Raw genomic sequence first — 57,671 nt, forward strand, 5'->3', positions numbered from 1 at the left:
CGTGTCGGGTCCGGGAGGCACGATATAGACGTTGGTCACGGCAGGGGATTCGTCGATCCGGAGCACCGGGAAATCGTCGAAATTGCCCTGTTGTACCTTGCCGTCCTTGAAGGTGATCGCGCCAGTTTTGGCGAAGCTCAGGCCCATGATCACAGCGCCTTCCATCTGCGCCTGGATCCGCTCCGGGTTGACGTAGGTTCCGCAATCGATCGCGGTATCCACGCGGGGCACGGTGAGCTTGCCCTTATCGTCGATTGCTACCTCGACAATGGTCGCGATATAGCTGACGAAGCTGCGGTGCACGGCAATGCCGAGCCCGTGGCCCTTGGGCACGGATCGTCCCCAGCCGCCCTTGTCCGCGACGAGCTCGATGACCTTGCGAAGACGCGCGGTGTCGATCGGATAGCTGTCATAGGGCTCACCATAGTTCCAGAGGTCTTTCACGGAATCGAGCTTGACGATCCGCGGAGCGCCGATCAGCTCCAGCAGCATGTCCTTTTGATCGCGTTTGGTGGCGTGGGCGATTTCGGCGACCATGGACTGCACCGCAAACGCGCGGGGAATGTTCGATACCGAGCGGAACCAGCCGATGCGGGTATGCGCGGCCGCTTCCGGATTTTCGCACTGGACGTTGGCGATCTCGAAGGGCATGTCGACCAGCCCCATGCCGAGTTCGAACGGCGCCTGATGCAGCGCACCGGCGGCAAATGTCGAGGCGATGCTCGGCGCGACGCTGCGATGCCGCCAAGCGGTCACCTTGCCGCTCTTGTCGAGACCGGCCTCGATGCGTTCGACCGAGACGGTGTGCAGGAAGCCGTTGCGAACGTCGTCTTCCCGGGTCCATTGCACCTTCACGGGGGCGCCGAGCTCCTTTGAAAGCAGGGCGGCTTCGATGGCGAAATCGCACTTCGACTTGCGCCCGAAGCCGCCGCCGAGCAGCGTGACATTGACGGTGACGTTCTCCTGGGGGATGCCGAGCGTCTTGGCGACGTCTTCGCGCGTTCCGCCCGCGCTTTGCACCGGCGCCCAGATCTCGGCCCTGTCGCCCTTGACGTCCGCAACCGCGACCGGCGGCTCCATGGCGACGTGGGCATGATGCGGCAGGTAGTACTCACCCACGATCACCTTGTCGGCGCTCTTCAAGGCGGCGTCCACGTCGCCTTCCTTGCGCACGACCAGGCCGGGCTTGCGCGCTGCTCCCTCGAGCTGAGCGCGGTAGGCGACCGAGTCGTATTTGCCGTTTGGCCCGTCATCCCAAACGATCTTCAACGCGTCACGCCCCTTGATGGCCGCGCCGGTGTTGCGCGCAATTACGGCGACCCCGCCGAGCGGCTGGAATTTTGAGGGCCACGGCCAGCCCTTGACCTCCAGGACCTTCTCGACGCCGGAAACCTTCATCGCTTCCGACCCCTCGAACGACACGACCTTGCCGCCGGTCACCGGCGGCCGGGCAATGACGGCATATTTCATGCCGGGCAGGCGGACGTCGGCGCCGTAACGCGCGGTGCCCACCGTGATATCGCGAAGGTCAACAATGCCGATCGCGCCCTTGCCGAGATAGCGGAAGTCCTTCGGATCTTTCAGCTTCAGGCCTTCGACACTCGGCACCGACCCCTTGGCAGCATCGGCCGCCAAGTCTCCGAAGCCAATGCGGCGTCCGCTTGCACTATGGACGACCTCGTGATTGACGGCCTTCACCTCGGTTGCCGGCACGCCCCAGCGTTTCGCCGCGGCTGTTTCGAGCATGGTGCGGGCCGAGGCGCCGATCTGGCGCATTGGCATCAGGTAATGCCGCGTGCTGCGCGATCCGTCGGTATCCTGGTTGCCGAACTTGACTTCGTCGCCAGGCGCCTGCTGGACACGAACGCGCGACCAGTCGGCTTCCATCTCTTCGGCGACTATCATCGGCAGGCTGGTGCGGACACCGGTTCCCATCTCGGCGCGATGCGCGACGATCGTCACCGTTCCGTCGGATGCAACAGAAACGAAGACGCGCGGGTCCACCACGACACCGTGCGGCATCTTGTCCGCGCCGGTTTGGTACGCGGCAAAGCCTGGGCGTGACATCACAGGCGCAGCCAAAACGAAGCCGCCGGCCAGGCCGAGGCCCTTCAGGATGCTGCGGCGCGAGACGTTGTCGATTTTGATGTACCGCTCAAAACCACGGAGCTTTCTGGGATTGGTGAAGACGTTCATGATCACACCCCCGTCGATGCGAGACGCACGGCGTTTTCGATGCGCTGGTAAGTGCCGCAACGGCAGATATTGCCCGCCATCGCTTCGCGTATTTGGTCGTGATTGGGTTTTGGATTTTCAATCAAAAGGGCGGCGGCCTGCATGATCTGGCCGGCCTGGCAAAAGCCGCATTGGGGAACGTTCAGCTGCCGCCAGGCCTTCTGGACCGCGTGATCCCCGGTCGGATGAAGGCCTTCGATGGTGGTGACCTCCCGGCCGACCACGTCGGAAACCGAGGTGATGCAGGCGCGGACGGCCTGCTTGTCGACGATAACGGTGCAGGCGCCACAGAGAGCCTGGCCGCAGCCGTATTTCGTGCCCGTCAATCCGGCTTCATCGCGGAGAAACCAGAGTAATGGAAGATCCGGGTCGCCGTCCCAGCTATGCTCCTGGCTATTGATCTTCACCTTGATCATGATCGTTCCTCGCTCTTCATAAGCTGCTGATGTTTCTTCGGCGTGAGCGAGAACATATTTCCTAACCGCTCAACACCGTTGCTTTACGAGTTTGATCGCGTGGCCGGAGAGCCGGCCTTGCTTGGCAACCGTTGGCTGAATTGTTCGATTTGCTTTGAATTTTGGTGGGCCATCCTCCTGCCTAGACATTCGTCGTGTTTACAGGACAGCGCGGCGAGACGGGCGCCCTGAGGACGCTATCAGAAAGCACGCCGGACCGAATTCACAACGTGTTGTCTTTGCATTCTATTTTGGACGAAAGGAGGCCGCCCCCGCGGAGCTGCCAGTTTTTCCTGGCGGCTGTTATGCAGAACCCGCTTTGCAAGGGTTCGCGGACAGGCCGGTGCGATCAGCACCGCATCGCCCCGCTAGGCTCTCCCGCTAGCTTGCAAGCTGCGCCAGCCCTTTCCAGTCGAATGTTAGTCCATGGCCGGGCCGCGTCGGCGCCAATGCCATGCCTTCCTGGAGGCCAAGCGGGTGCTCGATGTAGCTATCGAGCCCAAATCCGTGCGCTTCGAGATAGGAGCGGTTCGGACAGGCCGCGAGCAAATGCACGGTAACGTCATGTGCGCCGTGGCTGGTAACCGGTAGATTGAACGCTTCCGCCAGCCGCGCGATCTTCATGAAAGCTGTAACCCCGCCGCAATTGGTGACGTCGGGCTCGGGATAGGACACCGCGCCGGCCGCGATATAGTTCTTGAACTCCCATAGCGTGCGCAGGTTTTCGCCGGCCGCGATCGGAACGCCGCCGGCAGCCATGATGCGGGCGTGGCCGGCAATATCGTCGGGAATGATGGGTTCTTCGAGCCAGGTGAGATCGTAGGGTTGCAGCGCGCGTGCCGCGCGGATGGCTTCCTCGACCGTCCATTTCATGTTGGCATCCGCCATCAGCGGAAAGCCGTCGCCAAGATGTTGGCGCATCGCCCGCACCCGCGCGACGTCGGATGCCAGATCGGGGCGGCCTACCTTCATCTTGATGGCGCGAAAGCCCTTGGCGAGATTGTCGTCAGTTTGCTTCAAGAGCTGCTCGATGGACAGATCGAGATCGATGCCGCCGGCGTAGCAGGGCACGTGGGCGTCGAAGCCGCCCAACATGCGAAACAGCGGCAGATTGGCGCGGCGCGACTTCAGGTCCCACAGGGCGATATCGAGCGCCGAGAGCGCAAGCACCGGCGGTCCGCCGCGTCCGCCGTAATGCAAGCTCCACCAGACGTGATGCCAGATGGCTTCGGTGTCATCGGCCTCGCGGCCCTCGATCAGTTCGGGGATCTCCCGCCGGAGGATGTCGGCAATCGCGCCGCCATTGCGGCCGACGGTGTAGGTATAGCCGACACCTTCGGCCTCGTCGGAATCGCGAACACGACATGTCACCAGTTCGAAGGCTTTGAGTTCGCCGTGCGTGCTGTCGGAAAGGGTAACGGGCAGGGGGATCCGGTAGAGTCCGGCCTCGGTTGTCTTGATAAGCGCCATTGTGTTTCCACCCGGTCTTTTTCATTGACGTTAAGTCGATCTTGCCCGCTTAGCAATTGCTTGCAGCGCCCCGGATGGGAACCGCCTCGCAGTCGGCTCGTTCGTTGTCTTCGACGCGTTGCGTGCTGCTAAGCCGCGTTCAAGGCCTGTGCGATATCAGCGATCAGATCGGATGGGTGCTCGATACCGATCGACAGCCGGATCGTGCAGTCGAGAACGCCTATTTTCTGACGGATGTCAGCCGGAACGCCGGAGTGGGTCATGCTCGCGGGCAGGCTGGCAAGCGACTCGGTGCCGCCCAGGCTCACCGCCAGCTTGAGGATCTGCAGGGCGTTCAGGAATTTGAATGCGGCGGCTTGGCCGCCGACGATGTCGAAGGAGAATGTGGAGCCCGCACCAGTGCATTGCCGGGCAAACAGGCGGCCGGCGGGGGATTGCTCATCGTGATGACCGAGGTAATGGACCGTGGCCACTTTTGGGTGGTCGCGCAGGTAGTCCGCGACGAGCCGCGCGTTTGCGTCAGCTTTCTCCATGCGGAGGCCCAGCGTTTCGAGCGACCGGCTGATCATCCAGCAGGAATGGGGGTCCAGTTGGGTGCCAATCGCGCCTCGCAACGCCTTGACGTCTTTCATGAGCGCCTTTGAGCCGAGCGCAGCGCCTGCGATCAGGTCGGAATGACCGCCGATATATTTGGTCAGCGAGTACAGCGAAAGATCCGCACCGTGTTCGATCGGTCTCTGAAACACCGGTCCGAGCAACGTATTATCGCATGCGATGATCGGCGTACTCCCTTGGGTTTTGCCGATCATCTCGGCGACGCGGCGGACCATCGCTATGTCGACCAGTCCGTTGGTGGGGTTGGCCGGCGTCTCAATGAAAATCATCGCGACCCGGCCTTTGCGCATGGCGTCCTCCGCTGCCGCTCTCATTGCGGTTTCGTCGATGCCGTCGGAAAAGCCCACCGCGCTGATGGAGAGGTTTGCAAGCGTCTTCGCAAACAGGGTCTCCGTCCCGCCATACAGCGGCTGCGAGTGCAGAATGACGTCGCCAGGGCGGACGAAGGCCAGGATTGTGGTCGAAATCGCGGCCATGCCCGACGAGAACAGCGCGCAATTCTCGGCGCGCTCGTAGACCGAGAGCCTGTCCTCTACGATCTCGCTGTTGGGATGATTGAAACGCGAGTAAACCAGCCCAGCGCCCATCCCCTCGGGCGGCTCGCGCCGGCCCGCAACGTAATCGAAGAAGTCCTGTCCGTCTTCGGCAGTCCTGAAGACGAAGGTCGAGGTCAGGAAGACCGGTGGTTTGACGGCTCCTTCCGACAATTGCGGATCGTACCCGTAGTTCAGCATCAGCGTTTCCGGATGCAGCATGTGGTTGCCGATGTGGGTCTTGGACGGAAACGGTTTCACCATGGGTTGTCTCCCTGTCGGGATGCGGAACGTCGCGCTGCGTTGGAGGTGCGCAATCGCGAGGCGATCAGGAGTGATGGATGCGATCGTACCCAGCGGCTCCAGTTGACGTTGTCAGGGATCAGCGTAGCAAACTTCGGGACTGATTTCACCGCATCCGGGGCGGATTTCGCAGTGCGCGATCGTCAGGCATGAACCGCAACCTTCAACGCCTCGGCGCGGATCTCTTCGACAAGCCGTTCCTTCAAACTGACGAATTTGGGCGTGGTCTTGATCTTGTAGGATCGCGGGTGGGGTAGATCGACCGCGATCTCGGCCTTGATGCGGCCGGGGCGGGCGCTCATGACGATGACGCGGCTGCCGAGGAAGATCGCTTCCTCGATATCGTGGGTAACGAACAGCACAGTTTTCTGGTCGCGCTCCCAGATGCCAAGCAGCATTTCCTGCATCAGCACGCGAGTTTGATTATCTAGTGCGCCGAACGGCTCGTCGAGCAACAGGATTTTTGGATCGTTGGCAAGTGCCCGCGCGATCGCCGTGCGTTGCTGCATGCCGCCGGAGAGTTGCTTCGGCCAATGATTCTCAAACCCCGATAGGCCGACCCGTTGGATGAAGCCGTCGGCGATCTTGCCGCGATCCGCTTCGGAAACACCGCGTTCGCGCAGGCCGAACGCGATGTTTTCGCGCACGGTCAGCCATGGAAACAGCGTGTAGGACTGAAATACCATGCCGCGATCGGCGCCAGGGCCAGTGACCTCTTGCCCGTCAAGAATGACCCGGCCGCTGGTCGGCCGGTCAAGTCCGGCGACGATGCGCAGCAGCGTCGATTTTCCGCAGCCCGACGGGCCGAGAATGGTAACGAAGTCATTGTTGCCGACGTTGAGGTCGATTGGCTCCAGCGCCCGTGTCGGCGCATGGCCTTGGCGCGCGGGGAAGGTGCGGGCGACCTGATCGATTTTCAGCTCAGTCATGCCAGTTTCCACGGAAACAGCCAGGCGTTGAAGGCCTTGAACAGAAAGTCCGACACCAAGCCGATCAGCCCGATCACAATGATGCCGAAGATGATCTGGCCGGTGTTGAGCAGGGCTTGGCTGTCGGTGATCATGTGGCCGATGCCCGATGATGAACCGATCAGCTCGGCGACGATGACGTAGGTCCAGGCCCAGCCGAGGACGAGCCGAAGGATCTCTGCGACCTCGGGGGCAGAGGAGGGCAGCAGCACCCGGTTGATGATGCCGCGGTCGCTGGCGCCCAGCGTGTAGGCGGCTTCAACGAGGTCACGCCTCGTATTTCCGACTGTCACGGTCACCATCAGAATGATCTGGAAGACCGAGCCAATGAAAATAACCAGGAGCTTCTGCAGTTCGCCGATGCCTGCCCACAGGATCAACAGCGGGATGAAGGCCGAGGCGGGCAGGTAGCGGGCAAACGAGACGAACGGCTCCAGGAAAGCTTCGATCGGCTTGTACGCCCCCATCACAACGCCGAGCGGCACGGCGATGATGGCCGCCAGCACAAAGCCGCCGACGACGCGCCAGATCGTCATGCCGATGTCGAACAGAAAGCCGTGCTTTGTCAGCAGCTCCCAACCTTCCTGCAGCATGGTCAACGGGTTGGCGAGAAATGTCTTGGAGACGTAGCCGCCAAAGGTCGCCCAAGCCCACACGGCAACGAAAAGGACGAAGAACGCGAGGCCATAGGCCGCGCGCTGCCTCGATGTCACGGGATCCAGGGGACGTATCACGGGGGCATATCCTAAAAAGCGGTGCGCTGACCGCGGTGGTCTCGCTCTCACGACTGATAGCGGGACCGATGCAAACCGAAGCTACTTGATGAAGCTGGCGTCGAAGAGATCGTCGATCTTCGGCACCGATTTGATGACGCCGATCTCGAGCAACAGGTCTGCAGCTTCCTTGTTGAAGGTCAGGAATTCGCCCGCGAAGAATTTCTGGTTCGCGGCCTTGTCCTGCCAGCGCAGAAATTTGGCCGAGTTGCCGAACTGCTCAGCGGACTGTTTTACGTCGGCGCCCATGATCTCGTACGACTTGGCCTGGTCCTTTGCGATCATCTCCAGCGCTTCGAAATAGCTGTCGGCCAGCGCCTGCGCGGCTTTCGGGTTCTCGGTCAGGAATTTCGGCGTGCAGCCGAACGTGTCCATGACCATCGGATAGTCGAGCGTCGTTGCAATGATCTTGCCCTTGTCGGGCGCCGCACGCACTGTCGAGAGGTATGGCTCGTAGGTCATGGCCGCATCGTTCTGGCCGGAGACGAATGCCTGTGCCGCCGCCGCCGGCTCCAGGTTCACAATCGTGACATCCTTGACCGAGAGGCCGTTCTTCTTGAGCATCCAGGCCAAAGCAAAATAGGGCGAGGTGCCCGGCGCGGACGCGGCAACCGTCTTGCCCTTCAGGTCCTTGATCGAAGCGATGTCGTTTCGCGTCGCCATGCCATCGGCGCCGTAGCTCTTGTCGAGCTGGAAGATCTGCTTGGTAGCAACGCCACTGGCATTCCAGGATATCCAGGTCTCGACCGTGGTCGCCGCGCACTGGATGTCGCCTGAGGCGATGGCCAGATGACGATCCTTCTGCGGGATCTTCTTGATCGTCACATCTAGCCCGTTCTTCTTGAAGATGCCCGCCTGATTTGCGAGCGTGAGCGGTGCAAAACCGGTCCATCCGGAAATACCGATGCCGACCTTCACGTCCTGGGCGGCGGCCGGTGCGGCCACCAGGAGAGCGGCGGTTGCCGCGAAAATTCCAAAACTACGCATGGGTGTACCCCTTTGCTGGTTCATTGACTGGTCTTCACACTCGTTGCGGCGAAGCTGTTGCAAAAACTGCTGCATAGCTTGTGCCAAATCCTGCGTGCATTGTTATCCCTCTCAGCCGCCTTTGAAGCGAGCAACCAGTTTATGGGACTCGCCCGGATAGAGCAGGCGCGCGGCCGTCAGCGGCCGGGCGCTGCGCCAAGTATGCCGATCGATCACCAGGCAAGGGGCGCCGATCGCGATATCCAGCGCCGCCGCGGCCTGTTCGTCAGCCACGACGGCGCTGATCGAATGCTCGGCTTCCGTCCATGGCACATGGTGAAGCAGCCACGAGCCGGGCGGTTCGCTTGCAAAATCCGCCGCAGCGGCTTCGGGCACGGCGTCGAGATCGATCAACCGGTCCTCGATGGCGAAAGGTACGCCGTCGGCGCTGTGACGGCAGGCAATCGCGATCACCTTTCCGGTTTTCCCTGCGCCAAGGCGTGCGCGGTCGGCGGCGTTTGCGGTGCGCCGCGAGCACTGGATCAACTCATAGCCATAACTGCGGCCGAGCGCGCTTATCTCCGCGCGGATGTCGGCGATCTTGAGCACCGCCGACAGAAATGTAGGACGCCGCACAAAGCTGCCGGCCTTGCGCCGCCGCTCGATAAGATCGGCTTGCGCCAGTTCCGACAGTGCCTTGCTCACTGTCATGCGCGAGCAGCCATAGCGCGACATCAGCTCGTGCTCGAACGGGATGCGGTGACCGGGCGGCCATTCTCCGGTCAGGATTCGGCGCTCGATGTCGATCCGGATCTGCTTGTACAGCGTCGGCTTGTCGGCCGCTTGGAGTTTGCCGCGATCGGTGGCGAGGCTCATGCCACGAGCCTCCGCACCGCTGCGTTGAACGTATCACGCGCGCTCTCGCGGAGCCTGTGACGTCCTTTCTCAACGACTTTGGTGCCGCCGGCCCAGACCGTCTCGACGGCACTTGCGCCCGCTGCAAAAATCCAGCCGTCGAGGACGGCATCCCCCCGGCGCCCCGCGAGCGAGGGATGGGTGGTGTCGAGGGTCACGATATCGGCACGTGCATCTGCCTGGATTCCCACGGCTCGCTGCGCGAGCGCCTGGGCGCCGCCGGTGAGCGCGGCGTCGAACAGCGCGCGGCCGGTCGACAGGCCGGGACCGGTGGACAGCACGTTGCGCTCACGGTGTTTCAAGCGCTGGCCATATTCGAGCTGACGCAATTCGTCGGTGACGCCGACCAGCACGTTGGAATCCGTACCGATACCGAACCGCCCGCCGGCACCGAGGAATTCTCGGGCCGGAAAAATCCCGTCGCCAAGGCTGGCTTCGGTGACCGGGCAGAGTCCGGCGACCGCACCGCTTCTTGCAAGCGCGGTGGTTTCCGCCCCCGTCATGTGGGTGGCATGGATGAGGCACCAGCGCTGATCGACTGGCGCATGTTCGAGCAGCCACTCAACTGGCCGCCGGCCCGACCAGGCGATGCATTCCTCGACTTCCCTGATCTGTTCGGCGGCATGGATATGCACCGGTCCGGCTTCGGCGAGTGGCGCGATGGCCGCCAATTTGTCAGGAGTTACGGCGCGCAGACTGTGCGGGGCGATGCCGACATTGGCTCCGGGCAGCGTGCGGACGGCCATGCGTGTCGCAGCAGTCAGCTTGGCGAACTGGTCGACCGAGCAGATGAACCGGCGCTGACCGGCATGCGGTGCCGCCCCGCCGAACGAACTGTGTGCATAGAAACTCGGCAGGAGCGTCAGCCCGATGCCGGAGATTTCGGCGGCCCGCACAATTCGCGTCCCCATCTCCGCAGGATTGCCGTAGGGCGCGCCGTCGCGGTCGTGATGCAGATAGTGGAATTCGCCAACGCGCGTGTAGCCTTGCTCGAGCATCTCGACATACAGCAGCGTGGCGACGGCTTCGACGTCTTCCGGCGTCATTTCGAGCGCGAAGCGATACATCGTCTCGCGCCATGTCCAGAACGTATCCGCGGAATTGACGCGCGTTTCAGCAAGCCCCGCCATGCCGCGCTGGAACGCGTGGCTATGCAGGCTCGCGATGCCGGGAATTGCCAGCTCGTGGCGTTCGTCCTGCGGTCCCGGCGCCACGCCGGCCGTAACCTTCGTAATGGTCTGGTCCGTCACCACCACCTGCACGTCATCGGCCCACCCCGAGGGGAGCAGCGCTGATGCGAAATGCAGTGTCGACATGTTTCGAAACCGGCTGGACAGAACACCCACACGATTTTATGTATAGACATATAGATACGTCAAGCTCCTGCCGCTGAAGGAGAGCTGCATGGCCGAGCGCTTCGATCGAATCTGGTTCAACGCCCGGCTCGCCACGGTCCGGGAGGATCTGCCCGGGCTCGGTGTGGCCGAGGACGGCTTGGTCGCGGCGCGCGATGGCCGCATCGCCTTCGCCGGTAGCCGTTCCGACTTTCCATCGGACAGTGATGCGGCCGAGCGGATTGATTGCGCGGGGCGCTGGATCACGCCGGGATTGGTGGATTGTCACACCCATCTGGTGTTCGGCGGCAACCGCGCGCATGAGTTCGAGCTGCGGCTGCAGGGAGCGAGCTACGAAGAGATCGCGCGCGCGGGCGGCGGCATTGTCTCGACGGTCGCGGCGACGCGGGCGTCCAGCGAGGCCGAGCTTATTGCTGGCGCGCTGCCAAGACTCGATACCCTGATCGGCGAGGGGGTGACGACGCTGGAGATCAAGTCCGGCTACGGGCTCGATACCGAAACCGAGATGCGTCAGCTCTCGGCGGCGCGCGCGCTGGGTAACAGCCGGCCGGTCACCATCAAGACGACATTTCTTGGCGCGCACGCGACGCCTCCGGAAGCTGACGGTGACAAGGATCGGTATATCGACCTTGTCTGTCGCGAGATATTGCCGGCGGTGGCGCAGGCCGGATTGGCCGATGCTGTCGATGCGTTCATGGAAGGCATTGCGTTTTCGGGAGAGCAAACGGCGCGGGTGTTCCGCGCAGCCAAGGCGCTAGGATTGCCGGTCAAGCTGCATGCGGATCAGTTGTCGAACCTCGGCGGCGCCGCGCTTGCCGCGGAATTCTCGGCCTTATCGGCTGATCATCTGGAGCACACAGATGATGCCGGCGCCGCGGCAATGGCGCGAGCAGGGACGGTGGCGGTGCTGCTGCCGGGCGCTTTCTATTTTCTTCGCGAGACGACGAAGCCGCCGATCGAACTATTCCGCGCCCACGGCGTCAACATGGCGCTCGCCACCGACTGCAATCCCGGCAGTTCGCCGCTGACGTCACTTCTATTGGCTATGAATATGGGCGCAACGCTGTTCCGGCTAACCGTTGCCGAATGCCTTGCTGGCGTGACACGGGAAGGTGCGCGCGCACTCGGCATTATCGGCGAGGCCGGCACGCTCCAGGCCGGCAAATGGTGTGATCTCGCGATCTGGGAGATCGAGCGGCCGGCCGAGCTCGTTTATCGGATCGGCTTCAATCCGTTGCACAGCCGGGTATGGAGGGGACAGTGAGCCGTCCCGACGCCCCCATCATGGTTTCGCCTGGAAGGGTCAGCCTCGACGATCTGGCGCAAGTGCTTGCCGGCGCGCCGGTCGTGCTCGATCCATCGTTCTGGCCTCGCGTGGAAGCGGCATCGGCGATTGTTGCGGCGGCTGCGCGCGCGGAAGCCCCCGTCTACGGCATCAATACCGGATTCGGAAAGCTGGCGTCGAAACGGATTGCTGCCGACCAGACGGCGCTGCTGCAACACAATCTCATTGTGTCGCATTGCTGCGGGGTAGGGCCGCCGACGCCAGAGCCGATCGTCCGTCTGATGATGGCGCTCAAGATCATCTCCTTGGGCCGAGGTGCATCGGGCGTGCGCCGCGACATCATCGAGCAGCTCCAAGCCATGTTGGCCAGGGGCATTTGTCCGCTGGTGCCGCAGCAGGGATCGGTCGGAGCGTCCGGCGATCTGGCGCCGCTTGCGCATATGACGGCCGTCATGATCGGCGAGGGGCAGGCGCTGGTCGATGGAAGCGTTGTGTCGGCCCGCGATGCTCTGGCCGCCGCTGGTCTTGAGCCGGTGACGCTCGGTCCGAAGGAAGGGCTTGCGCTGATCAATGGCACACAGTTTTCGACGGCCTATGCCGTTTCCGGTTTGTTGCGCGCCCATAGCCTGGTCAACGCGGCGTTGGTGACCGGCGCCTTGTCGGTCGATGCGGCGATGGCGTCAACGGCGCCGTTTCGTCCTGAGATCCAGCAATTGCGCGGACATGCCGGGCAAATCGCCGCTGGCGCGACACTGACGGCGTTGCTCGATGGTAGCGATATCCGCATGTCGCATCTTGAAGGCGATGAGCGCGTGCAGGATCCTTATTGCCTGCGCTGCCAGCCGCAGGTAGCCGGCGCCGCGATCGACCTTCTGACGGAAGCCGCCCGCACGCTGACGATCGAAGCCAATGCCGTCACGGATAACCCGCTGGTGCTGGTCGAGACCGGAGAGATCGTCTCGGGTGGCAATTTCCACGCGGAGCCGGTCGCTTTTGCCGCCGACCAGATTGCGCTGGCGCTCTCCGAGATTGGCGCGATCAGCGAGCGACGCATCGCGACTCTCGTCGATCCCGCGCTGAATTTTGGCCTGCCGCCGTTCCTGACTCCCGATCCAGGCCTCAACTCCGGCTTCATGATTGCCGAAGTGACGGCGGCCGCGCTCTATGCGGAGAACAAGCAGCGCGCCGCAGCCTGCTCGATCGATTCGACGCCGACCAGCGCCAATCAGGAAGACCATGTATCGATGGCCGCACACGCGGCGCGGCGGTTATCTGACATGGCGGACAATCTCGCCACCATTCTCGGCATCGAGTTGCTGGTTGCGGCGCAAGGCATCGGGTTGCGCGCACCGCATTCGACCAGTCCGGCGCTTGCGGCGGTCATTGCAGCGTTGCGTGAGCAAGTCCCGCCGCTCGGTAGCGATCGCTACATGGCCGGCGATCTCGCGAAGGCAACGGCGCTGGTTGAAGCCGGCGCGTTGCCGGCCGCGGCTATGTCGGTGCTGGAGAGTAACCCGTTTCCAATCATTGCAGAGAGAGGCTCTTTGTCATGAACCGCCGACTGGATAACGATCGCATCATCCGGGCCCCCCGCGGGCCTGAGATCAGCGCCAAGAGCTGGCTGACGGAAGCGCCGCTGCGAATGCTGATGAACAATCTTGATCCTGATGTCGCCGAACGGCCGAGCGAGCTTGTCGTCTATGGCGGTATCGGCCGGGCCGCCCGCGACTGGGACAGCTTTGACCGGATCGTCGCCTCGCTGCGCAAGCTCGAAGGCGACCAGACGCTGGTCGTGCAGTCCGGCAAGCCGGTCGGAATTTTCCGCACCCATGCCGATGCGCCGCGCGTGCTGATCGCCAATTCGAATCTGGTGCCGCACTGGGCGACGCTCGATCACTTCAACGCTCTCGACAAGGCCGGGCTGATGATGTTCGGCCAGATGACGGCCGGCTCGTGGATCTACATCGGCAGCCAGGGCATCGTGCAGGGGACGTACGAAACGTTTGTCGAAGTCGGACGGCGTCACTATGGCGGCAACCTCGCGGGCAAGTGGATATTGACGGCAGGTCTCGGCGGGATGGGCGGCGCGCAGCCGCTTGCCGCGACCATGGCCGGGGCGTCGATGCTTGCGATCGAATGCCAGCCGAGCCGCATTGAAATGCGCTTGCGCACGGGTTACCTCGATCGAAAAGCAAGCTCGCTTGACGAGGCGCTCGCGATCATAGCGGAGGCGGCACAAAGCAAGAAGCCGGTCTCCGTCGGCCTGCTCGGCAATGCTGCCGAAGTTTTTCCCGAACTGGTACGCCGCGGCGTCAGACCGGACATCGTCACCGACCAGACCAGCGCGCATGATCCGATCAACGGCTATCTGCCGAAGGGATGGACGCTTGCCGAATGGGAGTCCAAACGCGAGGCCGACCCGAAGGCAGTTGAAGTGGCTGCCAAGACCTCCATGGTCGGCCACGTCCAGGCGATGCTGGACTTCCACGCGCAGGGCATTCCCACGCTCGACTATGGCAACAACATCCGCCAGATGGCGAAGGACATGGGACTGAAGAACGCATTCGATTTCCCCGGCTTCGTTCCAGCCTATATTCGTCCTTTGTTTTGCCGCGGCGTCGGCCCGTTCCGGTGGGCAGCGCTTTCAGGAGACCCCGAAGATATTTTCCGGACCGACGCCAAGGTCAAGGAGCTGATGCCGGATGACAAGCATTTGCACAATTGGCTCGACATGGCGAAAGCGCGGATCAAATTCCAGGGGCTGCCGGCACGAATCTGCTGGGTCGGTCTTGGTGACCGCCACCGGCTCGGCCTGGCATTCAATGAAATGGTGGCGCGCGGCGAGCTGAAGGCGCCGATCGTCATCGGTCGCGATCATCTCGACAGCGGCTCCGTTGCGAGCCCGAACCGCGAAACCGAAGCGATGCGCGACGGCTCGGATGCCGTCTCCGACTGGCCGCTGCTCAACGCGCTGCTCAATTGTGCCAGCGGCGCCACCTGGGTCTCGCTCCATCATGGCGGCGGCGTCGGGATCGGCTATTCGCAACACGCCGGCATGGTCATTGTCGCGGACGGCACCCCGGAGGCGGCCCGCCGCCTTGAACGCGTGTTGTGGAACGATCCGGCATCAGGCGTCATGCGTCATGCCGACGCTGGCTATGAAAGCGCGATTGCATGTGCCAGCGCCAACGGGCTCGATCTGCCGGGTCTGACGTTGTAGCGCAAGATCGGTTTTCGTCGCCCTCACTAGATCATGCCAGCGAGCACAGCCGATGATCGGTGTGCGTGAACTTGGCACTCGTTACGCGCGGAATGCGAGGCGTCCAGGCGCAGATTCATTAGCGCGACTTATGCCGCGCATTGTTACTTCCAATTTTACAAGCTGAATTCTCTGCCGTTACCTGCACGCATCGACGCGGCTTGCGCAAGTGAAGCGGTCGGACGCAGACGCTGGTTCATCAACACGGGGCGGAGATTATCATGTCTGAAGCTGACAAGGCGGATTGCAAGCCATCTTCGGCGAAGCGCTCGACAGGGAAGAAGGGCTTGTCAAGGCGCTCTCTTCTCAAGGCGAGCGCCGCTGTAGCGGGGGCCGCGATCGGCTCCGATGCCGTCCGCGGCTTTCCAACGATCTGGGCGCAGGAAATCAAGGACATCGAACTGCGCCATGTCGGCGTGTCCTATTCGGTGGTCAAGGCGATCGGCGACCAAGCCGCCAAGGACCTCGGCTTCAAGGTGACGATGCAGAACCTGGATACGTCAGCCTCGATCAACCGCTTCATCAGCCAGCCTGACTCCGTCGACATCGCCGACCTCGAGGGATGGCAAGCCAAGCTGGCGGCGAAGCGTTCGGTGATCCAGGGCATCGAAGTCAAGAAGATCAAGGAATTCGATAATATTCTGCCGATCTTCACCAAGGGAGAGATCGACGGCCACAAGATCCCGCGGCAGGGCATTTCGCCCTATGAGGCGATGTATATCGCCAAGCCGAACGCGACCGAGCTGCATGACGGTGTCACGGAATGGGCGACCTTCCTGCCTCAGGTCTACAATGCCGATTCGATCGGTTACCGTCCGGATCTCGTCGGGCACGAGGTCACCGAGTGGAAGGATTTGATCGACCCGAAATTCAAGGGCAAAGCCGCGATCCTCGACGTTCCCGCCATCGGCATCATGGATGCGGCCCTGTGTTTCGAAAGCGCCGGTCTGATCAAATACGGCAACAAGGGAAACATGACCAAGCAGGAGATCGACTTCACCTGCGAAAAGCTGATCGAGTTGAAGAAGGCCGGACAGTTCCGCGCAACGTGGACCACCTTCGATCAGTCGGTCCAGCTCATGGCAGCCGGCGAGGTGGTGATCCAGTCGATGTGGTCGCCGGCGGTCGCCGCGGTGCGGGTCAAGGAAATTCCATGCGTCTATGCGCCGGTCAACGTCAAGAATGGCAAGGAAGGCTATCGCGGCTGGTGCAATGGCATGGGCTTGATGAAGCATCTGTCAGGCAAGAAGCTCGACGCCGCCTATGAGTATCTCAACTGGTACCTTTCGGGCTGGCAGGGTGGCTTCGTCGGACGCTACGGCTATTACAGCCCGGTGCCGTCGACAGCAAAGAAGTTCCTGACCGCGGCCGAGTGGGACTTCTGGTACGACGGCAAGCCGGCGCCATCCGTCATCAACGATCCCTACGGCGTGCCGATGGAAAAGGCCGGCACCAAGCGGGACGGCGGGTCGTTCCTGGATCGCGTCAAGAACATCTCCTGCTGGAATACCCTGATGGACGAAGCCGCTTACATGAACAAGCGGTGGAATGACTTCAAGGTGGCCTGATCCGAAAGCGGATGTGCCGATGCGCTAACCCGCGTTGGCACACTGAATGCATAACTCCGAAGCATCGGACAAGATCGGGGCAGGCTACACGCGATGTCGCGGCAAAATTGGGTTTCATGGCTATACGTTACGCCGCTGATGCTGGTGATCGTGCCGTTCTTTCTGATCCCGATTCTCGTGGTGCTTGTCGCGAGCGTTCTTGAGACCGACGGCTTCGGTGGCCTGATCGCAACCTTTACGCTAGCAAACTACGTCGATGTGCTAACTTCGGCGCAGACCTTCCATCTCTATCTGGCGACGCTGAAGTTCACCGTGTTGACATGGTTCTTCACGCTCATCATCGGCTTTCTCGTTGCCCATTTCCTGGTGTTTCACGTCAAGAACCAGTTGCTGGCGATCAGCCTGTTTCTGATCTGCACGGTGCCGTTCTGGACCTCCAACATCATTCGGATGATCTCCTGGATCCCGTTGCTCGGGAAGGAGGGACTGGTCAATTCGGCGTTGCTCGGAACGGGCCTTATCCGCGAGCCACTTGAAGTGCTGCTGTATTCCGGCCTCGCGGTGGTCATCGCCTATGTCCACCAATTGACCATCTTCATGGTCGTCCCGATCTTCAATTCGATGGCCCGCATCGATAAGCGGGTGGTCGAGGCCGCGGTCGATTCCGGTGCAAGCCGCCTCGATATCATGCGCCTGATCATCATCCCGATGTCGAAGAGCGGCATCGCGCTCGGATCGATCTTCGTCGTATCGATCGTGATGGGAGACTTTTTCGTCGTCAAGGTGATGTCGGGCGGCGGCTCGGCCTCGGTCGTCAGTGCGTTCTATGAAAATGTCGGCGTGCTGCAATACCCGATTGCCGCTGCAAGCGCTGTGCTGCTGACGGTCGTCCTCATCGTCGCCATTTCCCTCATTCTACGCACCGTCGATATCCGCCGGGAAATCACGCAATGACGACTGTCCTCGAAAGGCTCGACGTCCCGATGGTGAAATCCCGCCGCCATGCCGCGGCTCCGCGAAGCGACCGCCGCCCTTGGACGTTCTATGTACTGGCAGTCGTCTTCACGCTGTACGTGGCCGCGCTCTACGGGCCGATGATCTGCATCTACATTCTTTCGTTCCAGGATGTTCGTGGCGGTCTCGTGTTCCCGATGAAGGGGCACTCGTTGCACTGGTTTGTCGATCTTTTCACCCAGGTCCGCACCGGCGACGTCAAGGGCTCATTCGACCGGTCGATCAAGCTTGCCGCGCTCGTCACCATCGTCACGCTGGTGGTCTCGTTCATGGCGGGACTGGCCTTCCGCCGCCGGTTCTTCGGAGACACATTCGTGTTCTACCTGATGATCGGCAGCCTGGTCGCGCCCGGCCTCGTGCTCGGCATCGGAATCGGCTTGCTGTTCCAATGGCTGGGCATCAACGCGAGCTGGTACACCTCGGCGCTCGGCGCGCAGCTATCCTGGACACTGCCGTTCGGCGTGCTCGTGATGTTCGCGGTCATGTCCCGCTTCAATGGGGCCTGGGAAGAAGCCGCGCGCGACCTCGGGGCCAGCCGCTGGCAGACCATCAGGCTCGTTGTGATTCCGATCCTCGCGCCGGGCCTCGTCGCCGTCGCCTTGTTCGGTTTCACGCTCTCTTACGACGAGTTCGCCCGCTCGCTGCAGACCGCCGGATCGCTCAATACGCTGCCGCTCGAGATCTGGAGCATGACGCTCAACGTGACGTCGCCCTCGCTGTATGCGCTGGGCACGGTTACCACCATCGTCTCCTTTGTGGCGATCGGTGTCAGTATCGGCGCCATCGTCCTGATCAACCGGCGCCGCGGCACCGGTCCAGCAAGTCATTGAGGAGCTCACGCATGCGTCCCGGCCACGGAAATATCGAACTGGCAGGTCTCTGCAAGAGCTACGATGGCGCTACGAATGTAGTCGATGGCGTCAATCTGAAGATACCGGATGGCGCCTATTGCTGTTTCCTGGGGCCATCTGGCTGCGGCAAGACCACGATTTTGCGGATGATCGCGGGGCATGAAGACCCGACCGCGGGCGAGATTGTGATCGGTGGCGAGAACGTGCTCGGCCTCGCGCCAGTCGAGCGCCGCACAGCCATGATGTTTCAGTCTTACGCCCTGTTTCCGCACTTGACCGTCCGAGACAATATCGCGTTTGCGCTGCGCGTGCGCGGCCAGTCCAGGGTGGAGCGCTACAAGGCCGTCGACCTGATGATGGAGAAGGTCCGACTGACCGAACTGGCCGACCGCTTGCCGGCAAATTTGTCTGGTGGCCAGCAGCAGCGCGTGGCGCTGGCGCGCGCGGCGATCACGGAGCCGCGGGTGCTGTTGCTGGATGAGCCGCTCTCGGCGCTGGACGAGCAGTTACGCGTGCAGATGCGCCAGGAACTGCGGCGGATGCAGCGCGAGCTCGGCATCACCTTCGTCCACGTCACGCACACCCAGCTCGAGGCTATCGCACTGGCGGACGTCGTTGTCGTGATGGAGAAGGGCAAGATCAAGCAATCTGGCGCCGCCCGCGATGTCTACGCTTATCCGCACGACCGCTACGTGGCGGAGTTTCTCGGCGGCCAGAACGTGTTGTCCGGCAGGGTTGAGCAGGTCGGCTCGGATCATCTTGTGATATCGCACCCCCACCGCACCGGCATTCATGTCGGCGTGCAGGCAGATCGGCAGATCGGCATCGGCGACCGGATCGATCTGGCGGTACGGCGCGACGACATCGAGCTGATGCGGGCAACCTCGGGCGAACCCGGCTGCGGCGCGACGGCGCTGCCCAGCCGCGTGCTGGCGATCGAGTATCAGGGCTCCTTCGTCAAGGTGATGCTGGATACGATCCCCGACGAAGAATTCATCGCCTACGTCCCGGAACGAACGTTCTTCCGGGACCCGTTCAATGTCGGCGACGTTCTGCTGGCCACCTGGTCGGCGGGACGCGCCCGCGTTCTTGCCTGAAATCTCCCACAGCCCTGGAGGTCACGATGGTCATCAATTTCATGCTCAACGGCCGGTCACGCAAGGTGGACGTCGAGCCCGCGACGCTGGTCTCCGAGTTGCTTCGCGAGACGCTGAATCTGACCGGTACGCATGTCGGATGCGACACCAGCCAGTGCGGCGCCTGCACCGTGCTGCTCAATGGAGATGCGGTGAAGAGCTGCACGTTGCTCGCGCCGAGTCTCGACGGCGCTGCGTTGATGACGATCGAGGGATTGTCTGCAACATCGGGTTCGAACCGGCTGCATCCGATGCAGGAGGCCTTTCACGAGAACCACGGCCTGCAATGTGGCTTCTGCACGCCCGGAATGGTGATGACGGCGGTCGCCTTGGCGACAAGAAATCCGGCGCCGACCGAAGCAGAAGTGCGCCACGGCTTGGAAGGAAACCTGTGCCGCTGCACTGGATATCAGAACATCGTCGCATCGGTCATAGCCGGTGCGGCCGCCATGAATGCGCCTGCCATCGGAGAGTGATATGTCGAACATCATCGGAATTGGCAAGGCGCCGCGTCGCAAGGAAGACTTCCGCTTTCTGACCGGACGCGGCAGTTACGTCGCCGACATGAAGCGGCCGGACATGGCATTCGGCGTATTTGTTCGCTCGCCGCATGCGCATGCTGTTATTCGCGGCATCGACAAGACCACAGCGCTCGCGTTGCCGGGCGTCCAGGCCATCTTGACCGGCGAGGATGTCGCGGCTGACGGCCTGGGGTCGTTGCCGTGCGGCTGGGGCATTCACGGTACTGACGGGCTTCCGATGAAGGAGCCGCCGTTTCCGATGCTGGCGCAGGGCAAAGTGCGTTTCGTCGGCGACATGGTGGCCTTTGTCGTCGCGGATACGCTGAAGGAAGCGCGGGCTGCGGCCGAACTGCTGGCCGTCGATTACGAGGTTCTGCCCGCTGTGGTCGGCGTACTCGAAGCCGTTCGCGCCGATGCGCCGCTACTGTTCGACGACGTGCCGAACAATCTGTGCTGCGATTGGGAACTGGGCGACAAGGCCGCTATCACCGCGGCTTTCCGGAAAGCGGCGCATGTTGCCCGTCTCAGCCTCGTCAACAATCGGCTGATCGGCAATCCAATGGAGCCGCGGGCGGCGATCGCCGAATATGACAGGGGCAGGGATCACTACACGCTTTGGACGACGAGCCAGTTTCCTCACGTGGTGCGTTTCCTGATGGCGGCACTGGTGCTCAAGCTGCCGGAGCAGAAAGTGCGGGTCGTGGCGCCTGATGTCGGCGGTGGCTTTGGCGTCAAGCAGTTCCACTATGGCGAGGAAGCGGTCATCACCTGGGCTGCCAAGAAGGTGGAGCGGCCGATCAAATGGGTAGCCGACCGGTCGGAAGGGTTTGTCTCGGATCGCCATGGCCGCGATCACGTGACGGAAGCCGAGCTGGCGCTCGACGAAAACGGAAAGTTTCTGGCCTTCAAGGTGACCACGCTGGCCAATATGGGTGGTTATCTGTCGACCTTTGGACCCAACATTCCGACAAATCTATACGGGCCATTGCTCAGTGGCGTCTACACCACGCCGGCGATTTACTGCAACGTCAAGGTGGTCTTCACCAACACCGTCCCGGTTGATGCCTATCGTGGCGCCGGGCGGCCGGAAGCAACCTTTGTGCTTGAGCGGATCGTTGACGTCGCGGCAGCCGAAATGAAGATCGACCGGGTCGAACTGCGGCGGCGCAACATGATCGCAAGGGACGCGTATCCCTACCAGACGCCGGTGCTGGTGGAATACGATTCGGGCGATCCGCTTGGTTGCCTCGAGGGCGCCTTGACCGCGGCTGACGCCGCGGGCTTCAGCGCACGCAAGGCTGCCTCCGAACGGGCCGGAAGATTCCGAGGGCTCGGCTATTCCACCTATGTCGAAGCCTGCGGTCTGGCGCCATCGCGCTTTGCCGGACGCCTGGGCGCCCGTGGCGGGCTCTATGAAAGCGCCACGGTTCGCGTCCATCCGACCGGACAAGTCACCGTGCTGATCGGCACTCACAATCACGGCCAGGGCCACGAGACGACATTCGCCCAGATCGTGTCAGACAAGCTCGGTGTGCCCTTCGACAGCGTCGATATTGTCTTTGGCGATACCGACCGGGTGCAGTTCGGTATGGGCACCTATGGCTCGCGCTCGCTCGTGGTCGGCGGGGCTGCGCTCTCGAAGGCCAGCGACAAGGTGATCGTGAAGGGCAAGAAGATTGCCGCACATCTGCTTGAGGCGGGCGAGCACGACATCCAGTTTGAGGCCGGAGTTTTTTCCGTTGCCGGTACCGATCGCAGCAAGTCGTTCGCGGAAATCGCCGGCGCCGCCTACGTGCCGCATGATTATCCGTTGGAGGTTCTGGAGCCGGGCCTGGAGGAGCAGGCCTATTACGATCCGGTCAACTTCACCTATCCCGGCGGATGCCACATTGCCGAGGTCGAGATCGACCCGGAAACTGGCACTGTGACCCTGGAGAAGTACACCGCTGTCGACGATGTCGGCACTGTGATCAATCCGATGATCGTCGCGGGGCAGTTGCACGGCGGTATCGTTCAGGGCGTCGGCCAGGCGCTGTTCGAGAACGCCGTCTATGACGAGGTCTCGGGTCAACTCCTGTCCGGCTCGTTCATGGACTATTGCATGCCGCGCGCCGACCATCTTCCCAATATGAGGGTCGAGACCCATTCCACGCTCTGCACGCACACGCCCATGGGCGTGAAGGGTTGCGGCGAGGTCGGCACCATCGGATCGCCCGCTGCAGTCATCAACGCCGTCGTCGATGCGCTCTCGCATCTCGGCGTTCATCACGTCGACATGCCTGCGACCCCGAATCGGATCTGGCGCATCATTCAAAATGCAGCAATGCCGCTGGCCGCAGAATAGGAGAGTGAAATGAAGTCATTCGAATTTCACAGTCCGGAAACCGTGCCGGATGCGTTCGCATTGCTGAACGACGTCTCCGAGAGCAAGCTGCTTGCCGGCGGCATGACACTGCTGCCGACCATCAAGCAAGGCCTCGCGGAGCCCGCGGCGCTGATCGATCTGGGGAAAATTCCGCAACTATCCACGATTGCCGTCGACGGAGACGCGTTGGTGATCGGCGCGATGGTCCGGCATGTCACCGTTGCCACATCCGAGGTCGTCCGGAGCAAAGTCCCGATGCTGGCGCATCTTGCCGCCGGCATCGGTGATCCCGCTGTGCGCAATCGCGGCACGATCGGCGGTTCGGTCGCCAACAACGATCCGTCCGCGGATTATCCGGCGGCGGTACTGGCGCTCGATGCGACCGTTGTGACCAACCAGCGTGAGCTGCCGGCGGGTGCGTTCTTCACGGGGATGTTTGAAACTTCGCTTGAGACAAATGAGATCATCACTTCGATACGTTTTCCGATTCCGCCCGCGGCCGGGTACGCAAAATTCAAGTCGCCGGCATCCCGCTATGCCATGGTGGGGGTCTGCGTCGCGAAGGCCGACGGCCGAGTCCGCGTCGCCGTAACCGGGGCGGGGCCTTGCGTCTTTCGCGTGTCGGCCATGGAGAGCGCACTCGAAGCTCGATTTGAGCCTGGCGCGGTAGCCTCGATCAAGATCAATGCCGCAGGCTTGAACTCCGACATCCACGCCGACGCCGAGTACCGCGCGCATCTGGTTACCGTCATGGCGAAGAAGGCCGTTGCGGCCGCCATCCAGGGCTTGTGAGGACGCAGTGGAATCAAGCAGCGCTCGAACGGCGCCAGCCGCGGGAGTTCGCGATCTGGCCAAACTCTCCGCTACCGATTTGCTGGAGGGCTACAGGTGCGGGCGCTTTACGCCGCGGGAGGTTGTCGAAGACGTCATCTCCGCGTTGGAGATAACGGATGCGGTGTGCAATGTCGTGGTTACGCCCACCTATGAACAGGCGCGCGCCGCCGCGGATCGGGCGACGGAAGCCTGGCGGGCAGGGCAACCTCAGGGTCGGCTTGCCGGCGTGCCGGTCACCATCAAGGATCTGGTATTCGTGGCAGGCGTGCCGGCGCTTGGCGGCGCTCCCTGCAACAGGGGATTCATACCGGATGCCAATGCTGCGGTCGTGGCCGCTTTGGAGGCTGAAGGAGCCATCGTCACCTGCAAGACCACGACATGTGAGTCCGGCTACAAGCTAACGGCGGATAGTCCGGTATCGGGCATCACCCGCAACCCCTGGAACAAGACTCGAACGAGCGGGGGGTCAAGTGGCGGTGCCGCGGCTGCCGTCGCTGCCGGGTGCGGCCCGTTAGCGATAGGCACCGACGGCGTGGGATCGATCCGCGTACCATCTTCCTTCTGCGGCGTGGTCGGCTTGAAACCGACCTTCGGACTGGTGCCGCGGTCGCCCGGATTTTCGCCGCCATCATGGGCCTCGCTGGCCCATACCGGGCCGATCGCGCGGACAGTCGCCGATGCTGCCCTGTTGCTGGAGGTGATTGCGGCCCACGACCTTCGCGACGCGGCGAGCCTGCCAGTGGCCTCCCGCCGGTTCACGGTAGCGCCTGATCGCCTCGACGGTCTGAAAATCGGGACCAGCGTCGATTTCGGCTATGCCGCCGTGGATCCGCAAGTACGTGACGCATTCGAAGCTGCCAGCGCGACGCTGGCGACACTCGGCGCCGAAATTATGCCGGACTGCGCGAGATTTGCACCTGACATGCTGGAGCGAATTCTGAAGCCGATCGCCTATACGGAACAGGCGGCGGCTGTGGCCAATCGCGATTTCATTGCCCTGTCGGCTTCCGACGAAGATTATCGCGAGGTCATCGCGAAAGGCCGCAGCTATAGCGGCACTGACTACGTCGAGGCAAGTTACCGGCGGGCGGGCTTGCGGGCGTCGTTTCTGGAGCTGTTTGGAAAGGTCGACGCTCTCGTCACGCCCACGGTAGCAGTCACGGCATTTCATGCGGGCAAACTAGGCGTTGATCAGATTGCTGGCTGCGCCGTCGACCGCCATTTAGGTTGGTCGCCGTTCTCGTGGCCGATAAACCTGACGGGACTGCCGGCTGCGACTATTCCCTGCGGATTTGACGACAGCGGGTTGCCGATCGGGCTTCAAATTGTCGCCCCTTGGCTGGACGAGGATTTGATCTTGCGGATCGCCGCCGCGTTCGAGCGGGCGAGGCCCTGGGTCCAGTTTCGGCCTCCCTTGTCCTGAAACCGTGCGCGCTTCGACATCCGGCGTTAACGGCAATTCTGTTGCGAGCAGCAATTCGTCTTCGAGATTGAGATAGTGCGCGAGGTATTCATGCAAGGCCCCGGCGGCTTTGGATGTTGTGCCCGGCGATTTGTAGAGCAGCAGATCGACCTTCGGAAGCGGAGGCAAGCCTTCCTTGGGACCGAGCTCCCGCATGTTGCGGACCAGCGCGCTGCGACCGAGCACCGTGACCGCGATCCCGGCGAAGGCCGCCGCCTGCAGTCCGCCAACGCTGTCGCTGATGCAGGCGATGCGCCATCGCAAGCGCGCGGCTTCCAGCCGTTCGATGGCATGGTCGCGATAGATATTGCCGGGAGGTAATAGCGCCAGCGGAATGGGCGATTCGTTATGCGCGGTAGATTGCTCGCCCGTCATCCAAATCAACTGTTCCTGCCTGACGACCTGGCCGCCGGTGAAATCGTTCATCCGGGTCACGAGGGCAATATCCACTTCGCCCCGTTTGACGCATCCGACCAAGGGGGTCGAAAGCGAGCAGTTCAATTGGATCTGAACGCGTGGAAATGCCTTTCGAAAGATTTTCAAGATCGAAGGCAGCATGAATGCCGCATACAAATCGGGCGTGCCGAGAACGACATGTCCCTCGATATCCGGAGATGCGAGCTGCGACAGGAGCTCATCGTGGAGGCCTAGGATCGACCGGGCAAATTTGAGAACCGTCTCACCCTCGGTGGTGAGAAAAAGGCGCCGGCCCTCGTGGATGAAAATGGCCTTTCCCGTCAGTTCCTCAAGACGTTGCAGCTGCAGTGTGATCGCCGGCTGCGTGCGGCCCAATCGCCTCGCGGTCTCCGTGATGCTGCCAGTCTCGACTACCGAAATGAGCGAGCGAAGCATCCGTATGTCCAAGCTGATCAGGTTCATTGAGCCCTCATCGCGATGCTGAAGCCGGAAGTTCACAAGCAAGTTTCGTGCTGGACGCCGGCCGCTGAAAAATCGGGCATTTTCAGCAAATCGGAGAGGCCGTGGCGTGATGAAGCGCTCGCAGAATAGGCGATGTTGATTGCTTCGCCGACGGCGTCTCGACCGTCGTTAAAATCGAGTTACCTTTGCATTGGTCGGGCAGGTAGCGCTATCCCGATCGGCCGATGACGCCGGTCCCGGGGAAGGATTTTCTTCCTAGTTATTGTAAGTACACACGATTTACCTATATAGTGCGAGAGGGGTCAGTGACCCGCATAATTCATTGGTTCTCCGGTCAGGCCCGTCATCCAGGCGGGCCGTTGCCGTTTTGGGACTACCGAACGATGAGTCATTCCAACCGTACCGACCATATTCGCCTGACATCGCATCCGGTGCCCGGCGCGACACATGAATTTCCGATCCTGTGGGGTGCGCCGACCGCGCGTGAACGTGGTCCGATCATCGGCACGGTATCGCGTCCCCAAGATCGTAACGTGATTGGCACCCATGGCGGCTCCTATGCGGTCTACCGCGCACTTGCCGTATCGTCGGGCGCGCTGGATCCGATCCGTCGGCCCGATCTGACCAACACATATCCGGCGGCAACCGTCGGGCCGTTTGAGCAATGGTTCGACCCGGAACGCATTGTCGCGCTCGATCCGTGGGGGCATCTCGTCGCTGAAAACTTCCGCGCCGAAATCGCGGAGGGGATCGATATCCGGCCGAGCATCGCGATCACGCGCGCCCGTCTCGATCTGCCCGAAATTCAGGCGGCTCTGGCCGCCAAGCGGTTGGTAGCGGATGGCCAATTCGTTCACGCCAGCGGCTCCGTCTCCGTCGTCAAGATAGCGATTGACCCGGTATGGCATCTGCCCGGGATTGCGCAACGCTTCGGCACGAGCGTGACCAGCCTGCGACGGGCGCTGTTCGAGCAGACCGCCGGCATGTTTCCCGAGCTTGTCACGCGTCCGGATCTGAAAGTCTTTCTTCCGCCGATCGGCGGAACGACCGTCTATCTGTTCGGCGATGTCACGAAGCTTCCGGACCATCGGACCAAAATCACCTGTCGCGTCCATGACGAGTGCAACGGCTCCGATGTGTTCGGTTCTGATATCTGCACCTGCCGTCCTTATCTCATCCAGGGCATCGAGGAATGCGCGCGCGCCGGACAATCGGGTGGTCTGGGCGTCATCGTCTACAACCGCAAGGAAGGCCGGGCGCTCGGCGAGGTCACGAAATTTCTGGTCTATAATGCGCGCAAGCGTCAGGAGGATGGCGACGATGCATCCGCCTATTTCGAACGAACGGAATGCGTTGCCGGGGTGCAGGATGCGCGTTTCCAGCAACTGATGCCGGATGTCATTCACTGGCTGGGATTGAAGCGCATCGATCGCTTCATCTCGATGAGCGACATGAAATATGATGCGCTCACGGGGCAGGGTATCGACATTGTCGAGCGCGTTGCCATTCCCGATTACATGATTCCCGCCGACGCCCATGTGGAAATCGCTGCCAAGAAAGCCGCGGGATATTTTTCACCTGACACGCAGCCTGAGGACCTGATCGCCTCCGGTCGGCCACTCGAAAAATACTAGAGCGGGCCAGGCCATTGATCGTGACAGCAGACGCGACGGCAGACGGCTTATCTCTCTTAAGTGCGGAAGCGGTGCGCAGTCGCGCGCACCGGATGCTGGAAATCGGTTTGAACGACCAGCTTCAGCATTTCAAAGTCGATCTTGGCCGGCTCGACGAGGCGGTTGATCTCGTGCTTGCGACAACACGGAAGGCCTATCCGACCTTCGATATTCCCTTTCACTCGCGCTGGCGCCATTTTGTCGTCGTCGGCGTCGATCGCTGGGCGGCGCTTGCCGACGCCAAGAATTGGCGCGACGGGAAAGAGCGCGCGCGCGCCGAGTTTGACCTCGCCATGATCAGCGTGCTGCTCGACGCCGGAGCAGGTCCGTCGTGGCGCTATCGCGATCCCCTGACAGGCGCAAGCATCGGCCGTTCGGAGGGGCTGGCGCTCGCCAGTTTGGATATGTTTGCGCGCGGTGCGTTTTCAGCGAAAGCTGACGAACCGTTGCGGGCCGATGCCGCCATGCTTGAGCGGCTGACCGTTGCCGATCTGCAGACCGGCTTTCAGGTTGCGGACGACAATCCGCTGGTTGGCCTCGAGGGCCGCATCAGCCTTCTTCGCCGGCTCGGCCAAGTAGCATCGATGTCGCCGCAGATTTTCGCCCGCCACGACGCGGCTCGGCCGGGTGGGTTGTTTGATCACCTCGCAGGAACGGCCGACGCGGGAGCGATCGCTGCCTCGACGATTTTGTCAGAACTTTTGCGCCAACTGGGGCCGATCTGGCCGTCGCGGATAACGCTCGGCGGAATTTCCTTGGGGGATTGCTGGCGTTATCCGGCGCTCAAGACCGAGGATGCGACCAGCGAGCTGGTGCCGCTGCACAAATTGTCGCAGTGGTTATCGTATTCGCTGATCGAGCCGATGCAGCGAGCGGGGCTGCAGGTGACCGATATCGACGGCCTGACGGGCCTCGCGGAATACCGCAACGGCGGATTGTTCATCGACGCCGGGGTGCTGGTGCTGCGCGACCCCATGGACGTGCAACGCGAACATGACGTCGCGTCTCCGCTTGTGGTCGAGTGGAGGGCGCTGACCGTTGCGCTGCTGGACCGGCTGGCGGATCTGCTACGGCAACGAGTTGGTCTTGACGCGGTCTCTCTTCCACTGGCGAAGGTTCTGGAAGGCGGCACCTGGGCGGCGGGCAGGGCGCTGGCGTTCGCACGCCGGCCTGACGGTTCGTCGCCTGTCAAGGTTAGTAGCGACGGTACGGTTTTCTAGTATCTGTTCGACGCGATTTCTTCATGCGAACAGGGTATTCGGTTCGCTCAAAAATGCTATGGAACGCGATTCGATTACTCGCAAGGAGCAAAAGCATGGAAGGCGTTACGATCGTGGGTCACCCGCTGGTCCAGCACAAGCTTACGCTGATCCGTGACAAGACGATTTCGACCAAGTCTTTCCGCGAGCTCCTCAAGGAGATCGGAATGCTGCTTTGTTACGAGGTGACGCGCGACTTGCCGCTGACCGATGTGGAGGTCGAGACTCCGCTTGCACGCATGCACTCGGCCAAGATTGCGGGTAAGAAACTGGTTTTCGTGCCGGTGTTGCGGGCTGGAGTGACTTTTGTCGACGGTATGCTGGACCTCGTTCCGACCGCCCGCGTCGCGCATATCGGGCTCTACCGCGAACCGCAGACATTCGTGGCAGTGGAATATTTTTTCAAATCGCCGTCCGATCTTCACGAGCGGCTTGCAATCGTGGTGTCGCCGGTTCTTGCGACGGCGAACACGGCGGTGGCGGCGGTGGACCGGCTGAAGGAACGCGGCGCGAAGGATATTCGGCTGGTATGCCTGCTTGCCGCGCCGGAAGGTATTGAGCGCTTCCGGGGCCTGCATCCCGACGTGCGGTTGTGGACGGCCGGTATCGATGAGGGGCTGGATGCGAACGCCTTTATCCTGCCTGGTCTCGGTGATGCTGGCGACCGCGCTTACGGGACGCGGTAAGGTCCCGATAGGTCTCGGCGCGCCTACTGGAAGGCCGTTTCCGAGAAGGTTCTGAGCTTGCGCGAGTGCAGCCGCTCCAACGGCATGTCCGCCAACTTCTCCATTGTGCGGATGCCGATGGTCAAATGCTGGGCCACCTGCCGCTTGTAGAACTCGGTGGCCATGCCGGGCAACTTCAGTTCTCCGTGCAATGGCTTGTCGGACACGCACAGCAAGGTGCCGTAGGGCACGCGGAAGCGGAATCCGTTGGCGGCGATTGTCGCCGATTCCATGTCGAGCGCAATGGCGCGAGACTGCGAGAGCCGCTGAATCGGACCACGCCGGTCGCGCAATTCCCAATTTCGATTGTCGATGGAGGCAACGGTGCCGGTGCGCATGACGCGCTTCAAGTCATACCCGGACAGCCCGGTCACTTCCGCTACGGCCTCCTCGAGCGCGACCTGGATCTCGGCCAGCGCAGGAAGCGGCACCCATAGCGGGAGGTCGTCGTCGAGAACATGATCCTCCCGCATATAAGCGTGGGCCAGCACGTAGTCACCTAGCGCCTGGGTGTCGCGCAATCCGGCACAGTGCCCGAGCATCAGCCACGCATGCGGCCTGAGCACAGCGATATGATCGGTGATCGTTTTGGCGTTCGCGGGCCCGACACCGATATTGACCATGGTGATGCCTGCGTAATCCGGCTTCTTCAGATGATAGGCCGGCATTTGTGGCAGACGCGCCGTTATGATGCCGGCGTCCGGCCGCTGTTCACCGCGCCTGGTAACGACATTGCCTGGCTCGACGAATTCGGCGTAACCGCTATCGCCCTGCGCCATCAGGTTCCTGGCGCGAGCACAGAATTCGTCGATGTAGAATTGGTAGTTGGTGAACAGCACGAAGTTCTGAAAGTGATTTGGGCTGGTGGCCGTGTAGTGCTGCAGGCGATGCAGGGAATAGTCGACGCGCTGCGCTGTGAACTGCGCCAGCGGCCTCGGCCGGCCGACCGCTGCTTCGTATGTGCCATTGGCGATCTGATCGTCGGTTCCATCAAGATCTGGAACGTCGAACAGGTCTCGGATCGGTCGCCTGATGTTCTTGGCGGCGGCCCCGTCAACGTAGGTGCCTTCCTGAAAAGCAAAATGCAGTGGGATCGGCGTTTCTGACTCCGATACGACGACCGGAACGCCATGGTTGCGCATGATCAAATCGAGTTGCTCGATGAGATAGGTTTCGAACAGGCCGGGTTGGGTGATCGTGGTCGAGTAGTGCCCAGGCGTCGGCATGTGGCCATAGGACTGACGGGAATCGACTTGGGTGTATGAACTCGTGGTGACGCTGATTTCCGGATAGAACGCCCGGTATCGCCGGTTACTGTCGCTGCCAGCCGCGAGCGCGGCGAAGGAATCGCGCAGGAATTGGGTATTTCGGGCATAAAGTGATCGCAAAGCCGCGACCGCCTTGCGTGCGTCGTCGAAGCTTTGCCGCACGAAGGGCTCTGGTGTGGCTGTTGGTCCAATGGCCTGGGGATGGTCGTGATTCTTCATGGTCGTAACGTAGTATCTTGAATCCGCCATGGGGAGGGCTTGGTAAGGGAACTTACCGGTCCAGAAGCAGGCTCGCTTGCCGGACTTCGTCCAGAAATGCCGTGGCCAGCCCTGACAGCGGGTCGGTCTCCGACCACATCATGTAGGCCACGGCAAGAGTTTTGGGCGCAAAGGGCGGACGATGGGGTCGCTTCTAGTTCGAAACTGGTGCAGTGTGTTCGCAACCGAAGCTTGGATTTGCACGGATCAAGCTCAACTCCGCCTGGTTCGCCACGTGCACCAGTGGCAGCGAGCCAAAGACATTCATGAAAAGCAAAGCTGGCGAATGATCGTGAGCTTCTTCGAGCGCCTAAAGACGGCAGCATCCGCCGAGTGGCGGGCATACACCGAGCATTCCTTCACGAACGGGTTGGCGGACGGTTCGCTCGCCGAAGCGGCGTTTCGTCACTACCTCGTTCAGGATTACCTTTTCCTTATCGAGTTTGCCCGCGCCTACGCGCTTGCCGTCTACAAGTCGCCCAAGCTTGCCGATATGCGTGAAGCGGCCGCCGGCCTCTCGGCCATCCTCGACGTCGAGATGAACCTGCATGTGAAGCTCTGCGCCGGCTGGGGCCTGTCGCCCGCCGATCTCGAACGAGCCCCGCCTGCCGTCGAGATGCTGGCCTATACGCGCTACGTACTCGACGCTGGAATGCGCGGCGACCTGTTGGCGCTCAAGGTGGCGCTTGCTCCCTGCGTGATCGGCTACGCGGAGATTGCGACACGGCTTGCATCGCGGACCAATGCGCTCGCTGCAACGAACCCATATCGCGTTTGGATCGCCGAGTATGCCGGCGCGCCATACCAGGACGTCGCGGCGAAAGCGCGGGCTCACTTGGAGAATCTCGCCGATCTTTACGCCACGCCCGCTCGCGAGGCCGAGCTGATCGCGATCTTCAAGGAAGCTACGCGTCTCGAGTCGGACTTCTGGGAAATGGGCTGGCGCGCGGGCCAGCGTGCATAATACTGGAAGAGCTGCGCCGCCTTGCGGAGCGGGAGCTGCAGTCGCGAACGCGGTTTACAATGCAACGGGATACGTGTTCGGGAGTTTCCGATCACGATCGACAAAATCTTGCCCGAACTGCCTGCTCAAGCGGAGATGCTGCGCGGTGCGGGTTCGAGAGCATTGATAACGTTCTCTCCTGCGACCGTAATCGGTCGGCCGATGGGAGGCGGCGCACCCTCCTGCGCTGGCAGGCTAATAGCCGCGTGTAGTCCCTTCGGCTTGTTGGTCAAGGCTATATCTCCGCCGTGGTGGCGGACAATGGTCCGGGCGATGGAAAGGCCGAGACCCACGCCTCCTGTTTCGCGGTTTCGCGAATTCTCCATCCGGAAAAATGGCGTAAAAACCTGCTCCTGGGCGCTGTCGGGAATACCGGGTCCATCATCCGAGATGATGATTTCGATACTATCTGCTCGTCTCTCCACGCTGACGCGCGCCCGCTCGCCATAACGAATGGCATTTTCGACGAGGTTGCGGCATGCGCGGCGGAGTGCGTCTGGTCGGCAGCTGTAGCTGACCTTCTGTCCCTCCGAGAAAGAAACGTCATGACCGAGTTCGGCGAGATCGTCGCAGAGACTTTCCACGAGAGCCGAGAGGTCCACGGTGCGTGTATTTTCTGCGGTCGCATCTTCGCGGGCGAATGCGAGAGTCGCCTCTGTCATCGTCTGGATCTCGGCAATGGTGGAGAGCATTTTTTCGCGGACGTCCTCGTCGGGCACGAATTCGGCACGCAAGCGGAGCGAAGTCAGGGGGGTGCGCAAATCATGACCGATGGCGGCCAGCATTTTGGTGCGATCGTCGACGAAACGGTGCAGTCGCGCTTGCATGCGATTGAATGCCTCGGCGGTGCGTCGGATATCGTCGGGGCCGGTTTCCGGCAGCGGTACGACCTCCTGACCACGACCGAGGGCTTCAGCCGCCACGGCGAGACGGCGCAATGGTTGTGCAATGCCGCGTGCGGCGAATACGGCAATGATCGACAACGACAACGCCGAAAGGCCGAGCGTCAGGGTGGATTTGGAGGTCCAGAAACCGTCTTGCGCGGGTTTGGCAAATGCAGTGTTCAGCCATGCGCCGTTCGCCAACTGAACGGCCAAGCCCATGCCGGTGGCGTCATCGAGATAAAGAAACTTCGCTGGTCGGGACAACGGCCAAGCTTCCGGCTTCAGGTCGATCCATTGCGAGGAGGTGTCGCTGCTACTGCTGGCATTCTTTCGGGCGAAATCCGGTCTCACCTCGGCGGGCACGCTGTGGCCGGGAAAGGATACGCGCGGCAATGGCTGCGCCAAGCGCTCCCATGCATCCTCTCGCCACGCGGAGGCATCCTTCAGACCGTTGGTCGATATCCAATATCTCGCTGAACTGGTGTTACTGGCATTAAGGATATCGGTCTGCAGCGCCGGAGGCGTCGCTTCCAAGACCCGGGCGAGAGAGGCGCACCGACTGAGTATCTCGCCCTTGGCGGCCTTCCGAATCGCCTGCCCATGCTCATCCCAGGAAATGAAGAACACGATTGCTTGTGACAGCACGAGGGACAGCAGCGTGAAACAGATGAAGCGGGCGGCAAGGCTGCGCTTCCACAAGCTCATCATGGCTGCTCGACCTCTGCGACAAGGCTGTATCCACCACCCCAGTGAGTCTTGATCAAGGCTGGTACTTTCGGGTCGGCCTCGATCTTCTTCCGCAAGCGACTGACCTGATTGTCAATGCTCCGGTCGAACGGATCGGCATCTCGGCCGACGGTCAGGTCAAGAAGCTGATTGCGGCTGAGTACCAGGCCTGGATGATCGAGAAATGCGCACAACAGGCGGAACTCTGCCGTGCTGAGCGGCACAGCAACGCCGTCGTCTCCGAGCAACTCGCGCCGGTTGACGTCAAAGGTCCACCGATCAAAACGTACAACCTTGGTTGCGAGCCGGCCTTTCTGCGGCGGCAGGCTTTGGACTCGTCGAAGCACCGCCTTGATGCGGGCGAGGAGTTCGCGGGGATTGAACGGCTTGGTCACGTAGTCATCAGCGCCCACTTCCAGCCCGACGATACGATCGGTCTCCTCCGCCATGGCAGTCAACAGGATAATGGGGAGGTCAGTGGTGCTGCGCAAATGACGGCAGAGGGACAATCCGTCCTCGCCTGGCATCATGATGTCAAGAACCACCAGGTCCAGAGCATTTCGTTCGAGCAAACGGCGGAGTGCGACAGCATTCTCCGCAAGGCTGATGCGGTAGCCGTGCTGCATCAAATATTTGCCGACCAAGTCGCGGATATCACGGTGATCGTCCACGACGGCGATGTGCGGTGTCGATTCCATCCAGGTGCTCCGTTCCGCATCATACTGAAGTCCAGCACCCAACCCATCGGAAAAGTGTAACAGAATGTATCGGCCGCGTACGGTCGGCTGAGATCAAATCCTTGCTGCATAGTTTCCCTCACAGCATCGTGGCGTCAGATCGGGATCGCAAGATCCCCGCCCATTCCGAGTGGAACCGTCCTTATGTGCAGATCCGATCTTGGGCTGAAACATTTTAGGCGCAAGCTGTCGAAGAACCTTGTCCCGGCGAGCCGTCTTTGTCGCAAAGTGTCGCAAACCTATGTCCTGCCAACACCTGATGCAATTTGGGAAGCCGCAGCGAAAAGCAAGGTGATTGAAGAGCGCTGACAGGAGCAGTCATCAAGGCGCTCCAACCTGTCGCGAATTTATCCAATGCAACATCCCTGAGATAGATCGCGACAATTCTCGGTAGCGGCTGGCAAAGTTCTGCGACAACCGGGCCTCATCGTGCGCCTGTTCAACGAAGCAGGAGCGCTACATGTGCGCGATGGACGCCGTTTCTCACAGGGCAGTTCCGGAAATCTCGAGAGGCTCGTCGGCCGGGAACGATAATGACGACGCTACACAGAAGGGGCGGCTTCTTCGCAGAGCCGCACTTCGGATAAGTTGGCTGCTCGTTCTCGTGTTGCGGAATGCCTCGACCTCGGCCACTCCAGTTGATTTGACGTATGGTGCGGGTCGCATGGCCATTTCGCGTCTCGTGACGGAGGGCGGCTGTTTGACGCCTGAGCAACAACATCTCAGGTTCGTATGCGGAGCGCCCGTTCGAAGGCGGAAGCGATCTCGCGGGATCGATGATCTGCGACGGAAGCAAAAAGCGCCGTTCCCCGGACGTGCGCCAAACCCGCGATATTGCACGATGGGGAGTGAGAGGGCGCGCGTCCTCTATTGATTGTTCTGCTCTTTTCCGCACTTTTCCAAACCGTAGAGCAGCTTGGGTGCTTTCTCGCACGAAGGGATAACATCAGGTTAGAGCGACCGAAGCCGCTTCAAGGCGAATTATGGCTCGGTGAATCAGATCTCGCAGTCGTTTGAATTCAAAGCCTTCCGCAAGCCGCCAAACGCGCTTAGCCGACAGGGCCCGGTGTCGCTGGCGGCCTTTCGCCGCTCGGAAATGGCGGTTCGCTTGATATCGGTTTTCTTTGGCTTCGACTTAGGAGAGGCCGCGATAGTAACCTTCTTTGATTTGGGATGGTGCCGATGGCGGTTGATCACGCTCGGCGGCTCCGAAGAACCGATACTGATGTCTTCCGACGGAGAAATGCGTTCGTCGATTAGAGCAGGCTGCGCTGGCGTCTCGCTGCTGGTGGCGGTAATTTCAAGTCGATCAGCCTTCGCCAACGCACCATGTGAATCGGAAATGCCTACGGCTGTCTCGGCAAGGGGCTGGACGACCGCTACTGCACTACGCGGTGGAGTTCTGAGTTCCATCGCCGCGAGTACCCCTACACCCAATGGAATGAGGAGGCCCAACAACACCATTCTCAGCATGATGCTCCTCCGACTTAAATTTGTGCCGGTGAAAATTCTCCGATCTAATGAGGCAACTTGGCGGCGGTTGACCTAACAACCCGACCCACGTACCGGGCGTTTGCCGACAGGGTTAACGCCGGCTTAGATGTTCCTGACGCGCGACGATGAACCGCTGCCCTCGGTTTCCTCTCCATCTTGGCGCCCGTGCAGCCAAGGACTTCCAAGGCAGCCTTGATCTTCTCGGCCCCGCCGGTGTCACTGGGGTAGCAGGAAGCGCAAGGTGCTGCCTACAAGTGCAGAAGCGAACGCCATCATGATCGGCGGCAGCGGGGCCAATTGGGCTGTCAGTGGCGGCACAGCTGTCTCAATCCGCAACCGGCTCTTCCATGTTGGGCAAGCGCTTCTCAACGGAGAGTCGTCGCAGATGGCCCTGTTTGCACACTGTTCAACGCTCAAGAGGCATCTCGGTCCAGCGAGCGGCTCGCCTGCCGGACTTCATTCAGGAACGCCTTGGCCAGACGCGATAAAGGCTCCGCCTCAGACCACAGCATATAGGCCACGGCCACGGTCTTGGGCGTGAAAGGCCGAACGATCAGGTCCTGGCCGCCGCTCTGGCGCGGTGAAAACGGATCGACGACCGCCGCGCCCACGCCGGCGGCCGCGAGCACGCAGGCCGTATTACAGTATCGCACCTCCACAGTTGGCTGGAACGGCGCGCCGGCCTGCGCAAAGCTTTCGCGTACGGCTTCGCCCAATCGCGTGCCGCGCTCCAGCCCGATGAAGGGCAAGCCGATAAGGTCGGAAGCGGAAATGACCGGCCGTTCGGCCAGCGGATGGTTCGGCGGCAGGACGCAGACCATTTCGCCGGTATGAACCACCTCATGCGCAATGCCGGGATGATGCGACAGCCCGAGCGCAAAGCCGAGCTCTGCGACCCTGCTCGAAACGCCGTCGATGATTCCTTCGTAACGCCGCACATCGAAGAAGACACGCGTCTGCTGACGGCGACGCAGGAAGTCCGATAGAGCGTGCGGAATGATGCTGTAGGCCAGCGGCGGCGTCGCCACGATCGATAGAAGTCCGGTGCGGCACTCCCTTAAGTCGCGCACGCGATTTTCGAGTTTGGCGTGGAGTGCAAAGATCGCTTCACTTTCCTTGTAGAGTGCCATCGCTTCTGATGTCGGGAACAGCCGGTTGTTGATACGCTCGAACAATGCGAAGCCCGCCTGCGCCTCCATCGCCTTGAGCGCGTTGCTGATCGCCGGTTGCGATAGCGCCAGTTCGTCCGCCGCCGCGACCGTGGTCCGATGGCGGATAACGGCACGCAGGATCTCCAATTGGCGCAGGTTCATATAACCGCCCGTTATTGTCTCACCGAAAATATCATAGCACGAGTGATTGCGTTTAGGGCTGCGCTTCCGCGTAATCACCTCTGCATCGGAGCGCTATCGGAGCGGGATCACCCGCCTCTTGAGTAAGCAATCCGCTCAGATTGGAGGCAATGTTGGTTCGAGTTCTCCGCGCCGCCGCTGCTCAGATGGGGCCGACGCAAAAAGCTGATACGCGAGAGCATACGCTTGGCCGCATGTTGGCGTTGCTGGAGGAGGCGGCTGCGCGCGGCGCAACGTTGGTGGTTTTTCCCGAACTGGCGTTCACGACCTTCTTCCCACGATGGCTTATCGAGGGCGAAGCGCTTGACCATTACTTCGAGCGCGGGATGCCGAATCCGGCCGTGCAGTCCTTGTTCGATCGCGCTCGGGCGCTCGGCATCGGCTTCTATATCGGCTACGCCGAACTGACATCGGACGGTCGGCGCTTCAATTGTTCGATCCTGGTCGATAGCCACGGCGAAATTCTCGGGCGCTATCGCAAGGTGCATTTGCCGGGCTCGGTCGAGCCGCGAGCCGATGCAGCCTATCAGCAGCTCGAAAAGCGCTATTTCGAGTATGGCGACCTGGGATTTCCTGCCTTTCGGGCGGGACTGGACTGGCACTTCGCGATCATGGGCATGATGATCTGCAATGACCGCCGCTGGCCGGAAGCCTGGCGCGTGCTGGGCCTGCAGGGTGTCGAATTGGTCTGTGTCGGCTACAACTCCGCGGCGTACGATCCAAACGGCGGTGTCTCCGAAGATGCGGCGCTGCGCACCTTCCATTCCAGGCTCGTGACCCAGGCCAACGCCTACATGAACGCCACCTGGGCGATCGCGGTCGCCAAGGCGGGAAACGAGGATGGCTCCGGACTGATCGGCGGCTCCTGCATCGTGGATCCCAATGGCCGGATCGTCGCCGAAGCGCAAACGCTCGCGGACGAAATCATCGTTGCTGACCTCGACCTCGATCTCTGTCGCCAGGGCAAGGACAAGATGTTCAATTTCGCCGCGCACCGGCGACCGGAGCAATACACGATCATCACGGAGCGTGCCGGTGTTGTCGAGCCGGCCACGCTCGATGCGGTTAAACATCAAGCGGCCAGTCGCAGTGCGGGCCGAAGGAGCTGATATGACACGTATCTCGTTCTTCCTTGGGTTCGCCGCGCTCCTGACCATTGCAACGGCAGAGGCCGCCGAGCTGCCGGAATCGATCAAGCAGGCGGGCACATTGCGGCTGACGGTCAACTCGACCTACGCCCCCATGGAATACCGCGATCCCATGACAAACCAGCTCGTCGGGCTCGATATCGATCTCGCCAACGAAATCGCCAAACGGCTGGGCGTGAAGATCATCTGGAGCGAAACGCCGTTCGCCGAGCTCATCCCCTCATTGCAGACAAAGCGCGCGGATTTCATCATCAGTGGCATTTCGGACCGCAGCTCGCGGCGTGAGACCGCCGATTTCATCGACTATCTGGCGACGGGGCCGCAGTTCTTCGTCCTGACGGAGAATGCCGCGAAATCCCTCATCGATCTCTGCGGCAAGAAGGTCGGGACGACGCGCAGCACCAGCTTCCCGGTCGAGATCGAGAAATGGAGCAAGCAGAATTGCGAGGCAAACGGCAAGCCCGCCGTGCAATATGTTCCGGGCGAGAACAGCGTCGATGTTCGCAACCAGCTCAAGCAGGGACGCATCGATGCCGCAGTGCAAGGCACCGAGACGCTGCCCTACGCCCAGCAGCAAGAGGCGGGGAAATACCGCGTCATCGGAGAGCCGTTCGCCATCGGCTATCAGGGCATCATGTTCCGGAAAGACGACGTGGCGCTGCGCGAGGTGGTGACGCAACATCTCGCCGCCATGATCGCTGACGGCTCCTATAAGGCCATTCTGGACAAATACGGATTGGGCGCGAACGCGGTGGCCCAGCCGATGATGAATGCGTCCACGCAATGAGAGCAGCGCCTCCGCTGGCGAAGGGTTTTCCCGATATTTCGGGGATGACGGTCGCACGTCAGGTTCATTGGCAGCGATGGCTCGCTGCGGCGGCGATTGTCATCGTGTTGGCTGCGATCGGTCGTGCCTTCGTCAACGGTCAGATCGAATGGACCTATGTCGGCCGTTTTCTGACCACGAAAGTGATCCTTGAGGGCATCACCAACACCATGGTGATGGCGGTGCTCGCGATGTCACTTGGCATCGTGTTGGGCGTGGTCGTCGCGATCATGAGGCTCTCGTCCAATCCGGTTCTCGCGTCCGTCGCCGCCGGCTACACCTGGCTGTTCCGCGGCACGCCGCTGATCCTGCAGCTGCTGCTGTGGTTCAACCTCGCGCTGGTGTTTCCGACGATCGGCATTCCGGGCCTGTGGTCGGCCCGGGCGGTCGATGTCATGACGCCGTTTCTGTCGGCACTGCTCGGCCTCGGCATCAATCAGGGCGCCTACACGTCCGAGGTGATGCGGGCGGGCATGCTGTCGGTCGACGTCGGACAATATGAGGCCGCGAAGGCGATCGGCATGGGGCGGCTGCGCGCGTTGCGCCGGATCATCCTGCCGCAGGCGATGCGGGTCGTAATCCCACCGCTCGGCAACGAGTTCATCGGCATGGTGAAGGCGACGTCGCTTGCAAGCGTCATCCAGTATCCGGAGGTGCTGCACGCCGCCGAGAATATCTATTACGCGAATTCGCGCGTGATTGAACTCCTGATCGTCGCCGGCTCCTGGTATCTGCTCGTCGTATCAATTTTGACGCCTCTGCAGATGCTACTTGAGCGCCGCTTCGCGCGTGGAGCATTGCAGATCAACCGATGACCCAGCCCCTTGTCGCCATCCGTTCGGTTAGCAAGAGCTTCGGGGAGTTTCAGGCCCTGAAGCAGGTCTCGCTGGACGTCCGGGCAGGCGAGGTGCTTTGCCTGATCGGCGCGTCGGGATCGGGCAAGACGACGCTTCTGCGTTGTATCAACCAGCTTACGTCAGTCGACAGTGGCGGTGTCTGGCTGGATGGCGAGTTGCTGGGCGTACGAGAAGAGGGTGGGCGATTGCATCGCCTGACCGAGCGGCAGATCGCACGCCAGCGCCTGAAGACCGGGATGGTGTTTCAGCGCTTCAACCTGTTCCCGCACAAGACCGCGCTTGAAAATATCACCGAAGGTCCGGTGCAGGTGCAGGGCCGCAAGCAGGAAGAAGCGCGGGCGGCGGCGATGGAGCTGCTCGGGCGTGTCGGGTTGGCGGCGAAGGCTGATGCCTATCCCTCACAGCTTTCCGGCGGCCAGCAGCAGCGGGTGGCGATTGCCCGCGCACTCGCGATGAAGCCGATGCTGATGCTGTTCGACGAGCCGACGAGTGCCCTCGATCCCGAACTGGTCGCAGAGGTGCTCACCGTCATGAAGGAGCTTGCCCGCACCGGCATGACGATGATGGTGGTAACGCACGAGCTCGGCTTCGCGCGGGAGGTAGCGGATACGGTCGTCTATATGGACCATGGCGCAATCGTGGAGTCCGGGCCTGCAGCGGAGGTTCTGGGCAAGCCCCGTGAAGTACGTACTCAATCCTTTCTTTCCGCGGTAATCTGATGGAGCGAATTTCATGATGAAACGTTTTCTTGCGGCCGCGTTCCTCAGTGCCGCCAATGCTCCGGCCATGGCGATCGAGCTGCCTCCGGAAATCGCTAGGCAGGGCAGTATCAAGGTCGCGATCGTACCGAATTATCCGCCGATGGAATTCCGCGATCCAGCTACCAACACGCTGACCGGTTTCGACGTCGAGCTTGGCGAGGCGCTCGGCAAGAAGCTCGGCGTCAAGATCGTCTGGAACGAAACCAGCTTCGACCAGATGATGCCTGCGATTTCGACGGGGAGGGTGGATGCGATCCTGTCCGGCATGACGGATATGGCGAGCCGGCAGGATACGGCGACCTTTGTCGATTACCTTCGCAACGGGCCTCGCTTTTTCGTGCAGCAATCGCGCGCCGCCGAGTTCAAGGACACGACGGCGTTCTGCGGGAAAAGAGTCGGTGCCAGCCGGCGCACGTCGTTTCCGAAGCTGATCGCTGCTTGGAGCGATGTCCATTGCGGTGGCAACCCGATTCAATTTGTCGGCACGGAAGGATCGGCCGATGCCCGGACCCAGCTAAGGCAGGGACGGATCGACGCGGCCGTCCAAGGGGGCGAGACGCTTCCCTACATCATGGACCTCGAACCGGGCGTCTATCTCCCCGTCGGCGATGTGTTCGCCACCCAGTTCACCGGGCTTGCGTTGGGCGTGAAGGAGAAGGTGCTGCAGCAAGCGGTAGTGGAGGCCCTGGACTCCTTGATCGCTGACGGCACCTACCGTGCTTTGCTGGCGAAGTGGAAATTGACCGACTACGGCGTAGAGAAGGCGACCATCAATGCTGGACAGTAAAGCGCTTGCGAGCATTCCGCTCATTCCCGCGAATACCGCGCCGCCGGCGCCGGATTATCCGTGGCCAAAGCCCTATACATCAGCGATGTTCCTCTCCTTCGACGTGGACGCGGAGACCGCCTGGACCAGTAAAGATGCGTTACACGCCCAGCGCCTCATCACGATGAGCTATGGCGGTTATGAGGCGCGCGTCGGCACGCCAAAACTTCTGGTGCTGCTCGATCAGCTTGATCTGAAAGCGACGTTCTTCGTCACCGGCTGGTCGGTGGATGCGCATCCCGCGATGGCGGAGGCCATTCTCAAGGCCGGTCACGAGATCGGCCACCACGGGTATCACCATCTGTTGCCCGATCCGGGAGATCCCTGGATCGAGGAGGAACTGGAGCGGGGCTTCGAGGCGCTGAAGCGCCGGCTCGGCGTCAAGCCGATCGGCTACCGCGCGCCCTACGGCGAATTCACTGAAGAGCTGCGTGTGGCGCTGGTGCGCCACGGTATCATCTACACCTCGTCATTTCGCGACGACGTGCGGCCTTACCGCCATCGCCTTGCAGACGGCAGGCCGGGCACGATCGAGCTTCCGGTGACGGCAAGCTACGACGACTGGATGCACGGATTGTCCGCCCGATTCAGCCCGCGGCCGATCTTTCCGAAGGAGCATGTGCTCTCGATCTGGAAGGATGAGCTCGATGAGGTCAGGGATTGGGGCGCGATGGTCACGACCGTGCTGCATCCGCAATGCAGCGGTCGTCCGATGCGGCTTCGGCTGCTGCGCGAGTTTCTCACCTATGCCAAATCCTGCCCCGATCTGTGGATCACGACCGGCGAGGCGATCGCGGCGAATTTCAGAAGTCACGAAGCGGCCGCCCTCTGAGAACGGCCGATCAAATATTCCAGGGGTCATCGATGCTCGTTTCCCGTCGTTCACTGCTAAGGGCCGCTGCCGCAGCGCCGGCGTTGTCGCTGCCGGGAATCCTGCGGGCGCAGTCGCAGACCACGCTGCGCTTTATTCCGGTAATCGACCTGACCTTTGTCGATCCGATCTATTCCACGGCGCAGGTTTCCCGAAACCATGGATTCATGGTCTACGACACGCTCTGCGGCATGAATTCGGCGCTCGAGGTCTCGCCACAGATGGTGTCCGGGCATGTCGTTTCCAACGACGAGCGGCAGTGGGACCTAACGTTGCGCGACGGCCTGCTATGGCATGATGGCGAGCGCGTGCTGGCGCGTGATTGCGTCGCGAGCATTCGCCGCTGGGCGGCCCGCGACGGGTTCGGCGCCGAGCTGATGGCCGCAACGGACGAACTGTCGGCGCCTGATGACCGCACCATCCGTTTTCGGCTGAGCAGGCCTTTCCCTCTGTTGCCTGCGGCGCTCGGCAAAGCTGCGATCCAGGCGCCGTTCATGATGCCCGAGCGGCTGGCGAGCCATGATCCGTTCAAGCCGCTGGCCGAGGTGGTGGGCAGCGGACCGTTCCGGTTCGTGGCTGACGAGCGCGTGCAGGGCGCGCGCAACGTGTACGCCCGTTATCGATCGCTATCTGCCCCGTCAGGACAGCAAGCCCGATTGGACCGCCGGTCCCAAGATCGTTCACTACGACCGCGTGGTCTGGACGACGATGCCGGATGCCGCGACGGGGGTAGCTGCGCTGCAAACGCGCGAGCAGGATTGGCAGGAAACAACGCCACACGACCTGTTGCCGGTGCTGAAGCGCACCGGCGGCATCACAACGCGGATTCTCGATCCGCGGGGCTACACCTGCATGTTGCGTGTGAACCATCTGCAGCCGCCGTTTGACAATCCCGCCATTCGCCGGGCGCTGTTGGGCGCGATCGACCAGTCCGCCTTTATGACCGCGGTTGCAGGCGATGATCCTACCTATCAATCGTCGCCGATCGGCTTCTTTGCGCCCGGCACGCCGATGGCGAGCGATGTCGGCCTCGATGTCTTCCGCGGGCCGCGCGACATGGCGAAGGTCAAGGCCGATCTGAAGGCCGCCGGTTACAATGGCGAGAAGGTGGTGCTGCTCGTCCCCACGAACTCGGTTGCACAAAAGCCGCTCGGCGACATCGCGGCCGACATGCTGCAGCAGGCCGGCATGAACGTCGAATATGCCGGACTGGATTTCGGCGTGGTGTTGCAGCGGCAGTTGAAAAAAGATTCCGTCGCCCAGGGCGGCTGGAGCGCCGGCGTTGGCAACTGGCAAGGCATCGATTGGCTGAACCCGGCCGGCAATTCGAACCTGCGCGGCGACAGCAAAACGGCCGGCTGGTACAAGAGCGAGAAGATGGGGGCGCTGCGCAGCCAATGGCTCGCCGCCGCCAACCTTGCCGAGCAACAGCGGATCTGCCGCGATATCCAGGCGTTATCGTTCGAGGAAATTCCTTACTTCCCGATCGGTCAGTACAAACAACCGACCGCGTACCGCTCGAACGTCACCGGTATCCTCGACGGTACCGCCGTGTTCTGGAATGTGAAACCGGCATGAGCACGATCGCGATCTTTGGCAGCTATGTGTTGTCGCGCAGGGATGGCGCGCAGGAAGTGCTCCGCGATCACTGGGTGTTGCTGGAGGGCAGACGGATCGCGGCCGTCACGCGCGACCGGCCATCCGCAACTGAGGTCTTCGACAGACCGGGCCGCTTCGTGCTGCCCGGTCTTCTGAACCTGCACAACCACTGCTTCAGCGAAGCCGTCGCCCGGACGCATACCGAGGACGGCAATGGTCGCCGGAATAATCAGAGCATCGTCTATACGGTGTTGCTGCCGCTGACCAAGCGCGGCGGGGACCTGCTGTCGCCATCGGAGCGGCTCGCCATCGCTCGGCTCGGCATTCTGCAATTGCTGAAGGGTGGCGCCACCACGGTGATGGAGCCGTTCCGCAACACCATCCCCGAGATGTTCGACGCCGCCGAGGAAATGGGGATCCGCTTCTATGGCGCGCCGTATTTGTTTTCGACCTCGGATGCCAAGGCGGGACCGGACGGCGTGGTGCGTTACGCGGGCGACGATGGCCAAGCCGATATGGATACCTGGAACGCACTATATCATCGCTGGAATGGACGCGGCGACGGCCGGATCGGCCTTGCGATGAGTCCGCACGCGACCGACACCTGCGGCCCGGATCTGCTGCGGGCGTGCGCCGCTCGCGCGCGCGAACTCGACGTTCCCATCACCACCCATCTCGCGCAAAGCCAGGCCGAAGTCGCGATGATCGGGAGCCGTCACGGTGGTCGCACGCCGGCCGAATATCTGGACTGGCTGGGCCTTCTGGCGCCTGATCTTATGGCCGCGCACTGCATCGCGAGCACCGATAATGATTTGAAGCTGATGGCGGCGAGGGGCGCCACGGTGCTGAACTGCCCGCGCGTGTTTGCGCGCTCAGGCGTTACCGCGGCGTTCGGCCGGTTCGCGGGGCACGGCGTGCGGACGGTGGTCGGAACCGATGGCTACAATATGGACCTGCTCGGCGAACTCAACGCGGCGTCAATGATCTCGAAGATTGCGTCCGCTCGCGCTGATGTAGCCAACGCACCGGAGCTGATCGAGTCGGTCACGGCAACGGCGGCGGCGGTCATCAAGCGGCCGGACCTCGGGACGATCGCACCGGGCGCTACCGCCGACCTCACCGTCGTCGACCTGACCCATCCCCATCTGCAGCCGCTGTTCGATCCGCGCCGCGGGCTCGTTGCGCTCGGAAACCGCGCCAACATCGATCTAGTCATCGTTGACGGCCGTGTGCTGATCGATGCGGGCCAGTACATTCGCGGCGACGAGACCGCGATGATGTCGGCCGCGAACGCTGCGATCGACAAAATTTGGGATTTGCCGGAAGCTCAGGCGGCCTTCAATGGGTGACCGCTGGTCGGCACACGCACTGTCAGGAGATTGCAATGCCTTTCGATTTGATCTTGCGCGGCGGCCGAGTGATCGACCCCTCCCAGAAGCTCGACGCCGTGACGGATGTCGCCTTTGCAGGCGGCAAGGTGGCGATGGTCGGAAGCGAGCTCAAGGCCGATCCCGGAACCGATGTGCGCGACGCATCGGGTTACATCGTCACTCCAGGCCTGATTGATCTGCACACCCACGTCTATTGGGGCGGCACCTCGCTCGGCATCGACGCCGAGGAGTTCTGCCGCACCTCCGGCGTCACCACGGCGGTTGACACCGGCAGCGCAGGCCCGGGTAATTTCGCCGGTTTCCGCAAGCACGTCATCGAGCCGAGCCAGGTCCGCATTCTGGCCTATCTGCATGTCTCCCACGCCGGCATTTACGGCTTCTCGCATCGGGTCATGGTCGGCGAGAGCGAGGAGATGCGCCTGATGAATCCGATCGACGCCGTGAAGGTCGCCGAGGCCAACCGCGACCTCATCGTCGGCATCAAGGTGCGGGTAGGGCTCCACGCCTCGGGCACTTCGGGAATCGTGCCGCTTGATATCGCGCTTGAGGTCGCCGAAGAGGTCGGCATGCCGCTGATGGCGCATATCGACCATCCGCCGCCGAGCTATGAGGAGGTGCTGGCCCGCCTGCGTCCAGGCGACGTTCTCACCCACGCATTCCGGCCGTTTCCCAATACGCCTGCCACCGCCCAGGGCACGGTGAAGAGGGTGGTGCTGGAGGCGCGTGAACGCGGCGTGTTGTTCGACATCGGCCACGGCAAAGGTTCATTCGCCTTCAAGACCGCCCGCGCAATGCTTGCCAACGGCTTCTATCCCGACACCATTTCCTCAGATGTCCATGCCCTGTGCATCGATGGGCCGGCCTTTGACCAAGTGACGACCATGTCCAAGTTCCTGTGCATGGGCATGCCGCTCGCCGATGTGGTCGCGGCTTCGACGGTTAATGCAGCGATGGCGCTGCGGCGTCCCGAACTCGGCAGCCTCAAGCCGGGAAGTGCGGGAGATGCCACCCTGATCTCGGTCCAGCAAGGCCAGTTCGACTATGTCGATGTCGTCGGCGAGCACCTGATCGGCGACCGCAAGATCGTGTCCGAAGGCGTCGTCATTGCTGGCCGTTGGTGGCATCCGAAGCAATCGTCGAAGTTCGAACAGCTCGCAGGTTAGGCAGAATCGCAAATGCATGTAACCGCGCGAAAATGTGATCGCTCGAAAGTGCTTCCCGTGTGAGCAGCCGGAAACTGGCAGGAGCGCGAGCAGGCCGTGCTGGCATACCGCTTGCAAGCAAAAGGAGACTGATTGGCATCGGTTTGACTGGCCCGTTTCACCTCATATGGCGTCGAACCTCCGGCCAATGAATGGGCCGGGACCGCCGTGACAACTCAAGACTGGGAGAGCTCCATGGATCGCAGGACTGTGTTGAAAGGATTGGCCGGGATGGGCAGCCTGGCGGCAACGAGCGGCCTTTCGATGCCGGCTCTTTCCCAAGGCGCTGCCGCGGGCACCCTGCGCTTTGTGCCGCAGGCCAATCTCGCGAATTTCGATCCCATTTGGGGGACACAGTATGTCGTGCGTAACGCCGCTGCGCTGGTGTGGGACACTCTTTACGGCCTCGACGCCATGTTGCAGCCGCAGCGCCAGATGGTCGAGTCCGAGGAGGTGTCCGATGACGGTCTGGTCTGGACCTTTCGGCTACGGCCGGGGCTCAAGTTTCATGACGGCGAGCCGGTGCTCAGCAAGGATGTGGTGGCGAGTCTCGCGCGCTGGTCGGCGCGCGATCCGATGGGCCTGATGATCAAGGCGATCCAGAACGAGCTGACCGCCGTCGACGACAGGACCTTCAAATGGGCGCTGAAGGCGCCTTATCCGAAGATGCTGCTGGCGTTGGGCAAGAACAGCACGCCCTGTGCCTTCATCATGCCGGAGCGCATCGCCCAGACGGACCCGTTCAAGCAGATCCCCGAATATATCGGATCGGGCCCCATGAAATTCGCAAAGGGCGAATGGGTGCCCGGCGCCAAAGCGGTTTTCGAGAAGTTTGCCGATTACACGCCGCGGCAGGAAAAGGCATCCTGGCTCGCTGGCGGCAAGCAGATGCTGGTCGACCGCATCGAATGGGTGGTGATCCCGGATCCAGCTACGGCGGCGGCAGCACTTCAGAATGGCGAAGTCGATTGGTGGGAGAGCCCCATCACCGATCTCGTGCCGTCGCTCAAGAAGAACCGCAACATCAACGTCGACATCGCCGATCCCCTCGGCAACATCGGTTCATTCCGGATGAACCACCTGCATCCGCCCTTCAACGATGTGAAGGTGCGGCGTGCCGTGCTCGCGGCGCTGAGCCAGGAAGACTACATGCGCGCGCTGGTCGGCGACGATACCGCGCTCTGGAAGCCACTGCCGGGCTTCTTCACGCCGGATACACCACTCTACACGGAAGAGGGCGGCGAGATCCTGAAGAGCAAGCGCGATCTCGCAATGGCAAAGAAGTTGCTGGCCGAGAGCGGCTATTCAGGCCAGCCGGTCACGTGTGTCGTGGCGCAGGATCAGCCGATCACCAAGGCGCAGGGCGATGTCACCGCGGATCTGCTGAAGCAAATGGGCATGAACGTCGACTTCGTCGCGACCGATTGGGGTACGGTCGGTTCCCGCCGCGCCCAGAAGACGCCGCCGGGCCAGGGTGGCTGGGGGATGTTTCACACCTGGCACGCCGGCGCGGATTGCATCAGTCCCGCCGCCTACAACGCCATTCGCGCCAATGGCGACAAGGCGTGGTTTGGCTGGCCCACAAGCGCGCCCGTGGAAAAGGAAGTTTTGGCATGGTTCGACGCCAAGAATCTCGATGAGGAGAAGGCTGCGGTGAAGCGCCTCAACGCAGCGGCGATCGGGGATGTTGTCTATGCGCCGACCGGCTTCTTCCTGAGCTACACGGCGTGGCGCAAGAACGTCTCCGGTATCGCCAAGGGGCCGCTACCCTTCTTCTGGGGCGTGTCGAAGACGGCATGACGGCGCGTGATCCCACATGATCTCGTATATCTTCCGGCGCATTCTCTCGACCTTGCCCGTGATGGGCATCGTCGCGCTGTTCGTCTTCAGCCTGCTCTACATCGCGCCGGGCGATCCGGCGGCGGTGATCGCAGGCGACCAGGCGAGCCCCGCCGACGTTGAGCGCATACGCCAGGGCCTCGGTCTCGACCGGCCGTTTCTGGTCCAGTTCGGAACCTGGCTCTGGCATATCCTGCATGGCGATCTCGGCACCTCGATCTTCACCAACCTGCCGGTCGCCTCGATGATCGCGCAGCGCATCGAGCCGACGTTCTCGCTGATGGCGATCACGCTTGTCCTGACCATCCTGGTGGCGGTGCCGCTCGGCGTGGCGGCGGCGTGGAAGGCAGGAAGCTGGATGGACCGCACCATCATGGCGTTCGCCGTGTTCGCCTTCTCGCTTCCCGTCTTTGTTGTCGGGTACGTCCTTGCCTATGTGTTTGCGCTGCAGTTTGAATGGCTTCCCGTGCAGGGCTACACGCCGTTGGCGGCGGGCCTTTGGCCATGGCTGCAGAACCTCATTCTTCCCGCCCTGGCCCTCGGCTCCGTCTACATCGCGCTGATCGCTCGCATTACCCGGGCCTCCATGCTCGAGGTGCTGCAGCAGGATTATGTCCGCACCGCCCGCGCCAAAGGCCTCGGGCAGCGCAACATCCTGTTCGTTCACGCGCTGAAAAACGCGGCCGTTCCGATCGTGACGGTGATCGGTATCGGCATTGCGCTACTGATCGGGGGCGCCGTGGTGACCGAAAGCGTGTTCGCCATCCCTGGCCTTGGCCGGCTGACGATCGACGCGATCCTGCGCCGCGACTACCCGGTCATCCAGGGCATCGTCCTGCTATTCAGTTTCCTCTATGTGCTCGTCAACCTGCTGGTCGACGTCACCTACACCCTGGTCGATCCGAGGATCCGCTATTGAGCATCTCCACAACCAGAACCGTGCCGGTGCCGCCGGGCCTCGTCATTGCGCCCCACCTGCCGGACCTGCTGCTGCCGGTGGCCATCCGGCGCGGTGTGCTCGGCTTCCTGCGCAATCATCCGACGGTGGCGATCGGCGGTGCCTTGCTGCTCTGCCTCGTGTTGGTGGGGATCTTCGCGCCCTGGCTCGGGACCGTCGATCCGACCGCGCTCGCGCCTGCGAAGCGTACGCGCTTGCCTTCTGCGGATTATTGGTTCGGCACCGACGTGCTGGGCCGCGACATCTATTCACGCGTGCTCTACGGAGCAAGGGTCTCGCTCACCGTAGGTTTGTCGGTAGCCGTACTGTCCTCGCTCGCCGGTCTCGCCATTGGCCTCGTTTCGGGTTTCGTGCGATGGGCGGACAGCATCCTGATGCGGTTCATGGACGGGTTGATGTCGATCCCGCCGATCCTGCTCGCCGTCGCCCTGATGGCGCTGACGCGCGCGAGCGTCGGCAACGTCATCCTAGCCATCACGGTTGCCGAAATCCCGCGCGTCTCGCGGCTGGTGCGCAGTGTCGTGCTGTCACTGCGCGAGCAGCCCTATGTGGACGCTGCCACGGCCTCCGGCACCCGAACGCCGATGATCATCCTGCGCCACATCCTGCCCAACACGCTGGCGCCGATGCTGGTCCAGGCAACCTATATCTGCGCCAGCGCCATGATCGTGGAGTCGATCCTCTCTTTCATCGGCGCCGGCACGCCGCCCACCATTCCGTCCTGGGGCAACATCATGGCCGAGGGCAGGGCGTTGTGGCAGGTCAAGCCTTACATTGTATTCTTTCCGGCCGCGTTTCTGTCCGTCACCGTGCTCGCCGTCAACCTGCTTGGCGACGGCCTGCGTGATGCGCTCGATCCGCGAATGGCAAAAAGCCTCTAGAGCGTGATCCGGAAAAGTGCGTACCGGTTTTCCGATGGGGTTCTGATCTGATGGCGTTGCTCGAAGTCGAAAATCTGCAGACCCATTTCCGTACCCCCGAGGGTATCAATCGGGCGGTCGACGGCGTCTCCTTCCATGTCAACGAAGGCGAGACGCTGGCCATTGTCGGTGAATCCGGCTGCGGCAAGTCGGTCACCTCGATGTCGCTGATGCGGCTCATCGCTGAGCCGCCGGGCAAAATCGCGGGTTCTATCCGCTTCCAGGGCAAGGATCTGCTGCAACTCTCCGAACGCGAGATGCGCGCGATCCGCGGCAACGACATTTCGATGATCTTCCAGGAGCCGATGACGAGCCTCAATCCAGTGCTGACCGTCGGCCGCCAGATCGGCGAGACGCTGCGGATGCACCAGGGGCTCGACAAGCAGGCGGCAGGGGCGCGCGCGATCGAGATGCTGACATTGGTCGGCATCCCGGAGCCGGCGCGGCGCGTGCGCGAATATCCGCATCAGCTTTCCGGCGGCATGCGGCAGCGGGTGATGATCGCCATGGCGCTCGCCTGCAACCCAAAGCTCCTAATCGCCGACGAGCCGACCACAGCGCTTGACGTCACGATCCAGGCGCAGATCCTGCATCTGATGCTGGACCTCAAGCGCCGCGTCGGCGCGGCGATCGTTCTGATCACCCATGATCTCGGCGTGGTCGCTGAAATCGCCGAGCGCGTCATGGTCATGTATGCCGGCCGCAAGGTTGAGGAGGCGCCCGTGGCCGAGTTGTTTCGCTCGCCTCGTCATCCCTATACGCAGGGCCTGCTTGGCGCAGTACCCAAGCTCGGCTCCTCGCTATCAGGTGCGGCGCGGCGGCTCGCCGAGATCCCCGGCCAGGTGCCCAGCCTCAAGGGGCGGATTGAGGGCTGCGTCTTTGCCGGGCGCTGTGCGCTGGCGACTGATCTCTGCCGGCACATTGCCCCGGGCCTCGAAGAAAAGGGGCCCGGCCACATCGCGGCCTGCCATTACGCGCGCAAGGAGGCGGCTGCGGCATGAACGCCCCGCTACTCCAGGTCAACGACCTCAAGAAGCATTTTCCCGTCCGCGGCAGCCTGTTCAGCCGCAAGTCCAACTGGGTCTATGCGGTGGACGGCGTCTCCTTCGAGGTCGAGCGTGGCGAGACCCTGTCCCTCGTCGGCGAGTCCGGCTGTGGCAAGTCGACGGTCGGCCGGGCCATCCTACGGCTGTTCGATATCACCGGCGGCCAGGTGGTGCTGGATGGCCAGCGTATCGACGATCTTTCACCCGGCGGGCTGCGCAGCATGCGCCGCCGCGTGCAGGTGGTCTTCCAGGATCCGTTCTCCAGCCTTAACCCGCGCATGCGCGTACGCGATATCCTGGCCGAGCCGATCCGTAATTTCCGCCTCGCCAAATCTTCGGCCGAACTCGAGGCCAAGGTTGCGGCGCTGATGGACACTGTGCGCCTGCCGCGCGACGCGCTGGGCCGCCGGCCTCACGAGTTCTCGGGCGGCCAGCGCCAGCGCATCGGCATCGCCCGGGCGCTTGCCGCGGAACCCGAACTGATCGTCTGCGACGAGGCGGTCTCGGCGCTCGACGTCTCCGTCAAGGCACAGATCGTCAACCTGCTGCAGGATCTGCAGCGCGAGTTCGGCCTCGCGCTGCTCTTCATCAGCCACGATCTGGCTGTTGTCGAGCACATGACGCGCCGAGTTGCCGTCATGTACCTCGGCAAGATCGTCGAGATGGCGCCACGGCAGCAAATCTTCACCGCGCCGAGGCATCCCTACACTAAGGCTCTGCTGTCAGCGGTGCCGGTGCCGGAGCCCGGGGCTATTCGCAATCCGATCATCCTGAAGGGCGACGTGCCGAGCCCGATCAATCCGCCCAGCGGTTGCCGCTTCCACACCAGGTGTCCATACGTGTTCGATCGCTGCCGGACGGAAGAGCCGGAGCTTAGGTCGACCCATGGCGGTCAATGGGTAGCGTGTCATCTCAGTGCGCTTCCGGAACAGAACTGATGCGCGTCGCGCGGACTGCCTCTGGAATTGACTTCGAGTGGACCAAAACTTTAACTGCTGGCTTCGATTGAGCCAGGTAAGACTCCGATTTTCGGAGGCTGCGTCATTTTCGTGCAACGCAGCCCTAAATGGAAGCAGCCAGAAAGTTATCCATGCGCGTCATCAATGTTGCCGCCGCCCAGTTGGGCCCGATCCAGAAAGCCGACAGCCGCGAAGCCGTCGTCAAGCGCATGATCGCGCTGATGGATGAAGCCAAGGCGAAGGGCGCCGACCTGATCGTCTACCCAGAGCTCGCACTCACCACGTTCTTCCCGCGCTGGTACATGGTGGATCAGGTCGAGGTCGACACCTGGTTCGAGCGTGAGATGCCGAATGCGGCGACAAGACCTTTGTTTGAGCGAGCCGCCCACCACAACATCGCAATGAATTTTGGCTATGCCGAATTGACGCCGGATGGGCATCATTTCAACACCTGCATCCTCACCGACAAATCAGCAAAAATTGTCGGCAAGTACCGCAAGGTTCATCTGCCCGGTCATTCGGAGTTCGATACGAAACGCGCGTTCCAGCATCTGGAGAAGCGCTACTTCGAGCCGGGCGATCTCGGCTTCAACGTCTGGCGTGCGCTAGGCGGCATCTTCGGCATGGCCGTCTGCAACGATCGGCGCTGGCCGGAGACTTATCGCGTGATGGGCCTGCAAGGTGTCGAGATGGTGCTGATCGGCTACAACACGCCCTCGGTCAATGCCGAGAAAAGCGAGGAGGGGCCCGAGAAGCGGTTGTTCCACAACCGGCTCTCCGCGCAAGCCGGCGCTTACCAGAACTCGACCTGGGTCGTATGCGTTGCGAAGGCCGGCGTCGAGGATGGCCACCCCTTGATCGGTGGCAGCCTGATCGTCAATCCGGACGGTGAGATCGTCGCCGAGGCCAAGACCGAGGAGGACGAACTGCTGGTTCACAATTGCGATCTCGACGCCACCATCTTTGGCAAGAACACGATTTTCAATTTCGCGCTCCACCGTCGCATTGAGCATTACGGCCTGATCACCAGTCGCACCGGCGCGGTGCCGCCGCCGGAAAACTAGATGTCCGGTATCTCCCTGCTCGCCCGCAACGGAGCGCCCCAACGATCCGATCAAAGTCAGTGATGCGCGAACTGCACCGTGCCCAGCGCCATGGTCACGGCCGCCTGGGTCGGGTCGACCACGGGAATCCCCAGCGCCTGCTCCAGCGGCCGGCGGTGACGCGCCATTCCGGCACAGCCCATCACGATGGCGCCGGATCCGTCTTCGTCCTTGAGCGCGCGTCCGACCTCGATCATCTTCGCGAGCGTTCCTTCGCCCGACGCTGTCTCCGCCACGCTCATGTTGAGCGGACGCTCCCTGGTCAGGCGATCGATCAGGCCCATCTGCCTGAGGTAACGAACATGGCGGCTGATCGAACGCTGCGCGATTGCAATGACGCCAAAGGTTTCGGCACGTGCGAGCGCCGTCAGCACGCCGCATTCGGCGATGCCGAACACTGGCCGATCGGTTGCTTCGCGGCAGACATGCAGACCCGGATCGCTGTAGCAGGCAATGACGAAGGCGGCCGAATGGTTGTCGCCTTCGACAAGGCGGCGCAGCGGCATCGCCACGCCATCAACGTCGGCTTGGCTCTCGATCCCGTACGGACCCTCGGCCAGCGTCTCGCAAACGATCTCCGGTCCGCCTTCAAAGACGAGCGGCTTCAAGGCTTGCTCCAGCCCTTGTGTCACGAGCTGGTTGGAATTGGGATTGATGACGAGAATACGCGGCCGGGACATGGTATTTTCCTGCAGTATGACGCGTCAATGGATACAGCGAGATCGGCACGCAACGAGACGACTATGGAAGCAATCACCATGCCATCCAGCGATGCATGGTCCACCGTCTGCTGCGAAAGCGCAAGGGAGCGTAACGGCACGATCCGTGCTTTTGTCTGGTCAATAAAGACATAAGATTCAGCACTCAAAGTTGGAGAGTTTTGCCATGACCGAGCCCGCCTACGACCTTCTCATCCGCGGCGGACGCGTCGCGACTGCGAGTGACGTGTTCGAGGCCGACGTCGCCATTTCCGGTGAAACGATCGTCGCCGTCGGCCGCGGGCTTCCGGGCGCGCGGCGGGAGATCGACGCGCGGGGCAAGCTGGTGCTGCCCGGCGGCGTCGACAGCCATGCCCATATTGAGCAGCTCTCTGCCGCAGGCATCGTGAACGCCGACACGTTCGAGAGCGCGACCGTCTCGGCAGCCTTTGGCGGCACCACCACCGTTATTCCGTTCGCGGCCCAGCACGTCGGCATGAAACTGCCGCAGGTGCTGGAGGAGTATCATGCGCTCGCGAGAAAGGGCGCTGTGATCGACTATGCCTTTCACATGATCATCGCTGATCCGACCAAGGAAACGCTGGAAACGGATCTGCCAGCGGTGATCAAGCAGGGCCATGGCTCGATCAAGATCTTCATGACCTATGATCGCCTGAAAATCGACGACGAACCGCTGCTCGACATTCTGCTTGCGGCGCGCGACGGCGGTGCGATGCTCTGTGCGCATGCCGAGAACCACGGCATCATCTCCTGGATGGTGAAGCGGCTGCTGGCGCGCGGCTATACCGATCCAAAATATCACGCCATCAGTCACGCCCGCGTCTCGGAAGCCGAGGCCTTCAACCGGCTGATCGGTATGGCCGCGTTGATCGACCAGCCGATCATGATCTTTCACGTGTCGACGGCGGAAGGCGCCAAGGTGATCCGCGATGCGCGCGGGCAGGGACTGAAAGTCTTCGCGGAGACCTGTCCGCAGTATCTTTTTCTCACCGCCGACGATCTCGATAAGCCCGGGGTGGAAGGTGCCAAATGGATGTGCAGCCCGCCGCCGCGCCGCACCGCCGACCAGGAAGCGCTGTGGCAGGCGCTTGCGCTCGGCGATCTGCAGACGGTTTCGTCCGATCACGCGCCGTACCGGTTCGATGAGACCGGAAAACTGCGCGCCGGCCCCAATCCCAATTTCAAGCAAGTGGCGAACGGTCTGCCGGGCCTCGAAGTCCGCTTGCCGCTGCTGTTTGATGCCATGGTTTCGAAGGGCCGCTTGGGGCTGGAAAAATTCGTCGAGCTGACCGCGACTGCGCCGGCAAAGATCTACAATTTGCATCCGCGCAAGGGCTCGATCGCGGTTGGCGCCGATGCTGATATCGCGATCTGGGACCCGCAGCGCGAGATTACGCTGAGTGATGCGACGATGCATGATCTGGCGGGCTATACGCCGTTCGCCGGCCGCAAGCTGCGCGGCTGGCCGGTCACGGTGCTGTCGCGCGGGCGCGTGATTGTCGCAGACGGCAAGCGCTCGGTCGAAGCAGGCACGGGCCGCTTCCTTCCGCGCACGGGAGGCGAGGCGGCGAAACCGGCCGGGCGCCTGATGCCAGACATGGATCCCGAGCAGAATTTTGGCGCGACCCTGCTGTGATCCATCCGCCGCAATTTGCTCGGATTGAGCGATGAGAATCCTCGTTTTCGGAGGCGCCGGTTTCATCGGGCTCAACATCGCTGCAGCACTGCTGGCGCGCGGTCATGCGGTGACATTATTCGACCGCGCGGGTTTGCCGCCTGAGGCAAGGAAGGATTTTGCCCTTCACGGCGATCGGCTGACGGCGATCCAGAGCGATGTCACAGATAGTCAAGCCGTGGAAGCGGTAATCGCGTCGGGTTATGACGCCATTATTCTGGGAGCCGCGATCACCGCCGGACCGGCGCGTGAGGCGAGTGATCCCGAGACCATTTTACGGGTAAACCTGTTGGCTCAGACGCCGATCCTGATCGCGGCGCGAAGCAGCGGCGTTAGACGCATCATCAATCTGTCGTCTGCGGCAGCCTACGGCGCGAGCGCATTCCGGAACGTGCTGCTCGATGAAGAAACTCCCTGCGATCCGGCCTCACTCTACGCCATCACCAAATTCGCGTCCGAGAAGATTGCTGCACGCCTGGCCGGTCTGTGGCAACAGGAGATCATCAGCGTGCGGCTGAGCGCCCTGTTTGGGCCGTGGGAGCGGAGCAACGACGTGCGCGACACGCCGAGCCCGCAGGCGCAGATTCTGGCCGCGATGGAGGAGGGGTACGAGGCCGTACTATCGCGTCCGGGCGTCAGGGACTGGATCTATGCGGTGGATGTCGCAGAAGCCGTAACACTGCTGATCGAAGCCGCGAAGCCGAAGCATCAACTCTACAACATTTCAACCGGCGTGGAATGGTCGGCGCTGCAATGGGGGCAGGAACTGGCCGCGCTGCACCCTGGCTTCATTTGTCGGCTGACTGATGCCGGTGAGGTGGCAACGGTCGACCTGCATAGTCCAGCCGACCGGGCATCACTGTCGATCGCGCGCATGGCAGAGGAGTTCGGCTGGCGCGCGCGGTTCGGCTGCATGGATTCGGCTGCCGATCTGAGCCGTTGGTGGACCGAGCATCGAGGGGGAGACCTGACATGAGACTGGCAGGGCGGACGGCGATCGTGACCGGCGCCGGCTCCGGCATTGGCCGGGCCAGCGCGGTGCTGTTCGCGCGAGAAGGCGCCTTTGTTGCGCTGGTCGATCGTGACCGCGCGGGTTTGCAGGAGACACTGGCGGCGATCATCGGCGAGAAGGGCGAAGCATCGCTGCATGTCGGCGATGTCGGCGACGCCGATTTCGCGAAAGATTCCGTGGGCGATGTCATGGCGCGGCGCGGCAGGCTCGATGTGCTGATGGCTGCCGCGGGCTTTTCCTGCGGGGGCACGGTGCTGACCACCGATCCCGCCGATTGGGATGCGGTGTTCCGCACCAATGTCGGCGGCACCTGGCTCTGGTCGCGCGCGGCGGTGCCGCTGATGCAGCGGCAGGGCAGCGGCTCGATCATCACGCTGGCATCGCAACTCGCGGTCGCCGGCGGCAAGGGCAACAGCGCCTATATCGCTGCGAAGGGAGCCATCATCAGCCTGACCCGGACGATGGCGCTCGATTTCGCCACAGATGGAATTCGCGTCAATGCGATTGCGCCGGGCGCCATCGACACCCCGATGCTGCGGCGCAGTTTTGCGCGTCACGCCGACCCCGAGCCGGTGCGTGAAGCGTCGCGCAACCGTCATGCTATGAAGCGATTTGGCAGGGCGGAAGAGGTAGCCGAGGCCGCGCTCCATCTTGCCAGCGATGCATCTTCCTTTACGACTGGCACCGTAATGGTGGTCGATGGCGGCTGGCTGGCGGCATGAGCAACGCCCTTATCGCTCTCGAGGCTCAGGTTCGCGCCGACCTTGCCAAGACCGCGCATCCGAATGCTGCGTGGCTTACGCCAAAACTCGGACCGG

General features: G+C 62.1%; 48 protein-coding genes and 3 pseudogenes (1 of these 51 running past the window's edge). 34 read left to right on the forward strand and 17 right to left on the reverse strand.

The window, feature by feature from the left end:
• The 9 genes from IVA95_RS35065 to IVA95_RS35105 all read right to left on the reverse strand — a co-directional run.
• A partial coding sequence (locus IVA95_RS35065) for a molybdopterin cofactor-binding domain-containing protein (RefSeq protein ID WP_247514665.1) occupies positions 1-2,196 on the reverse strand: 2,196 nt, incomplete at its 3' end.
• Positions 2,197-2,198: 2 nt separating this feature from the next.
• The gene (locus IVA95_RS35070; RefSeq protein ID WP_213253235.1) at positions 2,199-2,651 is read right to left on the reverse strand and encodes a (2Fe-2S)-binding protein; all 453 of its coding nucleotides are present in this window, start codon (positions 2,649-2,651) and stop codon (positions 2,199-2,201) included.
• A gap of 420 nt (positions 2,652-3,071) precedes the next feature.
• Complete coding sequence (locus IVA95_RS35075; protein WP_247514666.1) at positions 3,072-4,160, reverse strand: mandelate racemase/muconate lactonizing enzyme family protein; 1,089 nt, start codon at positions 4,158-4,160, stop codon at positions 3,072-3,074.
• 128 nt (positions 4,161-4,288) lie between these two features.
• The gene (locus tag IVA95_RS35080; RefSeq protein WP_247514667.1) at positions 4,289-5,572 is read right to left on the reverse strand and encodes a cystathionine gamma-synthase family protein; all 1,284 of its coding nucleotides are present in this window, start codon (positions 5,570-5,572) and stop codon (positions 4,289-4,291) included.
• Between the two features lie 182 nt (positions 5,573-5,754).
• Positions 5,755-6,540 carry an ABC transporter ATP-binding protein gene (locus IVA95_RS35085; protein WP_247514668.1) on the reverse strand — a complete coding sequence of 262 codons (786 nt, stop codon included), beginning with the start codon at positions 6,538-6,540 and terminating at the stop codon, positions 5,755-5,757.
• Complete coding sequence (locus IVA95_RS35090; RefSeq protein WP_247514734.1) at positions 6,537-7,310, reverse strand: ABC transporter permease; 774 nt, start codon at positions 7,308-7,310, stop codon at positions 6,537-6,539. Before IVA95_RS35090 ends, IVA95_RS35085 begins: the two co-directional genes overlap by 4 nt.
• Positions 7,311-7,394: 84 nt before the next feature.
• A complete protein-coding gene (locus IVA95_RS35095; protein WP_247514669.1) occupies positions 7,395-8,339 on the reverse strand; it encodes an ABC transporter substrate-binding protein in 945 nt (314 codons plus the stop codon).
• 111 nt (positions 8,340-8,450) lie between these two features.
• The gene (gene hutC, locus IVA95_RS35100; RefSeq protein ID WP_247514670.1) at positions 8,451-9,194 is read right to left on the reverse strand and encodes a histidine utilization repressor; all 744 of its coding nucleotides are present in this window, start codon (positions 9,192-9,194) and stop codon (positions 8,451-8,453) included.
• Positions 9,191-10,549: a formimidoylglutamate deiminase gene (locus tag IVA95_RS35105; protein ID WP_247514671.1), complete on the reverse strand. Its 1,359-nt coding sequence runs from the start codon at positions 10,547-10,549 to the stop codon at positions 9,191-9,193. The genes hutC and IVA95_RS35105 overlap by 4 nt, the downstream gene beginning before the upstream one ends.
• An 88-nt stretch (positions 10,550-10,637) precedes the next feature.
• On the opposite strand from IVA95_RS35105, the gene hutI reads away from it, so the two are divergent.
• The 11 genes from hutI to IVA95_RS35160 all read left to right on the forward strand — a co-directional run bounded on the left by hutI (position 10,638) and on the right by IVA95_RS35160 (position 24,844).
• Complete coding sequence (hutI, locus tag IVA95_RS35110) at positions 10,638-11,852, forward strand: imidazolonepropionase (protein ID WP_247514672.1); 1,215 nt, start codon at positions 10,638-10,640, stop codon at positions 11,850-11,852.
• On the forward strand, positions 11,837-13,426 hold the full coding sequence (hutH, locus tag IVA95_RS35115; protein WP_247514673.1) for a histidine ammonia-lyase: 1,590 nt from the start codon (positions 11,837-11,839) through the stop codon (positions 13,424-13,426). Before hutI ends, hutH begins: the two co-directional genes overlap by 16 nt.
• Positions 13,423-15,093 carry a urocanate hydratase gene (gene hutU / locus IVA95_RS35120; protein WP_247514674.1) on the forward strand — a complete coding sequence of 557 codons (1,671 nt, stop codon included), beginning with the start codon at positions 13,423-13,425 and terminating at the stop codon, positions 15,091-15,093. The genes hutH and hutU overlap by 4 nt, the downstream gene beginning before the upstream one ends.
• A gap of 260 nt (positions 15,094-15,353) precedes the next feature.
• The gene (locus tag IVA95_RS35125; RefSeq protein WP_247514675.1) at positions 15,354-16,700 is read left to right on the forward strand and encodes an extracellular solute-binding protein; all 1,347 of its coding nucleotides are present in this window, start codon (positions 15,354-15,356) and stop codon (positions 16,698-16,700) included.
• 93 nt (positions 16,701-16,793) lie between these two features.
• Positions 16,794-17,654: an ABC transporter permease gene (locus tag IVA95_RS35130; protein ID WP_247514676.1), complete on the forward strand. Its 861-nt coding sequence runs from the start codon at positions 16,794-16,796 to the stop codon at positions 17,652-17,654.
• Between the two features lie 29 nt (positions 17,655-17,683).
• A complete protein-coding gene (locus IVA95_RS35135) occupies positions 17,684-18,544 on the forward strand; it encodes an ABC transporter permease (RefSeq protein ID WP_247514735.1) in 861 nt (286 codons plus the stop codon).
• 11 nt (positions 18,545-18,555) lie between these two features.
• Positions 18,556-19,662: an ABC transporter ATP-binding protein gene (locus tag IVA95_RS35140; RefSeq protein ID WP_247514677.1), complete on the forward strand. Its 1,107-nt coding sequence runs from the start codon at positions 18,556-18,558 to the stop codon at positions 19,660-19,662.
• A gap of 26 nt (positions 19,663-19,688) precedes the next feature.
• Positions 19,689-20,177 carry a (2Fe-2S)-binding protein gene (locus IVA95_RS35145; RefSeq protein WP_247514678.1) on the forward strand — a complete coding sequence of 163 codons (489 nt, stop codon included), beginning with the start codon at positions 19,689-19,691 and terminating at the stop codon, positions 20,175-20,177.
• A 1-nt stretch (position 20,178) separates the two neighbouring features.
• A complete protein-coding gene (locus tag IVA95_RS35150) occupies positions 20,179-22,566 on the forward strand; it encodes a xanthine dehydrogenase family protein molybdopterin-binding subunit (RefSeq protein ID WP_247514679.1) in 2,388 nt (795 codons plus the stop codon).
• Positions 22,567-22,575: 9 nt separating this feature from the next.
• Positions 22,576-23,379, forward strand: a complete 804-nt coding sequence (locus IVA95_RS35155) for a xanthine dehydrogenase family protein subunit M (protein ID WP_247514680.1) — start codon at positions 22,576-22,578, stop codon at positions 23,377-23,379.
• 7 nt (positions 23,380-23,386) lie between these two features.
• Entirely contained in the window at positions 23,387-24,844 is a 1,458-nt protein-coding gene (locus tag IVA95_RS35160; protein ID WP_247514681.1) for an amidase family protein, read from the forward strand.
• Between the two features lie 135 nt (positions 24,845-24,979).
• Here IVA95_RS35160 and IVA95_RS35165 read toward each other — a convergent pair.
• A pseudogene (locus tag IVA95_RS35165) lies at positions 24,980-25,762 on the reverse strand (LysR substrate-binding domain-containing protein); the annotation flags it as partial.
• Positions 25,763-26,145: 383 nt separating this feature from the next.
• Here IVA95_RS35165 and IVA95_RS35170 point away from each other — a divergent pair.
• The 3 genes from IVA95_RS35170 (at position 26,146) to upp (ending at position 29,380) form a co-directional block, all read left to right on the forward strand.
• A complete protein-coding gene (locus IVA95_RS35170; RefSeq protein ID WP_247514682.1) occupies positions 26,146-27,396 on the forward strand; it encodes a GTP cyclohydrolase II in 1,251 nt (416 codons plus the stop codon).
• Between the two features lie 20 nt (positions 27,397-27,416).
• Complete coding sequence (locus IVA95_RS35175; protein ID WP_346658093.1) at positions 27,417-28,655, forward strand: URC4/urg3 family protein; 1,239 nt, start codon at positions 27,417-27,419, stop codon at positions 28,653-28,655.
• Positions 28,656-28,750: 95 nt separating this feature from the next.
• On the forward strand, positions 28,751-29,380 hold the full coding sequence (gene upp / locus IVA95_RS35180) for a uracil phosphoribosyltransferase (protein WP_247514684.1): 630 nt from the start codon (positions 28,751-28,753) through the stop codon (positions 29,378-29,380).
• A 23-nt stretch (positions 29,381-29,403) separates the two neighbouring features.
• Here the strand turns inward: upp and IVA95_RS35185 are convergent, their stop codons facing one another.
• Together IVA95_RS35185 and IVA95_RS39220 are read right to left on the reverse strand one after the other, a co-directional pair.
• On the reverse strand, positions 29,404-30,906 hold the full coding sequence (locus IVA95_RS35185; protein ID WP_247514685.1) for an AMP nucleosidase: 1,503 nt from the start codon (positions 30,904-30,906) through the stop codon (positions 29,404-29,406).
• 52 nt (positions 30,907-30,958) lie between these two features.
• A pseudogene (locus IVA95_RS39220) lies at positions 30,959-31,081 on the reverse strand (LysR family transcriptional regulator); the annotation flags it as partial.
• A 156-nt stretch (positions 31,082-31,237) separates the two neighbouring features.
• On the opposite strand from IVA95_RS39220, the gene tenA reads away from it, so the two are divergent.
• Complete coding sequence (gene tenA / locus IVA95_RS35190) at positions 31,238-31,909, forward strand: thiaminase II (RefSeq protein ID WP_247514736.1); 672 nt, start codon at positions 31,238-31,240, stop codon at positions 31,907-31,909.
• Between the two features lie 125 nt (positions 31,910-32,034).
• Here tenA and IVA95_RS35195 read toward each other — a convergent pair whose 3' ends face one another.
• From IVA95_RS35195 to IVA95_RS35210, 4 genes are all read right to left on the reverse strand, one after another.
• Positions 32,035-33,537 carry an ATP-binding protein gene (locus tag IVA95_RS35195; protein ID WP_346658094.1) on the reverse strand — a complete coding sequence of 501 codons (1,503 nt, stop codon included), beginning with the start codon at positions 33,535-33,537 and terminating at the stop codon, positions 32,035-32,037.
• Positions 33,537-34,256 (reverse strand): response regulator, encoded by a 720-nt coding sequence (locus IVA95_RS35200; RefSeq protein WP_247514687.1) that lies wholly within the window; start codon positions 34,254-34,256, stop codon positions 33,537-33,539. The genes IVA95_RS35195 and IVA95_RS35200 overlap by 1 nt, the downstream gene beginning before the upstream one ends.
• A 1,035-nt stretch (positions 34,257-35,291) precedes the next feature.
• Positions 35,292-35,768: a hypothetical protein gene (locus IVA95_RS35205; protein WP_247514688.1), complete on the reverse strand. Its 477-nt coding sequence runs from the start codon at positions 35,766-35,768 to the stop codon at positions 35,292-35,294.
• Between the two features lie 434 nt (positions 35,769-36,202).
• Positions 36,203-37,102, reverse strand: coding sequence for a LysR family transcriptional regulator (locus IVA95_RS35210; RefSeq protein ID WP_247514689.1), 900 nt, complete (start codon positions 37,100-37,102; stop codon positions 36,203-36,205).
• 149 nt (positions 37,103-37,251) lie between these two features.
• On the opposite strand from IVA95_RS35210, the gene IVA95_RS35215 reads away from it, so the two are divergent.
• The 15 genes and pseudogenes from IVA95_RS35215 (at position 37,252) to IVA95_RS35285 (ending at position 53,408) form a co-directional block, all read left to right on the forward strand.
• On the forward strand, positions 37,252-38,250 hold the full coding sequence (locus IVA95_RS35215) for an N-carbamoyl-D-amino-acid hydrolase (protein ID WP_256470366.1): 999 nt from the start codon (positions 37,252-37,254) through the stop codon (positions 38,248-38,250).
• Between the two features lies 1 nt (position 38,251).
• A complete protein-coding gene (locus IVA95_RS35220; protein ID WP_247514690.1) occupies positions 38,252-39,076 on the forward strand; it encodes an ABC transporter substrate-binding protein in 825 nt (274 codons plus the stop codon).
• Positions 39,073-39,930, forward strand: a complete 858-nt coding sequence (locus tag IVA95_RS35225; RefSeq protein ID WP_247514691.1) for an amino acid ABC transporter permease — start codon at positions 39,073-39,075, stop codon at positions 39,928-39,930. Before IVA95_RS35220 ends, IVA95_RS35225 begins: the two co-directional genes overlap by 4 nt.
• Entirely contained in the window at positions 39,927-40,691 is a 765-nt protein-coding gene (locus tag IVA95_RS35230) for an amino acid ABC transporter ATP-binding protein (protein ID WP_247514692.1), read from the forward strand. The genes IVA95_RS35225 and IVA95_RS35230 overlap by 4 nt, the downstream gene beginning before the upstream one ends.
• 13 nt (positions 40,692-40,704) lie before the next feature.
• Entirely contained in the window at positions 40,705-41,520 is an 816-nt protein-coding gene (locus IVA95_RS35235; RefSeq protein WP_247514693.1) for an ABC transporter substrate-binding protein, read from the forward strand.
• Entirely contained in the window at positions 41,507-42,391 is an 885-nt protein-coding gene (locus IVA95_RS35240) for a polysaccharide deacetylase (protein WP_247514694.1), read from the forward strand. Before IVA95_RS35235 ends, IVA95_RS35240 begins: the two co-directional genes overlap by 14 nt.
• 32 nt (positions 42,392-42,423) lie before the next feature.
• Positions 42,424-44,008: pseudogene (locus tag IVA95_RS35245) on the forward strand (ABC transporter substrate-binding protein).
• Complete coding sequence (locus IVA95_RS35250) at positions 44,005-45,378, forward strand: amidohydrolase family protein (RefSeq protein ID WP_247514695.1); 1,374 nt, start codon at positions 44,005-44,007, stop codon at positions 45,376-45,378. Before IVA95_RS35245 ends, IVA95_RS35250 begins: the two are co-directional and overlap by 4 nt.
• A gap of 35 nt (positions 45,379-45,413) precedes the next feature.
• Positions 45,414-46,583 (forward strand): amidohydrolase/deacetylase family metallohydrolase, encoded by a 1,170-nt coding sequence (locus tag IVA95_RS35255; RefSeq protein ID WP_247514696.1) that lies wholly within the window; start codon positions 45,414-45,416, stop codon positions 46,581-46,583.
• Positions 46,584-46,817: 234 nt separating this feature from the next.
• Positions 46,818-48,422, forward strand: coding sequence for an ABC transporter substrate-binding protein (locus IVA95_RS35260; protein WP_247514697.1), 1,605 nt, complete (start codon positions 46,818-46,820; stop codon positions 48,420-48,422).
• Between the two features lie 16 nt (positions 48,423-48,438).
• The gene (locus IVA95_RS35265; protein WP_247514698.1) at positions 48,439-49,380 is read left to right on the forward strand and encodes an ABC transporter permease; all 942 of its coding nucleotides are present in this window, start codon (positions 48,439-48,441) and stop codon (positions 49,378-49,380) included.
• Complete coding sequence (locus IVA95_RS35270; protein ID WP_247514699.1) at positions 49,377-50,300, forward strand: ABC transporter permease; 924 nt, start codon at positions 49,377-49,379, stop codon at positions 50,298-50,300. The genes IVA95_RS35265 and IVA95_RS35270 overlap by 4 nt, the downstream gene beginning before the upstream one ends.
• A 50-nt stretch (positions 50,301-50,350) precedes the next feature.
• Positions 50,351-51,340 (forward strand): ABC transporter ATP-binding protein, encoded by a 990-nt coding sequence (locus IVA95_RS35275; protein ID WP_247514700.1) that lies wholly within the window; start codon positions 50,351-50,353, stop codon positions 51,338-51,340.
• Positions 51,337-52,323, forward strand: coding sequence for an oligopeptide/dipeptide ABC transporter ATP-binding protein (locus IVA95_RS35280; RefSeq protein WP_247514701.1), 987 nt, complete (start codon positions 51,337-51,339; stop codon positions 52,321-52,323). Before IVA95_RS35275 ends, IVA95_RS35280 begins: the two co-directional genes overlap by 4 nt.
• 152 nt (positions 52,324-52,475) lie before the next feature.
• Positions 52,476-53,408, forward strand: a complete 933-nt coding sequence (locus tag IVA95_RS35285; protein WP_247514702.1) for an N-carbamoyl-D-amino-acid hydrolase — start codon at positions 52,476-52,478, stop codon at positions 53,406-53,408.
• A 56-nt stretch (positions 53,409-53,464) separates the two neighbouring features.
• Here the strand turns inward: IVA95_RS35285 and IVA95_RS35290 are convergent, their stop codons facing one another.
• Positions 53,465-54,127, reverse strand: a complete 663-nt coding sequence (locus IVA95_RS35290) for an aspartate/glutamate racemase family protein (protein WP_247514703.1) — start codon at positions 54,125-54,127, stop codon at positions 53,465-53,467.
• A gap of 205 nt (positions 54,128-54,332) precedes the next feature.
• Here IVA95_RS35290 and hydA point away from each other — a divergent pair, with 205 nt between their 5' ends.
• The 4 genes in view from hydA to IVA95_RS35310 are tightly spaced (at most 31 nt apart) and all read left to right on the forward strand, a layout consistent with a single transcriptional unit that may run on beyond the window.
• Complete coding sequence (gene hydA, locus IVA95_RS35295; protein ID WP_247514704.1) at positions 54,333-55,802, forward strand: dihydropyrimidinase; 1,470 nt, start codon at positions 54,333-54,335, stop codon at positions 55,800-55,802.
• A 31-nt stretch (positions 55,803-55,833) separates the two neighbouring features.
• Complete coding sequence (locus IVA95_RS35300; RefSeq protein ID WP_247514705.1) at positions 55,834-56,817, forward strand: NAD(P)-dependent oxidoreductase; 984 nt, start codon at positions 55,834-55,836, stop codon at positions 56,815-56,817.
• Positions 56,814-57,575 carry an SDR family oxidoreductase gene (locus tag IVA95_RS35305; protein ID WP_247514706.1) on the forward strand — a complete coding sequence of 254 codons (762 nt, stop codon included), beginning with the start codon at positions 56,814-56,816 and terminating at the stop codon, positions 57,573-57,575. The genes IVA95_RS35300 and IVA95_RS35305 overlap by 4 nt, the downstream gene beginning before the upstream one ends.
• Positions 57,572-57,671, forward strand: the beginning of a protein-coding gene (locus IVA95_RS35310) for an NAD(P)/FAD-dependent oxidoreductase (RefSeq protein WP_247514707.1). It continues 1,337 nt past the right edge of the window; only the first 100 of its 1,437 coding nucleotides appear in the window; it begins with the start codon at positions 57,572-57,574; its stop codon lies off the right edge, out of view. Before IVA95_RS35305 ends, IVA95_RS35310 begins: the two co-directional genes overlap by 4 nt.

Origin of the sequence: Bradyrhizobium sp. 157 (assembly GCF_023073815.1) — a bacterium.
GTDB lineage: Bacteria > Pseudomonadota > Alphaproteobacteria > Rhizobiales > Xanthobacteraceae > Bradyrhizobium.

What these genes read in the sequence shown, in the direction of transcription:
- IVA95_RS35225 (WP_247514691.1), top strand. Translation starts at nt 39,073, where the DNA reads ATGAGAGCAGCGCCTCCGCTGGCGAAGGGTTTTCCCGATATTTCGGGG.
- IVA95_RS35210 (WP_247514689.1), bottom strand. Translation starts at nt 37,102, where the DNA reads ATGAACCTGCGCCAATTGGAGATCCTGCGTGCCGTTATCCGCCATCGG.
- IVA95_RS35255 (WP_247514696.1), top strand. Translation starts at nt 45,414, where the DNA reads ATGCCTTTCGATTTGATCTTGCGCGGCGGCCGAGTGATCGACCCCTCC.
- IVA95_RS35240 (WP_247514694.1), top strand. Translation starts at nt 41,507, where the DNA reads ATGCTGGACAGTAAAGCGCTTGCGAGCATTCCGCTCATTCCCGCGAAT.
- IVA95_RS35125 (WP_247514675.1), top strand. Translation starts at nt 15,354, where the DNA reads ATGTCTGAAGCTGACAAGGCGGATTGCAAGCCATCTTCGGCGAAGCGC.
- IVA95_RS35260 (WP_247514697.1), top strand. Translation starts at nt 46,818, where the DNA reads ATGGATCGCAGGACTGTGTTGAAAGGATTGGCCGGGATGGGCAGCCTG.
- IVA95_RS35220 (WP_247514690.1), top strand. Translation starts at nt 38,252, where the DNA reads ATGACACGTATCTCGTTCTTCCTTGGGTTCGCCGCGCTCCTGACCATT.
- hutI (WP_247514672.1), top strand. Translation starts at nt 10,638, where the DNA reads ATGGCCGAGCGCTTCGATCGAATCTGGTTCAACGCCCGGCTCGCCACG.
- IVA95_RS35300 (WP_247514705.1), top strand. Translation starts at nt 55,834, where the DNA reads ATGAGAATCCTCGTTTTCGGAGGCGCCGGTTTCATCGGGCTCAACATC.
- hutU (WP_247514674.1), top strand. Translation starts at nt 13,423, where the DNA reads ATGAACCGCCGACTGGATAACGATCGCATCATCCGGGCCCCCCGCGGG.
- IVA95_RS35275 (WP_247514700.1), top strand. Translation starts at nt 50,351, where the DNA reads ATGGCGTTGCTCGAAGTCGAAAATCTGCAGACCCATTTCCGTACCCCC.
- hutC (WP_247514670.1), bottom strand. Translation starts at nt 9,194, where the DNA reads ATGAGCCTCGCCACCGATCGCGGCAAACTCCAAGCGGCCGACAAGCCG.
- IVA95_RS35215 (WP_256470366.1), top strand. Translation starts at nt 37,252, where the DNA reads ATGTTGGTTCGAGTTCTCCGCGCCGCCGCTGCTCAGATGGGGCCGACG.
- hutH (WP_247514673.1), top strand. Translation starts at nt 11,837, where the DNA reads ATGGAGGGGACAGTGAGCCGTCCCGACGCCCCCATCATGGTTTCGCCT.
- IVA95_RS35305 (WP_247514706.1), top strand. Translation starts at nt 56,814, where the DNA reads ATGAGACTGGCAGGGCGGACGGCGATCGTGACCGGCGCCGGCTCCGGC.
- IVA95_RS35095 (WP_247514669.1), bottom strand. Translation starts at nt 8,339, where the DNA reads ATGCGTAGTTTTGGAATTTTCGCGGCAACCGCCGCTCTCCTGGTGGCC.
- IVA95_RS35080 (WP_247514667.1), bottom strand. Translation starts at nt 5,572, where the DNA reads ATGGTGAAACCGTTTCCGTCCAAGACCCACATCGGCAACCACATGCTG.
- IVA95_RS35285 (WP_247514702.1), top strand. Translation starts at nt 52,476, where the DNA reads ATGCGCGTCATCAATGTTGCCGCCGCCCAGTTGGGCCCGATCCAGAAA.
- IVA95_RS35135 (WP_247514735.1), top strand. Translation starts at nt 17,684, where the DNA reads ATGGTGAAATCCCGCCGCCATGCCGCGGCTCCGCGAAGCGACCGCCGC.
- IVA95_RS35070 (WP_213253235.1), bottom strand. Translation starts at nt 2,651, where the DNA reads ATGATCAAGGTGAAGATCAATAGCCAGGAGCATAGCTGGGACGGCGAC.
- IVA95_RS35170 (WP_247514682.1), top strand. Translation starts at nt 26,146, where the DNA reads ATGAGTCATTCCAACCGTACCGACCATATTCGCCTGACATCGCATCCG.
- IVA95_RS35280 (WP_247514701.1), top strand. Translation starts at nt 51,337, where the DNA reads ATGAACGCCCCGCTACTCCAGGTCAACGACCTCAAGAAGCATTTTCCC.
- hydA (WP_247514704.1), top strand. Translation starts at nt 54,333, where the DNA reads ATGACCGAGCCCGCCTACGACCTTCTCATCCGCGGCGGACGCGTCGCG.
- IVA95_RS35140 (WP_247514677.1), top strand. Translation starts at nt 18,556, where the DNA reads ATGCGTCCCGGCCACGGAAATATCGAACTGGCAGGTCTCTGCAAGAGC.
- IVA95_RS35205 (WP_247514688.1), bottom strand. Translation starts at nt 35,768, where the DNA reads ATGCTGAGAATGGTGTTGTTGGGCCTCCTCATTCCATTGGGTGTAGGG.
- IVA95_RS35130 (WP_247514676.1), top strand. Translation starts at nt 16,794, where the DNA reads ATGTCGCGGCAAAATTGGGTTTCATGGCTATACGTTACGCCGCTGATG.
- IVA95_RS35230 (WP_247514692.1), top strand. Translation starts at nt 39,927, where the DNA reads ATGACCCAGCCCCTTGTCGCCATCCGTTCGGTTAGCAAGAGCTTCGGG.
- IVA95_RS35235 (WP_247514693.1), top strand. Translation starts at nt 40,705, where the DNA reads ATGATGAAACGTTTTCTTGCGGCCGCGTTCCTCAGTGCCGCCAATGCT.
- IVA95_RS35265 (WP_247514698.1), top strand. Translation starts at nt 48,439, where the DNA reads ATGATCTCGTATATCTTCCGGCGCATTCTCTCGACCTTGCCCGTGATG.
- IVA95_RS35150 (WP_247514679.1), top strand. Translation starts at nt 20,179, where the DNA reads ATGTCGAACATCATCGGAATTGGCAAGGCGCCGCGTCGCAAGGAAGAC.
- IVA95_RS35250 (WP_247514695.1), top strand. Translation starts at nt 44,005, where the DNA reads ATGAGCACGATCGCGATCTTTGGCAGCTATGTGTTGTCGCGCAGGGAT.
- IVA95_RS35200 (WP_247514687.1), bottom strand. Translation starts at nt 34,256, where the DNA reads ATGGAATCGACACCGCACATCGCCGTCGTGGACGATCACCGTGATATC.
- IVA95_RS35085 (WP_247514668.1), bottom strand. Translation starts at nt 6,540, where the DNA reads ATGACTGAGCTGAAAATCGATCAGGTCGCCCGCACCTTCCCCGCGCGC.
- IVA95_RS35155 (WP_247514680.1), top strand. Translation starts at nt 22,576, where the DNA reads ATGAAGTCATTCGAATTTCACAGTCCGGAAACCGTGCCGGATGCGTTC.
- IVA95_RS35105 (WP_247514671.1), bottom strand. Translation starts at nt 10,549, where the DNA reads ATGTCGACACTGCATTTCGCATCAGCGCTGCTCCCCTCGGGGTGGGCC.
- IVA95_RS35145 (WP_247514678.1), top strand. Translation starts at nt 19,689, where the DNA reads ATGGTCATCAATTTCATGCTCAACGGCCGGTCACGCAAGGTGGACGTC.
- IVA95_RS35075 (WP_247514666.1), bottom strand. Translation starts at nt 4,160, where the DNA reads ATGGCGCTTATCAAGACAACCGAGGCCGGACTCTACCGGATCCCCCTG.
- upp (WP_247514684.1), top strand. Translation starts at nt 28,751, where the DNA reads ATGGAAGGCGTTACGATCGTGGGTCACCCGCTGGTCCAGCACAAGCTT.
- IVA95_RS35185 (WP_247514685.1), bottom strand. Translation starts at nt 30,906, where the DNA reads ATGAAGAATCACGACCATCCCCAGGCCATTGGACCAACAGCCACACCA.
- IVA95_RS35290 (WP_247514703.1), bottom strand. Translation starts at nt 54,127, where the DNA reads ATGTCCCGGCCGCGTATTCTCGTCATCAATCCCAATTCCAACCAGCTC.
- IVA95_RS35195 (WP_346658094.1), bottom strand. Translation starts at nt 33,537, where the DNA reads ATGAGCTTGTGGAAGCGCAGCCTTGCCGCCCGCTTCATCTGTTTCACG.